At 68.6% G+C, this 57,671-nt stretch carries 44 protein-coding genes (1 of these 44 running past the window's edge); 24 read left to right on the top strand and 20 right to left on the bottom strand.

The window, feature by feature from the left end; translation table 11 throughout:
• Positions 1 to 1,854, top strand: the 3' portion of a protein-coding gene (locus VLF18_RS15125) for a hypothetical protein (RefSeq protein ID WP_325280467.1). The gene continues 210 nt to the left of window position 1, outside the view; only the last 1,854 of its 2,064 coding nucleotides appear in the window; the start codon falls outside the window, past its left edge; it ends in the stop codon at positions 1,852 to 1,854.
• A 20-nt stretch (positions 1,855 to 1,874) separates the two neighbouring features.
• Positions 1,875 to 2,267, top strand: a complete 393-nt coding sequence (locus VLF18_RS15120) for a DUF4156 domain-containing protein (RefSeq protein WP_325280466.1) — start codon at positions 1,875 to 1,877, stop codon at positions 2,265 to 2,267.
• Between the two features lie 156 nt (positions 2,268 to 2,423).
• On the opposite strand, the gene VLF18_RS15115 is transcribed toward VLF18_RS15120, so the two are convergent.
• On the bottom strand, positions 2,424 to 5,162 hold the full coding sequence (locus VLF18_RS15115; RefSeq protein ID WP_325280465.1) for a pitrilysin family protein: 2,739 nt from the start codon (positions 5,160 to 5,162) through the stop codon (positions 2,424 to 2,426).
• Between the two features lie 186 nt (positions 5,163 to 5,348).
• On the opposite strand from VLF18_RS15115, the gene VLF18_RS15110 reads away from it, so the two are divergent.
• Positions 5,349 to 6,047 (top strand): SDR family oxidoreductase, encoded by a 699-nt coding sequence (locus VLF18_RS15110; protein WP_325280464.1) that lies wholly within the window; start codon positions 5,349 to 5,351, stop codon positions 6,045 to 6,047.
• Between the two features lie 78 nt (positions 6,048 to 6,125).
• Here the strand turns inward: VLF18_RS15110 and VLF18_RS15105 are convergent, their stop codons facing one another.
• Positions 6,126 to 6,608, bottom strand: coding sequence for a cytochrome C (locus tag VLF18_RS15105; RefSeq protein WP_325280463.1), 483 nt, complete (start codon positions 6,606 to 6,608; stop codon positions 6,126 to 6,128).
• A 110-nt stretch (positions 6,609 to 6,718) separates the two neighbouring features.
• On the opposite strand from VLF18_RS15105, the gene trmL reads away from it, so the two are divergent.
• Together trmL and VLF18_RS15095 are read left to right on the top strand one after the other, a co-directional pair.
• Entirely contained in the window at positions 6,719 to 7,183 is a 465-nt protein-coding gene (trmL, locus tag VLF18_RS15100) for a tRNA (uridine(34)/cytosine(34)/5-carboxymethylaminomethyluridine(34)-2'-O)-methyltransferase TrmL (protein WP_325280462.1), read from the top strand.
• Between the two features lie 134 nt (positions 7,184 to 7,317).
• Complete coding sequence (locus VLF18_RS15095) at positions 7,318 to 7,866, top strand: hypothetical protein (protein WP_325280461.1); 549 nt, start codon at positions 7,318 to 7,320, stop codon at positions 7,864 to 7,866.
• A gap of 499 nt (positions 7,867 to 8,365) precedes the next feature.
• Here the strand turns inward: VLF18_RS15095 and VLF18_RS15090 are convergent, their stop codons facing one another.
• The 5 genes from VLF18_RS15090 to VLF18_RS15070 all read right to left on the bottom strand — a co-directional run bounded on the left by VLF18_RS15090 (position 8,366) and on the right by VLF18_RS15070 (position 13,997).
• Positions 8,366 to 8,998, bottom strand: coding sequence for a TetR/AcrR family transcriptional regulator (locus VLF18_RS15090; RefSeq protein ID WP_325280460.1), 633 nt, complete (start codon positions 8,996 to 8,998; stop codon positions 8,366 to 8,368).
• 215 nt (positions 8,999 to 9,213) lie between these two features.
• Positions 9,214 to 9,816, bottom strand: a complete 603-nt coding sequence (locus tag VLF18_RS15085) for a nucleotidyltransferase family protein (RefSeq protein ID WP_325280459.1) — start codon at positions 9,814 to 9,816, stop codon at positions 9,214 to 9,216.
• Complete coding sequence (locus tag VLF18_RS15080) at positions 9,813 to 10,766, bottom strand: XdhC family protein (protein WP_325280458.1); 954 nt, start codon at positions 10,764 to 10,766, stop codon at positions 9,813 to 9,815. Before VLF18_RS15080 ends, VLF18_RS15085 begins: the two co-directional genes overlap by 4 nt.
• A gap of 94 nt (positions 10,767 to 10,860) precedes the next feature.
• On the bottom strand, positions 10,861 to 11,595 hold the full coding sequence (locus tag VLF18_RS15075; protein ID WP_325280457.1) for a methyltransferase domain-containing protein: 735 nt from the start codon (positions 11,593 to 11,595) through the stop codon (positions 10,861 to 10,863).
• An 80-nt stretch (positions 11,596 to 11,675) separates the two neighbouring features.
• Entirely contained in the window at positions 11,676 to 13,997 is a 2,322-nt protein-coding gene (locus VLF18_RS15070) for a TonB-dependent receptor plug domain-containing protein (protein ID WP_325280456.1), read from the bottom strand.
• A gap of 154 nt (positions 13,998 to 14,151) precedes the next feature.
• On the opposite strand from VLF18_RS15070, the gene VLF18_RS15065 reads away from it, so the two are divergent.
• On the top strand, positions 14,152 to 15,297 hold the full coding sequence (locus VLF18_RS15065; protein ID WP_325280455.1) for a phytase: 1,146 nt from the start codon (positions 14,152 to 14,154) through the stop codon (positions 15,295 to 15,297).
• Positions 15,298 to 15,511: 214 nt separating this feature from the next.
• Positions 15,512 to 19,288, top strand: a complete 3,777-nt coding sequence (locus tag VLF18_RS15060; protein ID WP_325280454.1) for a hypothetical protein — start codon at positions 15,512 to 15,514, stop codon at positions 19,286 to 19,288.
• Positions 19,289 to 19,357: 69 nt separating this feature from the next.
• Here the strand turns inward: VLF18_RS15060 and VLF18_RS15055 are convergent, their stop codons facing one another.
• The 3 genes from VLF18_RS15055 to VLF18_RS15050 form a co-directional block, all read right to left on the bottom strand.
• Positions 19,358 to 20,860, bottom strand: a complete 1,503-nt coding sequence (locus tag VLF18_RS15055; protein WP_325280453.1) for a YifB family Mg chelatase-like AAA ATPase — start codon at positions 20,858 to 20,860, stop codon at positions 19,358 to 19,360.
• Positions 20,861 to 21,007: 147 nt separating this feature from the next.
• Positions 21,008 to 21,229 carry an ATP-binding protein gene (locus VLF18_RS23170; RefSeq protein ID WP_414717231.1) on the bottom strand — a complete coding sequence of 74 codons (222 nt, stop codon included), beginning with the start codon at positions 21,227 to 21,229 and terminating at the stop codon, positions 21,008 to 21,010.
• A 42-nt stretch (positions 21,230 to 21,271) separates the two neighbouring features.
• On the bottom strand, positions 21,272 to 21,643 hold the full coding sequence (locus VLF18_RS15050) for a hypothetical protein (protein WP_325280452.1): 372 nt from the start codon (positions 21,641 to 21,643) through the stop codon (positions 21,272 to 21,274).
• Between the two features lie 198 nt (positions 21,644 to 21,841).
• Between VLF18_RS15050 and VLF18_RS15045 the strand changes: the two genes are divergently transcribed.
• The 8 genes from VLF18_RS15045 to VLF18_RS15010 all read left to right on the top strand — a co-directional run bounded on the left by VLF18_RS15045 (position 21,842) and on the right by VLF18_RS15010 (position 32,367).
• On the top strand, positions 21,842 to 24,784 hold the full coding sequence (locus VLF18_RS15045) for a sensor histidine kinase (RefSeq protein WP_325280451.1): 2,943 nt from the start codon (positions 21,842 to 21,844) through the stop codon (positions 24,782 to 24,784).
• A complete protein-coding gene (locus VLF18_RS15040; protein ID WP_325280450.1) occupies positions 24,774 to 25,403 on the top strand; it encodes a response regulator transcription factor in 630 nt (209 codons plus the stop codon). The genes VLF18_RS15045 and VLF18_RS15040 overlap by 11 nt, the downstream gene beginning before the upstream one ends.
• A gap of 133 nt (positions 25,404 to 25,536) precedes the next feature.
• Entirely contained in the window at positions 25,537 to 26,193 is a 657-nt protein-coding gene (locus tag VLF18_RS15035) for a hydrolase (RefSeq protein WP_325280449.1), read from the top strand.
• Positions 26,193 to 27,143, top strand: coding sequence for an alpha/beta hydrolase (locus VLF18_RS15030; RefSeq protein ID WP_325280448.1), 951 nt, complete (start codon positions 26,193 to 26,195; stop codon positions 27,141 to 27,143). The genes VLF18_RS15035 and VLF18_RS15030 overlap by 1 nt, the downstream gene beginning before the upstream one ends.
• Positions 27,144 to 27,259: 116 nt before the next feature.
• Positions 27,260 to 29,122 (top strand): amidohydrolase, encoded by a 1,863-nt coding sequence (locus VLF18_RS15025; RefSeq protein WP_325280447.1) that lies wholly within the window; start codon positions 27,260 to 27,262, stop codon positions 29,120 to 29,122.
• 2 nt (positions 29,123 to 29,124) lie between these two features.
• Complete coding sequence (locus tag VLF18_RS15020) at positions 29,125 to 29,529, top strand: DoxX family protein (RefSeq protein WP_325280446.1); 405 nt, start codon at positions 29,125 to 29,127, stop codon at positions 29,527 to 29,529.
• On the top strand, positions 29,526 to 31,136 hold the full coding sequence (locus tag VLF18_RS15015; protein WP_325280445.1) for an MFS transporter: 1,611 nt from the start codon (positions 29,526 to 29,528) through the stop codon (positions 31,134 to 31,136). Before VLF18_RS15020 ends, VLF18_RS15015 begins: the two co-directional genes overlap by 4 nt.
• Positions 31,114 to 32,367, top strand: coding sequence for an alginate export family protein (locus VLF18_RS15010; protein ID WP_325280444.1), 1,254 nt, complete (start codon positions 31,114 to 31,116; stop codon positions 32,365 to 32,367). Before VLF18_RS15015 ends, VLF18_RS15010 begins: the two co-directional genes overlap by 23 nt.
• Before the next feature lie 44 nt (positions 32,368 to 32,411).
• Here the strand turns inward: VLF18_RS15010 and VLF18_RS15005 are convergent, their stop codons facing one another.
• Positions 32,412 to 33,110, bottom strand: coding sequence for a pirin family protein (locus VLF18_RS15005; protein WP_325280443.1), 699 nt, complete (start codon positions 33,108 to 33,110; stop codon positions 32,412 to 32,414).
• Positions 33,111 to 33,278: 168 nt separating this feature from the next.
• On the opposite strand from VLF18_RS15005, the gene VLF18_RS15000 reads away from it, so the two are divergent.
• Entirely contained in the window at positions 33,279 to 34,196 is a 918-nt protein-coding gene (locus VLF18_RS15000; RefSeq protein ID WP_325280521.1) for a LysR family transcriptional regulator, read from the top strand.
• Between the two features lie 100 nt (positions 34,197 to 34,296).
• The gene (locus VLF18_RS14995; protein ID WP_325280442.1) at positions 34,297 to 34,734 is read left to right on the top strand and encodes a GNAT family N-acetyltransferase; all 438 of its coding nucleotides are present in this window, start codon (positions 34,297 to 34,299) and stop codon (positions 34,732 to 34,734) included.
• A 60-nt stretch (positions 34,735 to 34,794) separates the two neighbouring features.
• Here the strand turns inward: VLF18_RS14995 and VLF18_RS14990 are convergent, their stop codons facing one another.
• The 4 genes from VLF18_RS14990 to ubiK all read right to left on the bottom strand — a co-directional run bounded on the left by VLF18_RS14990 (position 34,795) and on the right by ubiK (position 40,251).
• Positions 34,795 to 36,912: a S8 family serine peptidase gene (locus tag VLF18_RS14990; RefSeq protein WP_325280441.1), complete on the bottom strand. Its 2,118-nt coding sequence runs from the start codon at positions 36,910 to 36,912 to the stop codon at positions 34,795 to 34,797.
• A gap of 346 nt (positions 36,913 to 37,258) precedes the next feature.
• Positions 37,259 to 38,479 (bottom strand): alpha/beta hydrolase, encoded by a 1,221-nt coding sequence (locus VLF18_RS14985; protein ID WP_325280440.1) that lies wholly within the window; start codon positions 38,477 to 38,479, stop codon positions 37,259 to 37,261.
• A gap of 81 nt (positions 38,480 to 38,560) precedes the next feature.
• Positions 38,561 to 39,526 carry a hypothetical protein gene (locus VLF18_RS14980; RefSeq protein ID WP_325280439.1) on the bottom strand — a complete coding sequence of 322 codons (966 nt, stop codon included), beginning with the start codon at positions 39,524 to 39,526 and terminating at the stop codon, positions 38,561 to 38,563.
• A gap of 467 nt (positions 39,527 to 39,993) precedes the next feature.
• Positions 39,994 to 40,251: a ubiquinone biosynthesis accessory factor UbiK gene (gene ubiK, locus VLF18_RS14975; protein WP_325280438.1), complete on the bottom strand. Its 258-nt coding sequence runs from the start codon at positions 40,249 to 40,251 to the stop codon at positions 39,994 to 39,996.
• A 243-nt stretch (positions 40,252 to 40,494) separates the two neighbouring features.
• On the opposite strand from ubiK, the gene VLF18_RS14970 reads away from it, so the two are divergent.
• Complete coding sequence (locus tag VLF18_RS14970) at positions 40,495 to 40,833, top strand: P-II family nitrogen regulator (protein ID WP_325280437.1); 339 nt, start codon at positions 40,495 to 40,497, stop codon at positions 40,831 to 40,833.
• A gap of 162 nt (positions 40,834 to 40,995) precedes the next feature.
• Here the strand turns inward: VLF18_RS14970 and VLF18_RS14965 are convergent, their stop codons facing one another.
• Together VLF18_RS14965 and VLF18_RS14960 are read right to left on the bottom strand one after the other, a co-directional pair.
• Positions 40,996 to 43,362, bottom strand: coding sequence for an ATP-binding protein (locus VLF18_RS14965; protein ID WP_325280436.1), 2,367 nt, complete (start codon positions 43,360 to 43,362; stop codon positions 40,996 to 40,998).
• A complete protein-coding gene (locus tag VLF18_RS14960) occupies positions 43,359 to 44,564 on the bottom strand; it encodes an EAL domain-containing response regulator (RefSeq protein WP_325280435.1) in 1,206 nt (401 codons plus the stop codon). The genes VLF18_RS14965 and VLF18_RS14960 overlap by 4 nt, the downstream gene beginning before the upstream one ends.
• Positions 44,565 to 45,052: 488 nt before the next feature.
• Here VLF18_RS14960 and gltB point away from each other — a divergent pair, with 488 nt between their 5' ends.
• From gltB to VLF18_RS14940, 4 genes are all read left to right on the top strand, one after another.
• A complete protein-coding gene (gene gltB / locus VLF18_RS14955) occupies positions 45,053 to 49,510 on the top strand; it encodes a glutamate synthase large subunit (protein ID WP_325280434.1) in 4,458 nt (1,485 codons plus the stop codon).
• On the top strand, positions 49,507 to 50,931 hold the full coding sequence (locus VLF18_RS14950) for an FAD-dependent oxidoreductase (protein ID WP_325280433.1): 1,425 nt from the start codon (positions 49,507 to 49,509) through the stop codon (positions 50,929 to 50,931). Before gltB ends, VLF18_RS14950 begins: the two co-directional genes overlap by 4 nt.
• Positions 50,932 to 51,055: 124 nt before the next feature.
• On the top strand, positions 51,056 to 51,355 hold the full coding sequence (locus VLF18_RS14945; RefSeq protein ID WP_325280432.1) for a hypothetical protein: 300 nt from the start codon (positions 51,056 to 51,058) through the stop codon (positions 51,353 to 51,355).
• Positions 51,356 to 51,364: 9 nt separating this feature from the next.
• The gene (locus tag VLF18_RS14940; protein WP_325280431.1) at positions 51,365 to 52,519 is read left to right on the top strand and encodes a DUF2167 domain-containing protein; all 1,155 of its coding nucleotides are present in this window, start codon (positions 51,365 to 51,367) and stop codon (positions 52,517 to 52,519) included.
• Between the two features lie 93 nt (positions 52,520 to 52,612).
• On the opposite strand, the gene VLF18_RS14935 is transcribed toward VLF18_RS14940, so the two are convergent.
• Positions 52,613 to 53,326 carry a 2OG-Fe(II) oxygenase gene (locus tag VLF18_RS14935; RefSeq protein WP_325280430.1) on the bottom strand — a complete coding sequence of 238 codons (714 nt, stop codon included), beginning with the start codon at positions 53,324 to 53,326 and terminating at the stop codon, positions 52,613 to 52,615.
• A gap of 70 nt (positions 53,327 to 53,396) precedes the next feature.
• Between VLF18_RS14935 and VLF18_RS14930 the strand changes: the two genes are divergently transcribed.
• Complete coding sequence (locus VLF18_RS14930) at positions 53,397 to 54,680, top strand: acetyl-CoA C-acetyltransferase (RefSeq protein ID WP_325280429.1); 1,284 nt, start codon at positions 53,397 to 53,399, stop codon at positions 54,678 to 54,680.
• 101 nt (positions 54,681 to 54,781) lie between these two features.
• Positions 54,782 to 55,936: an RDD family protein gene (locus VLF18_RS14925; protein ID WP_325280428.1), complete on the top strand. Its 1,155-nt coding sequence runs from the start codon at positions 54,782 to 54,784 to the stop codon at positions 55,934 to 55,936.
• A gap of 73 nt (positions 55,937 to 56,009) precedes the next feature.
• On the opposite strand, the gene VLF18_RS14920 is transcribed toward VLF18_RS14925, so the two are convergent.
• Positions 56,010 to 56,588: a YkvA family protein gene (locus tag VLF18_RS14920; RefSeq protein WP_325280427.1), complete on the bottom strand. Its 579-nt coding sequence runs from the start codon at positions 56,586 to 56,588 to the stop codon at positions 56,010 to 56,012.
• A 168-nt stretch (positions 56,589 to 56,756) separates the two neighbouring features.
• Positions 56,757 to 57,671 (bottom strand): phospholipase D-like domain-containing protein (locus tag VLF18_RS14915; RefSeq protein WP_325280426.1); only part of this gene is annotated, 915 nt, incomplete at its 5' end.

Raw genomic sequence — 57,671 nt, 5'->3', positions numbered from 1 at the left:
TTGCGCGACACCGCACTCGAGCAGGGCTATGCGATCGCCGGGTCCGGTTTCAGCACGCGCGGCTGGGCGCTGCTGCGTGCCGTCGACGAGAACAAGGAACTCCTCGAGATCTTCCGCCGCGACGTCGGCAATCCCGGTGAACTGATTCCATTCGGCGGTTCGATGGGCGGCCTGATCGCGCTGAAGATCGCCGAGGACCGCGAACTCAATCCGCTCGTCAAAGGCGTGCTCGCGCTGTGTCCGCCGGTCGCGGCATCGCGTGCCTGGGACAGCGGTCTCGATCTGCGCCTGGCCTACGACACGGTCTGCGCCGACGTCGACAACGGCCGGCTGAAGACCGGCGACGAGCCGTATCCCTGGGCCTACAATCTCGGCGACATTCCGGACGATCTCGAAGACCTGCAGTTCGATCCGGACGTGCGCAGCGCCTTGCTGAGCGTCGTCGTCTGCACCGGCATCTCGCTGCCGCAGAGCATCCGCACGAACGGCATGCGCGAGCGGCTCGCCCGGCTGCAGCGCATCACGAGCATCGAGGACGAGCGCTTCCTGCTGACCAACATCGCCTATTCCACGTTCGTGCTCAGCGATGTGCTGCGCGCGCCCGACAAGATGGACGGGCGCAATCCCTTCGGCAACCTCGGTGCAATGTACGCCGACGCGGATCTCGACAGCCGCATCCGCCGCGTGTCCGTGCAGCCCGCCGCGCGCGTCGAGTTCAACTGGCATTCCGACTATCGCGGCGACGTCGGCACGGCCAAGGTGCTGTCGCTGCACACCAGCGGCGACGAGCTCGTGATTCCGCAGCACCAGTACGTGCTGCGGCAGAAGACGCCGGATGCGCAGCTCCTGAGCGCCGTCGTCCGCGAAACCGAGCCGAGCCACTGCGGCTTCTCCGAGGCCGAGGGACTGGTCGCCTGGGAAGCGCTGCGGCGCTGGAAGGACGGCGCGCCGAAGCCGACCGTGGCGCAGATGCAGCAGGGCTGTCTCGGCATCGCGGCCGCGACCGACTGCCGCTTCGACGAGGGCTACGTGCCGGGCAACATCGACGCGGTCGTGCCGTCGCGCGGCGCACCGCTCACGGTCGATGCGCGCTTCAACGGTTCCTGGTTCGACCCGTCGCGCAGCGGCGAGGGCATCGCGCTCGAAGTGCTGCCGGGCGGACGCGCGATTGTCTATTTCTTTACGTTTTCACCGGCCGGCGGCCCGACGCCGCAGGCATGGCTGATCGGCGACGGCAAGGTCGTCCCCGGCGGCATCGCGTTCGATACGACCTACCACCGGCCGAGCCGTCCCGACGGCGGCGCGGTATCGGCCGATCCTACCGACTGGGGCCGCCTGTTCATCGGTTTCTCCGACTGCAATACCGGCGAGCTGCGCTGGGAAGGCCCGCAGAACTGGGGCCGCAAGACCGTGCCGATCACACGGCTGACCGCACTCAAGGGACTCGGCTGCGGCAACATGGGCACGGCGCCCGCGCAGGCCAGCGGATCGTGGTTCGATCCGAGCCGCGGCGGTTCGGGCTTCCACGTCGAACAGTTCGAAGGCGATCGCTTTCTCGTGATGTATTACGGCGCGCCGGGCAGCAGCGACTTCGTCGGCTGGGCCAGCGGCGTCGCGACCGGCAACCTCGCGACCGGCGCAACGGTCGAACTCGCGACCGTGACCGGCCCGGTGTTCGGTGATGCGTTCGATCCGGCTGCGGTGGTCAATCATCCGGGCGCACTGAGCCTGCAGATCCGTCTGGGCTGCAGCAGCGGCACGGCGACGCTGACCCAGGCCGGCGGCACCCCGGTATCGCTGAATCTGCAACGCCTGACCGCGCCCGACGGTATCGCGCCGTGCGCTTCCAACTGACCCCAGCCCCGAGAATCGCCATGAAGACCGCACTGCTCGCCGCCGCTCTCGTCCTGCTGAGCGGCTGCACCTGGGTCAAGCTCGACGACGCCGGCACGCGCGTCCGCGTCGCCTACGACGGCCGCGTCGACGGCTGCGACAAGGCCGGCGAAGTCACCGTATCGGTGAAGGATCGCGTCGGCTTCTATGACCGCAACGACCTCAAGGTCAGGGACGAACTCGAAACGCTCGCGCGCAATCAGGCCGTGAGCCTGCCCGCCGATACCATCGTCGCGCGCAGCGAGCCGCGCAACGGTGAACAGCTGTTCGACGCCTATCGCTGCGGCGGCGGCCGCCGCGCGGCGACGACGCGCGAATACGCGCCGGCGCGCGCGAAGGAAAAGGAGGACGCGGAGACGTTTCCGGTGCGTTGATAGGAATGTGGAATCGCAGGAACCCGCGAAGAAGTTTTCAGCGCTTCCCTCCAGCGCACGGGTAAGGACGGCAACCGGGAGCGGCGAACCGTTCGAGCGAACACCGCGTTTGCCCGAACGGGTGTCGATTCCCGATTCCCCATTCCCGTCGTGCGTTCAGCGCACGACTTTTCCATCCGCGTCCACGACCTTCACCTCGCCCAGATTCAGCGCGCGCACGCCGGCTTCGATCTTCGCGAGATCGCCGACGATGAGCCAGGTCAGCGCATCGGGACGTACGACTTCCGTCGCGGCGGCCTGGATGTCGGCGGGTTTCTGGTTCTCGATGCGCTGCTTGAACGTCTGCACGTAGTCGTCGGGCCGGTCGTTGCGCACGATGTCGATGACGGCCGCGAGTACCGCACCCGTGGTTTCGAAGCGACCCGGCAGTTCGCGCACGTCGTTGTTGCGCGCGCGGTCGATCTCCTCGCCCGTGATCGGCCGCTTGCCGCTGATGTCACGGACTTCCTTGAGCAGCTCGGCGACCGATTCGGCGGTCTTGTCGGTCTGCACCGGCGCGTAGAGCAGGAACATGCCCGGACCTTCGGCGCCGGGCAGCAGGCTGCGCACGCCGTAGGCCCAGTGCTTGTCCTCGCGCAGATTCATGTTGAGCCGCGACATGAAGGAGCCGCCGAGGATCGTGTTCATCGTGCCGATCTCGAGGTAGTTCTTCGCGCGCGACGACGGCGCGGTCTCGCCGGCAAGAATCAGCGACTGCTGCGCGCCGGGACGGTTCATCAGGAACACGCGCGGCGCAGACGGTTGTGCGACGTCGACGACGACGGGTTTCTTCAGTCCGGCCGCCGGCGCCTTCCAGTCGCCGAACACCGCGTCGAGTTCGCGCGTGATTTCCGCGAGCGTGGTGTCGCCGGCGACCATGATGCGTGCGTTGTCGGGCCGGATGAAATCGCGGTGGTAGTCGGCGAGATCCTGCGGCGTCAGCGATGTGATCGACGCAACCGTGCCCGACCCCGTGAACGGAATCGCATAGGGATGCCCGTCGCCGTAGATCAGCGGCGGCAGCAGGCGCAGCGCGATCGACACCGGCTGCGTGCGCTCCTGCGCGATGCCCGACAGCCACAGGCCGCGAACGCGCTCCATGTCGGCCTGCGCATAGGCCGGGTTGCGTACGATGTCCGCGAACAGCGCGAGCGACGGCTTGAGCTGCGATTTCAGCGCATTCATCGTCACGCCGTTCACGTCGAGGTCGGCGCCCGCGCTGATGCCGACGCCGAGCTCCTCCTGACGCTTGGCGATCTGGAGCGCGTCGAGCGAGCGCGTGCCTTCGTCGAGCATCGCCATCGCGAACGAGGCCGTGCCGAGCTTGCGGCCCTGGTCGGACGCATAGCCGCCGCCGAACTGCAGGCTGAGCTGCACGATCGGAATCGAGCTTCGCCGCGCGAGCACGACTTCGATGCCGTTACGCAGCCTGCCGCGCTCGATGGCGGGAAAGGTCAGGTCCGGAAACGAGTCGACGGCCGGCAGACCCTTGCTGCGGTCGACGATGTCGGACGTCGTCGAATAGTCGGGGAACGGCTCGATGACGAGCGTGTAGTCGCCGCGCGAGACCCACTGTTTCGCGGCGGCCTGCACGTCGGCGACGGTCGCTGCATCCATGCGCGCGAGCGCCTTGCGATAGGCACCGGGATCGCCCGCGAATACCTGGCCTTCGGCGAGCGTGCGCGCCTTGCCCGAACCGCCGACCTTCTCGATGGCGCGCACGAGGCCGGCAAGCGTCGAGGTCTTCACGCGCTGCAGTTCATCCTCGGTCGGTCCCTTGTCGAGAAACCGCTGCCATTCCTCGGCGACTACCTGCTCCACGCGCACCGGATCGACGCCCTTCTTCACGTCGACTTCGACGCTGAACAGGCTCGCGAGCTCCATCGCCTCGATGCTGACGCTGACCGAGTCGGCAAGCTGCTCGCGATAGATCAGCCGTTCATAGAGCCGCGACGTCTTGCCGCCGCCGAGAATCGCCGCGGCCAGCTGCAGCCGCGTGAGGTCCGCCGTGTGCCGCTGCGGCACGTTCCAGTTCTTGTAGATGCGCACCTGAGCGACGCGGTCCTGCGCGACGTCGCGCGTGGATTCGGCGCGCGGCGCGACCCAGGCCTCGCGCCGCGCAAGCGGCGGACCGGAACCGATCGCACCGAAGTACTTCTCCATTTTCTGCTTCGCGGTCGCGACGTCGATGTCGCCGGCGAGCACGACGGTCGTATTGGCTGCACCGTAGTAGTCGCGGAACCATTGCTTCACGTCGTCGAGACTCGCCGCGTTCAGGTCTTCCATCGACCCGATCGTTTCCCAGCGATACGGATGGCCCTCGGGAAAGCTCGCGCGCAGGATGCGTTCGTAGGCGAGACCGTAGGGCTCGTTGTCGCCCTGGCGCTTCTCGTTCTGCACGACACCGCGCTGTTCGTCGAGCTGCTTCTGGTCGATCGCACCAAGCAGATGGCCCATGCGATCGGATTCGAGCCACAGCGTCATGTCGAGCGCGGTCGTCGGCACGGTCTCGAAATAGTTCGTGCGATCGGCGTTCGTCGTGCCGTTGCGGTCGGTCGCGCCGACCTGTTCGAGCGGGCGGAAGAACTCGTCGCGGAAGTTCTCCGAGCCCTGGAACATCAGGTGTTCGAACAGATGCGCGAAGCCGGTCTTGCCAGGGCGCTCGTCCTTGGAGCCGACGTGATACCAGACGCCGACCGCGACGACCGGCGCCTTGCGGTCCTCGTGCACGATCACGGTCAGGCCGTTCGCGAGCTGGAATTTTTCGAACGGAATGTCGATCGCGTCGGCCGCTCCGGCGAAGGTGCGGCCAGTCGCGAGCACGAGCCCGGCGGCGAGGATGAGCGTCTTGCGCATGTACTGCTCCAAGGAAAAGGCGCGATCGGAATCGCCGGAGGCTAACGGACGGCCGTCGCGGCAGGCAATTGCGCCCTGACCGCGACCCGCGCGTGAAGTTTCCGTGCAGAGGCGGCCGCTGAGGTTGCGCCGCGGCGCGGCGCTGACGCAGCATGCGGCGGACCGTATCACGCAAGGAGCCTGGGCATGTCCTATGCGATCGTCAGCGGCGCGAACCGCGGTATCGGACTGGAACTCGTCGCGCAGCTGCTCGGGCGCGGCTGGCGCGTCATCGCCGGCTGCCGCAAGACGCAGGTGCTGCGGCTGACGGAACTGGCGGGTGCGCACCCGGGACACCTGCACGTGATGCCGCTCGATGTCGCGAGCGAGCGTTCGATCAACGCCTTCGTCGCGGAAGCCGGCATCGTCACCGACCATGTCGATCTGCTCGTCAACAACGCGGGCGTGCTCGTGTCTGGCGAACGCTACGGAAGCGTCGCCGCGAAATCGCTGATCGAGAGCTTCACCGTCAACGCCGCCGGCGCACTGCTGCTGACCCAGGCCTGCACGGCGCTGTTGACCCAGGCGGAGTCCGCGCGCGTCGCGAACGTCTCGACGATGATGGCCTCGCTCGCGCAGACCGACACCTTCCGGACACCGAGCTACGCGATGAGCAAGGCCGCGCTGAACATGGCCACGCGCCTGCTTGCAGCGGAACTGACGCCGCAGGGCATCGTCGTCGCGAGCCTGCATCCGGGCTGGGTACAGACCGACATGGGCGGCGCCGGCGCCCCGCTCGCCGTCGACACGGCGGCGACGCTGCTGCTCGATCGCATCCTCGCGCTCGGCACGGACGATGCGGGACGGTTCATCGCGAGCGAGGATGGCGCGGAGTTGCCGTGGTGATGCGAGGAACGCTGAGGAGTGAGAAAAAAGTAAAACGCGGTACCGCGCTCTTTTCTCACTCCTCTCAAATCTTTCCTGCTACTGCGCCGCGACGCCCGCCGGCGGCGACGGAAACCGCACCGCCGGTCCTTGCGGCTCGACGCCGGGCGGCAGCGCCGCGGGGGCCGGTGCGCCGGCCTTGCCGAGCGTCTGCACGACCTGCCAGATCGCATCGAGATCGGTGTCGCTCATCTGGTTGAGCACCCAGAACGGCATCGGCGGGCGCGATTTCATGACGCGCGCGTAGGCGCGCCACTCGTCGCGGCTCATCGTCGCGAGGCGCAGGCGCAGATTCGTCGGATACGTCGTGCCCCACGGGCCGTTCCAGCCGAGCTGGTCGCCGATCAGCCAGACCGATTCGTCGGCCTTGCCGCCGTTCATCGCGAAGCCGGGCGTGTGGCAGTCGTGGCAGCCGGACTGGAACAGGAGTTCGCGGCCGCGCCGCTGGACCGCCGCATCGTCGGCGGCAGGCAGCGTCGGAGCGGCCAGCGCAAGGGCAAGCAACAGCAGGATGTTTCGCATCGGAGGTTTCCGCTTCCGGCCGCGTTGTCGGCCGCTTGCCTCCGAGGACGCGACGGCGTTGCGAAAACTGTCAGCGTGCAGCGGACGCGCCCCGCGGCCATAATCGCGCGATGCTACATGTCGTCCTGCATCAGCCCGAGATTCCGCCGAACACCGGCAACGTGATCAGGCTCTGCGCCAACAGCGGCGCGAGTCTGCATCTGATCCGCCCCCTGGGCTTCGACATCGACGATGCGCGGCTGCGTCGCGCAGGGCTCGACTATCACGAATTCGCCGATCTGAACGTGCATGAGGATTTCGATGCCTTCCTCGCTGCGGTTGCACCGGCACGCGTCTTCGCGCTGTCCACGCGCGGCACGCAGCGTCCTCACGACATCGCATTCGCGCACGGCGACGCGATCGTGTTCGGCTCGGAAACGCGCGGTCTGCCGCAGGCGTTTCTCGATGCATTGCCGTCGCAGCAGTGCCTGCGTCTGCCGATGCGGCCCGGCAATCGCAGCCTGAATCTGTCGAACGCCGTCGCCGTCGTCGTCTACGAGGCATGGCGGCAGTTCGGCTTTGAAGGTTCGCTCTAGATTTCAATACACGATTCAGCCTCATGAATCCGCCGTAAATTCGGCCGGAAGTCATGGGTTGGTTTCATCGCACCGCACCATAGTTTGCTCGCCACGGCGATGAAGCCGTCTGGAAAGCAACTAGGAAGACCCCGATGAAACGTACCGCCCTCATGCTTGCTTCGCTGCTGGCCCTGCCGTTCGCTTCGCAGGCCGCGGATCTCAGCTACTCCTGGGTAGAAGCGGACTACGTGCACGTCAACCCCGACGATTTCGACAACAGCGACGGCGTCGCCGTCCGCGGTTCCGGCGAACTCGGCGAGAATTTCAACGTGATCGCCGGCTGGAGCCAGATCAACGTCGACACGCCGCTTCTCGACGATCTGAAGTCCTGGTATCTCGGCATCGGCTATCACACGCCGGTCGGCGAGAAGACCGATCTGTTCACCGACGTCGCCTACATCAAGAACACGACACTCGACAACGACGGCGTCGGCGCCCGCGTCGGCGTGCGCTCCGCACTGTCGCCGAAATTCGAAGGCGCCGCGTGGGTCGGCTACGAGAAACTCGACCACACCGACGGCAACGGCTCGCTCGGCGTGTCCGGCCAGTACAAGTTCACCGACAACTTCGGCCTCGTCGCCGAAGCCCGCGTTGCCGAGAACGACAAGTCCTTCCTCGTCGGCCCGCGCCTGAGCTTCTAAGCGTCACTCCGCGACCCAGGGTCGCCCCTTCCGAGCCCGGCTGACGCCGGGCTTTTTTTTGTGCACGTGTTTTTCGCGCACGAAAAAAAGCCCGCCGGTCCGCGAGCGCTTTGCTTCTGCTTTACGGGAGCCCCCTTGAGTCAAGGGGCGGCCGAACGATTGCATGCAATCGTTCGGTGGGGTCGTGGAGATAGCACCCGGGCACCGAAGCTTCGCCGCGAAGGTTCGCTTCGGCCTACCAAGGTGCCTGGCCCGGTACCGGTGATCGGGGGGGGGGAGGAGGGAGTCAGCCGGTACCGGGCAGGCGGGGAACCCGGGTCGAAACGGGACTTGGGGATGCGCCTTGCGTCTTCAAGTCCGAATTTCAAATTTGCCTGATGTACTGCGTGTAGCGAATTTCCCTGGCCCGTCCACCAGGCAACGGAGGGCAGGGAGGAGCGTGGACGGTCGGGCCAGGGAGTCCTGTGGCGGCCGTCCTTTGCCGCGTTGTCTGTGTCGGCTAGTCGCGCGCTTCGATACCGTGCAGCAGCAGATCGAGCCATTGCCGCTGCAGTTCCGGTCGCGTTGCGAGCGATCCAGCCACTGTCAACTTTTCGTTGAGGCGTTCGGTCTGAAATCCGAACAGGTTGAGCGAAAGCACCACTTTGGCCACCAGAGCCGGGCTGATGCCCTCGCGCAACTTGTCCGACACCTCCGACAGCAAGCCGACGACGCGATCGAAATTGCGCTGAATCAGCGGAAATACCGGACTGCGTTCGAGCGCCGTCGGCGATCCCGTCAACTCGCGCAAGATCAGGCGCGTCCCGTGCGGCCGCTGATAGAGAAAGGCGTTGTGCCATTCCACCAGCCGACGCACGCGTCCTGCCAGATCCCGCTCCTTCAGTTCCAGCGCATCGAGCGACCTGCCGAAGGCATCGCAGGCTTGCGTGAGCACGCGCTCGTACAAATCCTGCTTGGTCGCGAAATGATGGAACACATTCGCTTTGCAGACACCGGCTGCCAGCGCCACCTCGTTGATCGACACCCCGTCGAATCCGCGTTCCGCAAACAGGACTTCGGCTTCGACCAGGATCCGCGTCAGCGCCGATCTCTCGGAATTCTCATACGCGGATGCCAGGAGGGTCGGGACCACAGGTAACTACTGACCGATCGGTTAGCCGGCATTATCCGTGGGCCTCCCAGGCCGATGAATAGGACAAAGGTCGTATGACTTTGGGCACGGCAGCGCAGGATTTTGCGCCGAATCGACTGCTGCGCGGCGCGAAATGCCAAATTTCCACACCGGGACGAAGACGTCCACTGTTTCCGCCGTGAGGAAAAATCGTGCACGCTGCGGAAACACTGCGCTCAGCGCCGCGGCGCGCCGGCGGGCAGGTCGGCCGGGCGGTCGATATCGGCCGCGAGCGCTTCGTTCGCGACCACCTGCACCTCGTCCGCGCGCGTGCGCAACACCGCGCGTGCGCCCTGGTCGCCGGCAAGCCGCACCGTCCGCAGCCAGGCGCGCGGCACTATGGCCGGAACGCCGAACGTGCCCGCGTAGCCGCTTGCGACCGCATGCTGCGGCCGGTCGCACCAGCGTGCAAGCAGGGTTGCGAGATGTGAGGCATCCAGCGCCGGTTGGTCGCAGACGAGCACGAGTACCGCATCGACGTCGGCGAGCGCGTCGAAGCCGCATTGCAGCGAGATGCCCATGCCGGCATCGGCGGCAGCGGCTTCGACGCAGCGCACCGAAAGATCCGAAACGGCGCCGGCCGATGCGTCCGCCGCGTGGCTGACGACGACGACGAGATCGGCCGGCCGAGTCGTCAGCGCGAGTCGCACCGTGCGATGCAGCAAGGTTTCGCCGTCGATCTCGACGAGCTGCTTCGGTCGCCCGAGCCGGCGCGACGCGCCGGCCGCGAGCACGACGACGCCGTGCCGCAGTGACGTTCGGTCGGCGTCCTGTATCACGTGACGTCGCGCTGCAGGGCCGCAGCGATCGACAGCGCGATCGCTTCCGGACCCTCACCGCCGAGGCGCAGTCCGACCGGCGCGTGCAGGCGCGGCAGCAGGCGCTCGCGCGCCGGTGCATCGAGTTCGGCGAGCAACGCGTCGCGCCGCGCGATCGGGCCGAGCAGGCCGACCCACGGAATCGCGCTGTCGGCGCAATAATTCAGGAAGTCCCGGTCGCGCGAATAGTGGTGGCTCATGACGACCGCCGCGTCGAACCGCGTGCGCGGCAGCGCGAGCGCTTCGACATTCGCGTGGAGGGCGTCGGCTGCGGCGAGCGCATCGAACCAGCGCGCGCGTGTCTCGACGGCCTCGACGCTCCAGCCGAGCAGGTGCGCGAGGCGCAGCAGCGGCCGCGACTCGGGACCGGCACCCAGCAGCAGCAGACGCTTCGGTGCGATCAGACGCAGCGACCATCGCCTGTCCGTCGCGGGTGCCGTCGCCCGCCACTCCCATCGCTGCGTGCCGTCATCGGCGACGCCGCTGCCGTCAGTGCCGAGGTCGAGCGCAAGCGCCTGTGCCCGTTCGAGGCTGCGCAGCGCCGCGAGCAGCGGCGCGGATTCGTCGAGCGGCAGCAGCATCAGTTCAACGACACCGCGACACCCCGACGACGAACCGAACACGAGGTCGTCGTCGCTGCGTGTGTCGAGTCGCAGGTGATGCGCCCTGCCGTCGGCGGCCACTCGCGCCGCCGCGTGCTCGAGTTCCGCTTCGAGGCAGCCGCCCGACAGCCAGCCGATGCGGACCCCCTGTTGCGGCAGCAGAATCAGCGCGCCGGGCTTGCGATACGTCGAACCTTCGGTCGCGACAACGACCGCAAGAACGGCCGGTGCAGCACGCGGCGTGCGCAGTGCGCGCAAAATCGCGCGGAGTCCGCCGTCGTCACCCGCCGCGGGAATATCGCCGTTCATCGTCGCCCGTCGTTTGCCATGCGGCGGCGATTCTACGCGGTCGCGCCGCGCGCGCCGCCCGGCGCGGCGACGAGGCGGCTCGTCGCGGCGCGCGTCAGCGCCCGCGCGCCGCGACGACGACCGGCCGCGCGTGGCCGAACAGTGTCGCGGCTGGGTGCACGATGCGTGCATCGTCGAAGCCTGCGGCACGCAGACGGTCCACGATGTCGCGACCGTAGTCGCGCTGCACGAGTATCGTTGCGCCGCGATAGCGATCGGCATGAAAAGCGGGCGGCAGCACGGCGACGCGCTCGCCGCCGCGCCGCGCGAAACGCTCGACCGTCTGCGCGGCATCGCAGAGCGGCACGGTGAACACGAAGCGCCCGCCGGGGCGCAGCACGCGGCGGACCTCGCGAAAGCCCGCCGCGTCGTCCTCGACATGCTCGAACACTTCGCTCGACGTACACAGATCGAACCTCGCGTCGTCGAACGTCAGCCGTTCGACGTTCTGGCACAGCACGCCGTCACGCGTTTCGCCGGCCGCCACGCCGTCGAGCAGCTCGCTGGTCGTCAGCGTCGCACAGCGCCGGCGCAGAAACCCGACGAGCGGCCCCCGCGCCGACATTTCATAGGCCTCTGCCTGCGCAAGCGCGGGCAGCTCCGCACGGACCGTCGCCGCCAGCGACTGCGTCACCGCACTCGCGCCGCAGCGCGGACAGCGCACGCCGAGTTCGTTCCGAGCCAGACGCACGAGCCACGGCCAGTCGCAGGCAGCGCAGCGTTCGCGCGCGAGCGCGAGTTCGGACGGACGCAGGGTTTGCAGCAGACGCAGAACGCGCGATGGACGCATGAACGGCCGACATCGTGAACAGGGCCGTCACAGTGTACCGGTCCGCGGCGGCGCGGCATGCCGCCGCGCCGCCGGACGCTTTACCAGGCGTACCGCGCCACGAGCTGATAGACCGCGCCGGCCTTCTCGCTCTCGATTTCATATTCGTCGTAGTCGCGGTCGATCTGGTCGCCGAGCGTGTCGAACTTGTGGAAGGTTTCATCCTTCGATGCGTTCAGCAGGTTCGTGCCGGTCAGTCGCACCGACCATTGCGTGCCGAAGCGTTTCTCGACGAAGGCTTCGAGGTCGGCGCCGTAGCGCGTCTGAACTTCCTCGGCGAGCAGGCGCGCGTAGGCGCGGCCCTGACGGCGGTAGCTCACGCCGAAGTTCGCGTCGATCGACGGCAGATCCTGGATGAAGCCGACGTTGAGCACCGAGCGCGCCTGGTCGTTGAAGCGGCGTTCCCCGAGCGCGTCGTCGACGCGGCTGTCGAGCCAGGAATAGTTGAGGAACACGCCGGTGTTCGGCATGCCGATCGCGGTCAGCGGCGTCGACAGGTCGAACTCGATGCCGTAGACCTCGCCGTCGCCGACGTTCGCCGCCGAGAACACGTAGCTGTCCGGATCGAGCACGGGATAGCCCGGCGTCTGCGGCGTCGCACCCGGATGCGTCTCGAGGAATTCCTCGACTTCTTCCTCGAAATCCTCGAGCGCGGTCTCGCTCGGATCGCCTGTGTTGGTGAGCTCGATGAGGTCCTCGACGTCGCGATAGAACAGGTTGACGCCGACGACGCCGCGCTTGCCGAGACGATGCTCGAATCCGAAGTCGATGCCCCAGGCCTTTTCGAGTTCGAGCTGCGGATTGCCGATGAAGTCGTTGTCGCCGTATTCGCCTTCGCGCAGCACCGGCAGCAGATAGTTGAAGTTCGGGCGGCGGACGCTGCGCGCGACCGAGAGATTCAGGCGGTCGCTGTCGCCGAGGTCCCAGCGCAGGTGCGCCGAGGGCAGTGGCAGGTTGTAGTCCTTGTCCCAGCGGTCATCGCCGGCCTCGATGCGGCTGCGCGTCGTCTCGTAGCGCAGGCCGGTTTCCCAGGCGAACGCGCCGCCCCTGCCCGACAGCATCAGATACGGATCGACGCGGCGCTCCTCGATGCGGCTGGCCTCGAGATCGAAGTCGTCGTACGGCGGCAGCGGCTCGCCTTCCTCGTCAGTGTCGACCTCGCTCGTGCGCAGGTCGAAGTCGCGGCGCTTGTCGAGATAATCGATGCCGAACTCAAGCTTCGCCGCACCGACCGGCAGCGCATGCGAGAGCGTTGCGCCGTTCTCGCGATCGCGCAGCGCCGACAGCAGCAGCGTGCCTTCGTAGCCGTCGAACGACGGCGGCGCGTCTTCGTCGTCGTAGCCGATCTCTTCCTCGACGTTGCGCGTGTCGTCCTTCATGCGCGCGAGATTGAACGAAACTTCGGTCTTGCCGCCGTTGGCGTGCTCGACGCCGTATTCGGCCTTGACCGCGTAGTTCTGCTGCTCGATGTCGGCGACCTGATCGTTGATCGACAGCAGGTTGTCGCGCGAGGTGCTGAAGCGGTCGTTGTATTCCTGCGAGTGCTCGGTTTCGGTGCGGTCGGTGCGTACGAGCAGGCCGGTCAGCGACAGCTTGCCGGCGCCGAGTTCGCGCACATAGGAAAGATTGAACGCGTCGTCGGTGCCGTCGCGCGTGTCGTCCTGGTCTTCGCGGTTCTCGAAATCGCCGCCCGGTTCGTCGTAGCGCAGGCTGACCTTCTTCTTCGGGTTATAGCGGCCCTGATGGCTGACGCCGGCGAGCACGCGACCGCCGGCAAGCTCGCCGCTCGCGACGACCGCGGCCGTCGGCTTGATTTCGCCGTCGTCGAAATGCGAGATGCCGGCGCGCACATAGCCGCCGTCGAACTCGTAGGCGTCGCGCAGCACGATGTTGATCGCACCGGCGACCGCGTCGCCCGAACGGTTCGCGCTCGCGTTGCGCACGATCTCGATGCGTTCGACGACCTCGGCCGGAATGCGGTCGACGAAGAACGAGCGGTCGTCGCCGGCCCCCGGCACTTTCTTGCCGTTGATGAGGATCTGCGTATAGCCCGGATCGAGGCCGCGCAGGCGCGCGCCGTCATATTCGAGCACGTCGGAAATGAAGCTGACGCTCGGCACGCGCTTGAGCATGTCGCCGACCGTGCGCGGCTCGAAGCGCTGGAAATATTCGAGGTCGTAGACGAGGACCGGCGCCGTGTCGTCGGTGCGGTCGCGGTAGGTGATTTCGCCCGTGACGACGACCTTGTCGAGTTCCGTGGCGCCGGCCGGATCGGGCGCCGCTGCGAGATCGGTGGCCGCGTCGGCCAGTGCCGCGGTGGACAGCGCGTTGAGCAACGCAAGCGCGAGCAGTCGTTTCGTCATGAGCCGGATCCCCCTGGAAAAAGATCCGGCTTTGTAGTTCCCGTGCGTGGCGACGCGATGACAATCTGTTTTCAAAACCGCTGTAACCAATACGCCAGGGTTCCGTCACACGGTTTTGCTATAAGCGCCGTCTTTTGCATCGGGGGAACCTGCCATGAGTCTTCGCAAACTGCGTGCGCCGCTGCTCGCGGCAATGATGGTCCTGTTCGGCGCCTGCACGAGTGCGCCCGTCACGACGCCGGCGCGCGAGCCCGACGAGCAGGCCGCGGCCGATCCGATGCTCGCGGCGTCGGGCATCGCCCACGTGACCGTCCGCGAAACCTTCGTGACGCCGCTGACGCCCGACGACAACGTCGACTCGCCGGCACTCTGGCGCAGTCCTTCCGGCGAAGCCGTGCTGCTCGCGACCGCAAAGAAGAACGGCTATCTCGTGCGCTATGACGGCGACACCGGTGCGGCGAACGGCCGCGTGGGTAGCCAGGGCGCGGGCGCCGGCCAGTTCGATCGTCCCAACGGCATCTACGTCGCCGACGACCTCGTGTTCGTGGTCGAGCGCGACAACCGCCGCGTGCAGGTACTGCGCGCACCGGCATTCGAGTCGCTCGGCAGTTTCGGCACCGCCGAGCTGCAGCAGCCCTACGGCATCTGGCTGCGCAAGGAGAGGGACGGTCGCTACGACGTGCTGGTCACCGATGCCTACATGGCCGGCCAGACCGCGGCCGGCGACGAGATCCCGCCGCCGCTCGATCAGCTCGGTCGCCGCGTGCGCCGCTACAGCGTCGATGTCTCCTCGGGCACGGTCGCGGCGACGCTGCAGGCCTCGATCGGCGACACCGGCAAGGACGGCGCTATCCGCGTACCCGAATCGCTCTGGGGCGATCCCGCACACGATCGCCTGCTGATCGCCGAGGAAGACCTGCCGACCGGCACGTCGGTGCGCGACTACGATCTGTCCGGCCACTATCGCAACCGCACGCTCGGCCTCGGGCTGTTCAAGGCGCAGGCCGAGGGCATCGCGCTGTGGCAGTGCGACGACGGCAGCGGCTACTGGATCATGACCGACCAGTACAAGGATCGCTCGCTGTTCCACATTTTCGACAGAGCCACCTTGCAGCACCTCGGCGCATTCGCCGGCGGGACGGTCGCCAACACCGACGGCATCTGGCTGCACCAGGCCGGCACGACGCGCTTCCCGCAGGGCGTGTTCTATGCCGTGCACGACGACCAGGGCGTCGGCGCGTTCGACTGGCGCGACATCGCGAAGGCACTGAAGCTGCGTGAGCGTTGCGAGGCACGTTGAGGCGATAGCGGTCCGCATTCGTCGGGCGTGGAAGGCCGCAGGAATCTCACGGTTCCGAACGACGGCCTTTCACGCCTCTGAACGGGAGGATCGCCGCACGTTCTTGCTCCTGCGATTCCCGATTCCGTCCCATACGCACACATTGCGCACTCCGCGGCAAACGCTGCGATTTCCGGTGTAGGCTCCGGTCACCGCGCCGACGAGGAGTACGACGATGGTTTCCCCGGAAACGCAGGCCGCGGCCGCAGCCGCAGCAGGCATCGAGCACGAACCCGCTGCCGGCGTGCAGATCGACGCCGAGGCGCTGCGCCGCGCGGAACTCGATTTCATCCTCGGTCATCGCCCGGGGCAGACGCACGATCCGTCGGTCGAGCCCTGGGGACTCGCGCTGTCGGGCGGCGGCATCCGCAGCGCGACGTTCGCGCTCGGCGTGCTGCAGGCGCTCGCGCGCGACAACCTGCTGCGCTGCTTTCACTACCAGTCGACGATCTCCGGCGGCGGCTATATAGGCGCATTTCTCCAGGCGCTGATCCGGCGACGCGGTTTCGCCGGCGCATTCGATGTGCTGCGCTCGACCCTGCGCGGCCGCGCCGCCGCGGGCGCTGCAGCGGCCGACGATCCGCAGCAGCCGATCCAGCATCTGCGCGAGTACAGCAACTATCTGAGCCCGCGCAAGTCGCCGCTGTCCGGTGACACGCTCGGCATGATCGGCACATTCGTGCGCAACGTGCTGCTCGTGCAGGCGCAGCTCAGCGCGCTGCTGCTCGCCCTGAGCCTGCTGCCGATGCTGCTGTTCCATCTCGTGACGCGCTGGACCGGTACGGCGCCCGGCGTGTCGCTGTCGGTCGCGGCGTTGCTGTGCGTGTTCGCCGCGGTGCTGCTGGGCTGGATCGGCGGACAGACCAACCGGCCCGTGCCGGCCGACGGCGAGGACCAGCGTCCGCGCGCCGGCGTGGCGCTCGCTGCGCTCGGCGTCATCGCGTCGCTCGCGACCGGCTCGTTCCTCGGTGCGGTCGGACTGAGCCGGCTCGCACGCCTGCCCGAACCGTGGGACAGCCTGTCGCTCGCGCTGCTCCCGCAAGCGCCGCTCACGACGCGGCTCGGCGTCACGACGGCGGCGCTCTATCTCACGGTCTGGCTGGTCTGGATCGCATTCGACACGGTCGTGACGGCGATGCGCCGCAACGACGACGAATGGCGTTCGCCGCTGCAGCGGCATCGCCTGCGGTTCCTGTTCGCGGCGCTCTGCGCGGCGGCCTTCAGCGGCTTCGCCGTCGTCGTCGCGCTGCGCCTGCTCGCGCCGTGGGGCACGAGCGATGCGACGCTGTGGCACAGCTTCATTCTCGGGCCCGCGGTGACGCTGGCCGCGGTTACCGCGACCGGCATCATTCACGTCGGACTCGCGGGCGCGGCGCTCAGCGACCTGCAGCGCGAGGTCTGGGCACGCGTCGGCGGCAAGACCGCGGGGCTCGTGCTGATCGGCGTCGTGCTGACGCTCGCGCTCGCGATCTACGGGCCGTGGCTGCTGCTGAACCTGTCGCATTTCGTCGGCGAGAAATGGCGCGCCGTGTCGGGTTGGGCCGGTGTCGCCGCGTGGCTGTTCACGTCCGGATCGGGCGTGATGCTCGCCTACAGCCAGCGCAGCGGCGGGCCCAAGCCGCGATCGGTGCTGATCGACCGGCTCGTGCGGATCGCGCCGGCCGTGTTCGTGCTCGGCCTGCTCGTCGGCATCAGCCTCGGCGCGCAGGCGCTGCTCGTGCTCGGCGGCTGGGACGCGCGCCCGCCGGAAGCGGCGCTCGATCTCGTCGCCTATCTGCGCTACCTCGCCGACGGCGCGAACACGCATGCCGTCACGGTCGCCGCGGTCGCCGTCCTCGCGGTCGCCGCGTGGCTGCTGTTCGGACTCACGGTCAACGTGAACGAGTTCAGCATGAACGCGTTCTATCGCAACCGGCTCGTGCGCTGCTATCTCGGCGCCAGCAACACGCAGCGCCAGGCCGAACCGATCACGAACTTCGATCCGCACGACGACATCGTGCTGGCCGACGTGGTCGAGGTCGAACGCGACGGCGGCTGCCGTCCGCTGTATCCGATCGTCGGCACGGCACTGAATCTCGTCGCGGCCAAGCAGCTCGACTGGCAGGATCGCAAGGCCGCCTCGTTCTGCCTGACGCCGGGCTACTGCGGCTACGTACCGCCGCCGTCGCGCGCCGGCGCGAACGCGATCGGCGATCCGGACGTGCGCGCCGGCGCGACGGCCGTACCGGGAGCGACGCCCGATCCGCTCGCGGCAGCCCTGACGCTCGGCAGCGCCGTGTCGATCTCGGGTGCCGCGGTAAGTCCGAACATGGGCTATCACAGCTCGCCCGCGGTCACGTTCCTGCTGACGCTGTTCGATGCGCGGCTGGGCTGGTGGCTCGCCAACACCAGCCATCCGACGAAGCCGCGCGCCGACAGCGCGCCGTTCTCGGCCGGCTGGCTGCTCGCGGAGCTGCTCGGACTCACGCGCGACGGCGGGCGTTACGTCTACCTGTCCGACGGCGGGCATTTCGAGAATCTCGGACTCTACGAACTCGTGCGGCGGCGCTGCCGCTTCGTGCTGTGCGTCGATGCCGGCGCCGATCCGCTCGGCACGTTCGCCGATCTCGGCAACGCCGTGCACAAGTGCCGCGTCGACTTCGGCGCCGACATCCGCGTCGACGTCGGCGCGCTGCGCCGCGGCAGCGACGGCACGAGTCCGCGCAACTGTGCCGTGGGCAGCATCGCCTATGCCGACGGCAGCATCGGCACGCTGCTGTATCTGAAGCCGACGCTGACCGGCGGCGAACCGACCGACGTCGCGCACTACGCGAGCGCGCACCCGACGTTTCCGCACGAGTCCACGGCCGACCAGTTCTTCGACGAAGCGCAGTTCGAGAGCTATCGCCGGCTCGGCGATTTCGTCGCGACGACGGCGATCGCGCCGGCGCTCGAACGCGCCGGCGCAGACCCCGCGAGCGCGCCGCGCGATGCGCTCGGCGTGCACGACTCGGGACTCAAGGAACGCATCCTCGTGGAGCTGCGGCATCAATGGGTCGCGCCGATCACGGGACTGCCGCAGCGCTTCGCCGCGCACGGCAAGGCCATGGCCGATCTGTTCGAGACCTTGCGCAGCACGCCCGCGCTCGCGGTGCTCGACGCGCAGATCTATCCGGCCTGGACCGATCTCGCCGCCGCCGACACGACGACGGGCGCCGACCCGCGGCCGCACGCACGACGCACTCGCCTGCCGGTCGGCGACGAGTTCCGTGCCTGCTTCTATTTCTGCCAGGAACTCATGCAGCTGATGGAGTCGGTCTACCACGACCTCGATCTCGAACGCACCTGGGAGCACCCGGACAACCGCGGCTGGATGAATGTGTTCCGCCACTGGAGCTGGGCGCCGATGTTCCGCATCGCCTGGGCTGCGAGCGCGCCGACCTACGGCGCGCGCTTCGTGGCGTTCTGCGAGATGCGCCTGGATCTGCCGCGCATCAACGACGCGGTGCGCGTCGACGAACTCACGCCGCCGGCGGGCGCGGGCTGGCGCAGCCACGTCGATGCGCTGGCCGAGACCGGCGTGCTCAACCACGTCGAGCAGGGCATCCTGCTGTCCGACCCGCTCGCCGCGGTCGGCGCGGCGCCGCCGCCGCGGCTGTTCGTGCTGCGACTCAAATGGAAGCAGGTGCTGTCGCGTTCGGCCGAGTCGATCAGCGACAGCACGCTCGGCATCGCCGTCGTCGACGGCGGCACGCTGCGCGTGCTGCGCATCCAGGACCATCTGCGCAACCTCGGCCTCGGCGCCGAGTTCATGCGCCTGCTGCTGGCGCGCGTGCGCGTAACGGCCGCCGACGTGCGCAGCGGCCACTACGGCCCGGTCGGCATCGTCAGCGCGCGCGATGCCGCCGCGCTGCAGGCGGAGATCGAGGCGTTGCGTCAGCAGGCGCTGCGGCACCGGCGCGCGACGAACTGACGTCGGTGTCGTAGTCGTATCTCCTGGCATATCGACGCGATGCGATGGGCCGGCGCACCCTCGGTGCCGCTACCCAGGCTCGAACCGCCGGTACTGAATCGCTTCGGAAACGTGCGCCGACTCGATGCGTGCGCTGTCTGCCAGGTCGGCGATCGTGCGCGCGACGCGCAGGATCCGGTGATACGCGCGCGCCGACAGGCCGAGCCGCTCGACCGCGCGGTCGAGCAGATCGTGATCGCACGACGCCAGCGCGCAATCGCGCTCGACCTCGCGATTGACGAGCATGCCGTTCGGCTTGCCCGCGCGTTCGTGCTGGCGCGCGCGTGCGGCGACGACGCGCGCGCGCACGACCGCGCTGGTTTCGCCGCGCACGGCGCCGCGCAGTTCCGCATGCGCGAGCCGCGGCACGTCGAGCTTGAGATCGATGCGATCGAGCAGCGGCCCCGACAGACGCGCGCAATACCGCGCGATCACATCGGGTGTGCAGCGGCAGCGCCCGCTGCTGTCGCCCGCATAGCCGCAGGGGCAGGGGTTCATCGCCGCGACCAGCTGGAAACGCGCTGGATACTCGACCCGGCGCATCGCGCGCGCGATCGCGATGCAGCCCGATTCCAGCGGCTCGCGCAGCACCTCGAGCACGTGCCGGTCGAACTCCGGCAGTTCGTCGAGAAACAGCACGCCGTGGTGCGCGAGCGAGATCTCGCCGGGCCGCGGATTCGAGCCGCCGCCGACCAGTGCGGCCGCCGACGCCGTGTGATGCGGATAGCGGAATGCGCGCTGCTTCCAGCGGCGCACGTCGTTGCCGTGGCCCGCGACCGAGCGGATCGCCGCGAGTTCGAGCGCCTCGTGTTCTTCGAGCGGCGGCAGGATTCCGGGCAGGCGGCTCGCGAGCATGGTCTTGCCGGTGCCCGGCGCGCCGCAGAGCAGCAGGTTGTGCGCGCCGGCCGCCGCGATCTCGAGCGCGCGACGTGCAGCCGGCTGGCCGCGCACGTCGGCGAGATCCGGCGCCTCGCGCTCGCACGGTGCCGCTTCCGGCAGCGCCTCGGCGGCCGGAAGATCGCCGCGCCCGGCGAGGTGCGCGCAGACCTCGAGCAGGTTGTCGGCCACGCGCACGTCGGCATTCGCCGCGAGTGCCGCTTCCGCGCCGTTCGCGCGCGGCACGATGCAGCGACGCCCGATACGCGCGGCCTGCAGCACCGCGGGCAACACACCCTGCACCGGCCGCAACTCGCCCGACAGCGCCAGTTCGCCGACGAATTCGTGCTCGACGAGCGCCGCGCGCGGCACATGCCCGTTCGCCGCGAGGATGCCGAGCGCGATCGGCAGGTCGAACCGCCCGCCGTCCTTCGGCAGATCCGCCGGCGCGAGATTCACCGTGACGCGCCGGCCCGGATAGTCGAGCCGCGCATTGAGGATCGCGACGCGTACGCGATCGCGCGCCTCTTTCACGGCTGCCTCGGGCAGACCGACGATGGCCGTGCCCGGCAGTCCGCCGGACAGATGCACCTCGACGGTGACCGCCGGTGCGGTCACGCCTTCCTGGGCGCGCGAGTGGACGATGGCGAGGCTCATGGCGATCCGGTCGATGGGCTGACCGTCACCGTAGTGTTCGCGCGCCGCAGGCGCATCGGGCAGGCGCGCACGTCGGCGTCGGAAATTTCGCAGGTCACAGGCGTGGCTTGGCTTCGCGCCGAAAGCACTGTTTCGGAGCGACCGTCGTCAGCAGTCCGCGGCCACCGGGCGCCTGCGGAGCGCGTTTTCACCGTCCACCTGGTCGGATTTGCAAATAAGGTTGCCGCACTGACGTGCGACAGTTTGCTGTCTGCCCGGCGCGCCGCAGAGCAGCAGGTCGTGCGCGCCGGCCACCGCAATCCCGAGTGCGCGGCGTGCGGCGGGCTGAACGCCCTGCGCCGGTTTCCACGCAATGCTGCTGTTCTGCACGCAGCACCCGTCCGATGCCGCCCGTGACCGCAACCCGCGCGCCTATCGCCGTCGCGGTATCCGCAGTACGCGCCGGCCGAAGAGCCACGCGTCGATCGAATACGCGCCAGGCCCGAGCAGTGCGAGCGCGAGTGCCGCGAGTGCGAGCGGCAGCGCCGGCTCGAAACGCGCGAACGTGCCGGGTGTGATCGCCTGCACCACCGCGAGCGCGAGCGCGCCGAGCGACAACAGGCCGGTCAGGAACCCGCCGGCGAGCCCGGCCATCAGGATGACGAGCACGCACTGCAGCGCGACGGATCCGGACAGCGACGCAGCCGGCGCGAGCGCGCCGAGGCCCGCCGCCACGCAGACGCGCAGCGCGATGAGCCCGAGGCCGGGCCGTCCCTGCGGAAAGAGTGAATACAGTCGATGCACGCCGGCAGCCTAGGCGGCGCACGTATCGCCGCCTAGCGTCGTTCGAGTGGCTGCGCTATCCCACAAAAGAGGGATGCCGCCGGCGCGAATCGTTCTACAGTTCGTGTCCGATCGTTGCGGGGAGCGGGTGTGGGCAGCCGCATGTGCCGTGTCAGTTCCGTCCTTAGCGCCCTGCTCGCGGTGCTGTGGTCATTCGCTGTGACGGGCGAGCCGGCAGCGCCGGATCTTGCGCAGTACCACCACACGGCATGGTCGCCGCAGCACGGCGCACCGGCGGATATCTGGGCGCTGACGCAGGGGCACGATGGCTATCTCTGGCTCGGCACCGGCCACGGCCTGTACCGGTTCGACGGCGTGCGCTTCAGCGCGGTGTCTCCGGCGGCGGGCGAGCAGGCGCAGACCAACAACATCACGGCGCTCTACACGGCGCGCGACGGCGCGATCTGGATCGGCTACTACCTCGGCGGCGTCAGCGTCCTGCGCACGGGCCGTTTCACGCATTACGGTGCCGCCGACGGCGCGCCGGCCGGCATGGTCATGGGCTTCGCCGAAGACGGCGCCGGCCGGCTGTGGGCGGCGAGCTACGATGCGCTGAGCCGCCTCGACGGCAATCGCTGGCTGCGCGTCGGCGACGACTGGGGCTATCCCGCGACGCGCGCGGATTTCGTCGTCGCCGACGCCGCGGGTGCGCTCTGGGTCGCCAGCCCGCAGCGCGTTCATGTGCTGCGCCCCGGCGCAGCGCGCTTCGAGGACACCGGCGAAGCGGTCGCCGCGATCGCGTCGCTGATGCCGGATCGTACCGACACGATGTGGGTATCCGACTCGCGCTACGGCACCCGGCGCCTCGGCGGTGCGACGCGCATGCCGCTGCCGCAGCCGTTTCTGCACCTGGCCTGGATGCGCTTCGACGACGATGGCCGCCTATGGGGCACGGACCGCGCGACCGGCGGCCTGATACGCGCACGAACGACCTCGACGGCGCCGCTCGCGCCGGCCGACGTCGAGGCAAAGATCGGCGAGGCCGACGGACTGGCATCCGATCACGCGATTCCGCTGTACCGCGATGCGGAAGGCAATTTCTGGGTCGGCACGAATCTCGGTCTCAGCCGCTTCCGCTACAACAACGTGCGCGCATTTCCCGATGGGCGCTTCGTGCAGCGCTTCGGCTATGCACTGACCTGGTCGCCAGCGCTCGGCGTGCTCGCATCGGTCGATCGCACGCTCCATGCGATCGACGGGAACGGTGCGCGCGCACTCGCGACGCTGCCGCAACGGATCGCCGCGCTCGCGCCGCGTCGCGACGGCACGGTCTGGGCGTTGGCCGGAAATTCGATCTATCGCGTCGACGACGGCCGCTTCGAAGCGCTGCCGCCGGCACCGGCGGCAGGCGACTTCGCGCTGCTTGCGCCGATGGCCGACGGCGGCCTCGTCGCCCTGCACGATGCGCTCGGCCTGCTGCGCTACGACGGCGCGGCGTGGACGCGGCTCGGCGAAGGCCGGATCGAGCCCGGCGCCAGTGCGCTGCTCGCGGCCTCCGACGGCACAGTCTGGCTCGGCTATCCGAACGGCTCGGTCGCCGCGTGGAAGGACGACCGCCGCACCACGCATGACCTGCGCGCATACACCGGCGTCGTCGGAGTGCTCCACGAATCGACGGCCGGTCTCATCGTCGGCGGCGAGCGCGGCGTCGCGGCGATCCGCGACGGGCGCGCGCACGCGGTCCGGATCGACGACGCGGCGCGCCTGCGCGGCATCACGGGCATCGCTGACGAGACGAACGGCGATCTCTGGCTCAGCGGCATTGCCGGTGTCGTGCGGCTGCGTGCGAATCAACTCGACGCCGCCCGCCTCGGCGCCGATGCGCCGGTCGACGCGCGCGTGTTCGACGCGGCCGACGGCCTGCCCGGCGTGGCGCTGCAGTCGGCAGCCGCCAACACGGCCGTGCGCGACGGCGCGGGCCGACTCTGGCTCGCGACGAATCACGGCCTCGCCGTCGTCGATCCGGCGAAGCTGCATACGAATCCGGTTCCGCCGCCGATCGAGATTCTCGGGATCCGCGGCGGTGCCGATGCGTTCACGCCGCGCGACGGCGTCGCGCTGCCGCAGGGCACGTCGGATCTGCGCATCGACTACACGGCGCTGAGCCTCGGCAATCCCGACCGCGTGCGCTTCCGTTATCGCCTCGTCGGGCTCGACGAACGCTGGCAGGAGGCCGGCAACCGGCGCGAGGCGTTCTATACGAACATTCCGCCCGGGTCCTATGCGTTCGAAGTGCAGGCGGCGAACGATGCCGGCGTCTGGAACACGACGGGCGCGCGACTCGCGTTCTCGATCACGCCGCGCTTCACCGAAACGCGCTGGTTCGTCGCGCTGACCGCGCTGGGTGTCGTCGCGATGCTGCTCGTGTTCTATCTGCGCCGCGTGCGCCTTGCCGCGGACAAGGTGCGCGTGCGTCTCGAAGAACGCCACCTCGAGCGCGAGCGCATCGCACGCGAACTGCACGACACGCTGCTGCAGAGCGTGCACGGCCTCGTGCTGCGCTTCCAGGCCGTCGCGAACCGGCTGTCCGACGGCGATCCGGCGCGCGCCGCGCTCGAATCGGCGCTCGATCGCGCCGACGGCGTCATCGCCGAAGGACGCGACCGCGTGCGCGCGCTGCGCGCGTCGCAGGCGCATGCAATGCTGGCGCTGCCCGAGGCGTTCGCCGCGCTCGGCGCCGAACTCGCCGAATGTACCCATGTGGAATTCCGCGTCGTCGTCGAAGGACGCATGCCGGAGCTCGACCGCGCGTTGCGCGACGAGATCTACTGCATCGGCCGCGAGATGCTCACCAACGCGTTCCGGCATTCGGAGGCGACACGCATCGAGGTGGAGATTTCGCGGACGCGCCGGCACCTGCGGCTGCGCTTTCGCGACAACGGCCGCGGCATCGCCGAGGACGTGCTACAACAAGGCAGGGCCGGTCATTGGGGACTCGCCGGCATGCAGGAACGCGCGCAGGCGATCGCGGCGCAGTTCCGTCTCTGGAGCGGCGCGGGCCGCGGCACCGAAGCCGAGCTCGTGGTACCGCTGATCCGCGGCAGCCTGCGCGAGCGGCTGCGCCGCGCCCTGCAGGAGTGGCGCTCCGCCCATGAACACTGACGCGTCCATCCGCATTCTCTGCGTCGACGACCACCCGCTGCTGCGCGAAGGCATCGCGGGCGTGATCGAGGGCCAGGACGATCTCCGGCTCGTCGGCGAGGCGAGCAACGGCCGCGAGGCGGTGGATGCGTTCCGCCGGCTGCGTCCCGACGTCACGCTGATGGATCTGCAGATGCCCGAAATGGACGGGCTCGATGCGATCAAGGCGATCCGCGCGGAGTTCCCGGCGGCACGCATCATCGTGCTGACGACCTACGGCGGCGACGTGCCGGCCCTGCATGCGTTGCGCGCCGGCGCGCAGGGTTACCTGCTCAAGAGTTCGCTGCGCAAGGAACTGCTCGATGCGATTCGCGCGGTCGCCGCGGGCCGCAAGCGCATTCCGGCGGGAATCGCCGCGCAGATCGCCGAGAACGCGGCGCACGACGCGCTGTCCTCGCGCGAAGTCGAGATCCTGCGCGGCGTCGCTGCGGGCAGCGCGAACAAGGTCATCGCGGCGACGCTCGCGATCTCCGAGGAAACCGTCAAGTCGCACATGAAGCGGATCCTGGAAAAGCTCGACGCGAACGACCGCACGCACGCCGTGACGATCGCACTCAAACGCGGCATTTTCAGTTTGTAGAAATAGTTGCACGCCATCCCCCGAAAGAGGGACCGCGTCCTCCTGCTTTCTGGTCTACGGCACCGGCCTCGTCGAGCGCAAGCTCGGCGGACGGGCGACGTTCGTCGCCACGTCCTCCATCGGAACCCTGACCATGCCCACGGCCACCCCAAAACCCGGAAACACGCTGCTCACGCCGCAGGATCACACCCTGGTCCTGATCGACCATCAGTCGCAGATGGCCTTTGCGGTGCACTCCATCGACATGACCGTGCTGCGCACGAACGCCGCGCTGGTGTCCAAGGCGGCCCTCGGTTTCGGCGTGTCGACCATCGTCACGACGGTCGCCGAGAAATCGTTCTCCGGTCCGCTGTTTCCCGAGATCACCGACACCTTCGACGCGGGTCCGGTCTATGACCGCACGAGCATGAACTGCTGGGAAGACGCGCAGATCACCGATGCGGTCAACCGCCACGGCAAGGGTCGCGTGGTGCTGGCCGGACTCTGGACCAGCGTCTGCATCGTCGGACCGGTGCTGTCGGCGCTCGACCAGGGCTTCGAGGTCTACGTGATCGCCGATGCCTGCGGCGACGTGTCGGCCGAAGCGCACGACCGCGCGATGGATCGCATGGTGCAGGCCGGCGCGCGGCCGATGACGAGCCTGCAGTATCTGCTCGAACTGCAGCGCGACTGGGCGCGCGCGGAAACCTATGCGTTGACGACCGGCATCGCGCGCAGCCACGGCGGCTCGTACGGCATCGGCATCCAGTACGCGAAGACGATGTTCGGCGCGCAGGAGGGCGGTCACTGATGAACGCCAACGACATCGCCAGTCCGGAACGCCGCACGCTGCTCGGTGCCGCCGCCGTCGCCACCGTCGCTGCGGGCATTTCGTCGGCACAGGCCGCCGAGCCCAAGGCTCCGGCCGCGCCCCCGACCGCTCATCGGATCCGCACGAAAGACGGCACCGGCATCCACTACAAGGACTGGGGCAGCGGACAGGCCGTCGTGTTCTCGCATGGCTGGCCGCTGAGTTCCGACGCCTGGGACGCGCAGATGGTGTTCCTCAGCGAGAACGGCTACCGCGCGATCGCGCACGACCGCCGCGGTCACGGGCGTTCCGACCAGCCGTTCCGCGGCAATGACATGGACACCTATGCGGACGATCTCGCGGCGCTGATCGAGCAGCTGGGTCTCGAACGCGTCGTGCTCGTCGGCCATTCCACGGGCGGCGGCGAGATCGTGCGCTACATGGGTCGTCACGGCACGAAACGCGTCGCCAAGGCCGTGCTCGTCGGTGCCGTGCCGCCGCTGATGCTGAAGACCGCCGATCACGCGAACGGCGTGCCGAAGGACGTGTTCGACGGCATCCGCGCCGGCGTGCTCGCGGACCGCTCGAATTTCTACCGCGAACTCACGACGCCGTTCTTCGGCGCGAACCGCCCGGGTTCCAAGGTCACGCAGGGCATGCGCGATGCATTCTGGTTCCAGGGCATGCAGGGCGGGCTCAAAGGCCAGTACGACTGCATCAAGCAGTTCTCGGAATCCGATTTCACCGCGGACCTCAAGAAGATCGACGTGCCGCTGCTCGTCATCCACGGCGACGACGATCAGATCGTGCCGATCGAGGCGACGTCGAAACTGACCGCCGGACTCGTGAAAGGCGCCAAGCTCTCGGTCTACGCCGGCGGCGATCACGGCCTGCCGGTCACGCATCAGTCCCGGTTCAACCAGGACCTGCTCGCGTTCCTGCGCGGCTGAGCCGAGAGTTCGGGCGCATCATGGCGTCCACGCCCGATCCGACGCGCCGGCGGTTGATCGGCGCCGCAGTCGCGGCGCCGTTCATCGCGCTGCAGCATCCCGGCAGAGGAGTTTCCATGCATCCCGATCTGATCCTGCACGGCGCGAAGATCACGACGCTGAATCCGCGACAGCCGACCGCGAGCGCGGTCGCGATCACGCAGGGCAAGTTCACCGCCGTCGGCAGCGACGAAGCGGTCCTGAAGACTGCCGGCGACGCGACGCGACGCATCGATCTGCATGGCCGGCGCCTGCTGCCAGGCCTCTGCGACAACCATCTGCACCTGATCCGCGGCGGCCTCAATTTCAATCTGGAGCTGCGCTGGGACGGCGTGCGCAGCCTCGCCGACGCGATGGCCATGCTCAAGCGGCAGGTCGCGATCACGCCGCCGCCGCAGTGGGTCCGTGTCGTCGGCGGCTTCAGCGAGCACCAGTTCGTCGAGAAGCGCCTGCCGACGCTGAAGGAACTCAACGCCGTCGCGCCGGACACGCCGGTGTTCATTCTCCACTTGTACGATCGCGCGCTGCTCAACGCCGCGGCGCTGCGTGCCGTCGGCTACACGCGCGACACGCCCGAACCGCCCGGCGGCCAGATCGCGCGCGACGCCGACGGCAACCCGACCGGCCTGCTGCTGGCCAAGCCCAACGCAAGCATTCTCTACGCGACGCTCGCCAAGGGACCGAAGCTGCCGTTGGAGTACCAGCTCAACTCCACGCGCCATTTCATGCGCGAACTCAACCGTCTCGGCGTCACCAGCGCGATCGACGCCGGCGGCGGCTTCCAGAACTATCCGGAAGACTACGAAGTCATCCGTCAGCTCGCCGAGGCCGGGCAGTTGACCGTGCGGCTCGCCTACAACCTGTTCACGCAGAAGCCACAGCAGGAGAAGGAAGACTTCCTGCGCTGGACGCGTTCGTCGAAGTACCAGCAGGGCGACGACTATTTTCGCCACAACGGCGCCGGCGAGATGCTCGTGTTCTCGGCCGCCGACTTCGAGGATTTCCGCGAGCCGCGTCCCGACCTGCCCGAGACCATGGAACAGGACCTCGAGGCCGTGGTCCGCATTCTCGTGCAGAACCGCTGGCCCTGGCGCCTGCATGCCACCTACGACGAGACCATCGCCCGCACGCTGACCGTGTTCGAAAAAGTGAACAAGGAGATTCCGTTCGACGGCCTGCACTGGTTCTTCGATCACGCCGAGACGATCTCGCCCAAATCGATGGACCGCGTCGCCGCGCTCGGCGGCGGCATCGCAGTGCAGCATCGCATGGCCTACCAGGGCGACGACTTCATCGCGCGCTACGGCCGCGCCGCCGCCGAGGCGACGCCGCCGCTCAAGCGCATGCTCGAGTCCGGACTCAAGGTGTCGGCCGGCACGGACGCAACGCGCGTGGCCTCGTACAACCCGTGGGTTTCGCTGTCATGGCTGGTGACCGGCCGCACGGTCGGCGGCACGTCGCTGTATCCGAGCCGCAACCTGCTCGACCGCGAGCAGGCGCTGCGCCTGTGGACCGAACACGTGACCTGGTTTTCCAACGAGGAAGGTCGCAAGGGCCGCATCGAGGCCGGTCAGCTGGCCGACCTCGTCGTTCCGGACCGCGACTTCTTCGCGTGCCGCGACGAGGAGATCGCACAGACGTCCTCGCTGCTGACCGTGGTCGGAGGCCGCGTCGTCTATGCCGCCGGCGAGTTCGCGACGCACGACGCGCCGCCGCCGCCGGCCATGCCGGACTGGTCGCCGGTACGCGCGTACGGCGGTTACGGCGCGTGGCGCAAGACGGCTCCCGAAGCGTCGGCCGCGATGGCGGCGCAGTGCGGCTGCGCGACGGCATGCCGCGTGCACGGCCACGCGCATGCGCACGCCTGGAACAGCGCCGTGCCGGCCGGCGATCTCGCAAGTTTCTGGGGCGCGCTCGGCTGCGCGTGCTGGGCGGTCTGACGATGCGCGGTCTCGACGCCGCCGCGGCGCAGTGGCTCGCGCTGGCGCTGATCTGCAGCGCCTACGTGCAGGGCGGGCTCGCCAAAGCGCTGGATTTTCCGGCGGCTGTCGGCGAGATCGCACGCTTCGGCCTGCGGCCGGCCGCGCCGCTCGCCGTGCTGACGATCGCGATCGAACTCGGCGCCGCGGCGCTCGTGCTGTCGGGTTACCGTCGCTGGTTCGGAGCGCTCGTGCTCGCGGCGTTCACGCTCGCGGCAACCTTGGTCGCAAATCGCTTCTGGGAGCGGCGCCGCGGCGAACGCATGGCCACGGCGAACGCGTTCTTCGAGCACCTCGGTCTGGTCGGCGCCTTCCTGCTGATCGTGTCGCTGGATCTCGCCGCCACAGCCGGAACCGGCGCGCCATGAGCGCAACGCCGTCGCGCGCCGGTGCCTTCGCGCCGCTACATCACGCGACCTTCGCCGTGCTCTGGACGGCGACGATCGTCGGCAACACCGGTTCGTTCATGCGCGACGTCGCGAGCGCGTGGCTAGCGACCGACCTGTCGCCGAGCCCGGCCATGGTCGCGCTGATCCAGACCGCCGCGACGCTGCCGATCTTTCTGCTCGCGATTCCGGCGGGCGTGCTGACCGACATCCTCGACCGGCGGCGCTTTCTCGTGTTCGCGCAGGTCTGGCTGATGCTCGTCAGCGGCACGATGCTGCTGCTGACGGCGACCGGGACGATGACGGTCGGCTGGCTCGCCGTGTTGACCTTTCTCGGTGGCGTCGGCGCAGCGCTCGCGATGCCGGCGTGGCAGGCCATCGTGCCGGAACTCGTACCGCAGGAGTCGGTGCGCGCCGCGGTTGCGCTGAATTCTCTCGGCGTGAACATCTCGCGCGCGATCGGACCGGCGCTCGGCGGCCTGCTGCTCGCGAGCTTCGGCGCCACAGCGGCCTACGGCGCCGATGTCGCGAGCTATCTGTTCGTGATCGTTGCGCTGCTCTGGTGGCGGCGCCCGGTCGCAGCGGCGGACCGGCTCAACGAGCAGTTCCTCGGTGCGTTCCGCGCCGGCGTGCGTTATGCGCGGACCAGCCGCGAGTTACATCGCGTGCTGCTGCGCGCCGCGGTCTTCTTCGCATTCGCGAGCGCGGTCTGGGCGCTGCTGCCGCTGATCGCGCGGCAGTTGCTGCAGGGCGGCGCCGGTTTCTACGGCCTGCTGCTCGCGGCGGTCGGCGTCGGCGCGATCGCCGGGGCCTTCCTGCTGCCGTGGCTGCGCGGCCATGCAACGGCCGACCGGCTGCTGCTGTTCGCCGGACTCGTATCGGCCGGCGTGCTGGCCGCGCTCGCGCTCGCGCCGCCGCGTGCGACGGCGGTCGTCCTGCTGTTCGTGCTCGGCTCGGCCTGGATCGTCGCGCTGACGACGCTCAACGGCACGGCGCAGAGCGTGCTGCCGAACTGGGTGCGCGGCCGCGGACTCGCCGTGTACCTGACCGTGTTCAACGGTGCGCTCGCGGCCGGCAGTTTCGGCTGGGGCCTCGTGGCGCAGCGCGCCGGCGTGGCGGTCGCGCTCGCGATCGCGGCGGCGGGCCTCGCGCTCAGCGGGCTGGCGCTGTATCGCCTGCGCCTGCCGGCCGGGGATGTCGACCTCGCGCCGGCGCGGCATTGGCCCGAACCGCTGACCGCGCTGCCGGTCGAGCGCGATCGCGGACCGGTCCTGGTGCAGCTTGAGTACCGCGTGCCGGCCGAACGGCGCGACGCATTTCTCGCCAAGCTCGAAGCGCTGTCGGAGGAACGGCGCCGGGACGGTGCCTATCTCTGGGGCGCGGCCGAAGACGCCGTGGAACCCGAGCGCATCGTCGAGTGGTTTCTCGTCGAATCCTGGGCCGAGCACCTGCGCCAGCACCACCGCGTGTCCAACGCCGATGCGGACCTGCAGCGCGAGATCGTCGCGTTGCACGAAGGCCCCGAACCGCCGCTCGTGCGCCACCTGCTGAGCGTGCGCGGCCGGCATGGGCAACACGGCGACGGTTAGTCCCGCGCGGCGGGCCGCCGGTCTCGCGACGCTGCTTCTGGTCGCCACGCAAAGTGCAGCGGCGGACATCGAGCTCGGCGCGAACGCGCGGTTTCGTTTCGAAGCCGCCGACGGCGCTGGCTACGGTACGCGCGGTCCGCGCGACGAGGCGCTGCTGCAGCGGCTGCGCGTCGACGCGCAATGGCACGGCACGCAGTGGCAGGCGCGCGTCGAACTCGAAGACGTGCGCGCCCACGGCAAGCGCGTCGCGGCGCCGACCGACGAGAATCCGCTCGACCTGCGCACGTTCCTCGTCGAGCGCGAAGGCGACGGCTGGAACCTGCGCCTCGGCCGCCAGGAACTCGATGTGGCGCCGCAGCGTTTCCTCGGCGTGCGCGACGGACCGAATCTGCGGCAGGCCTTCGACGGCATCGCGCTGCGGCGCGACCAAGACGGCTGGATCTGGCAGGCGCTCGCGAGCCTGCCCGTCGATTACGCGAGCCGCCGGCCGTTCGACGATCGTGCCGCACGGGATCAGCGCTTCGATCTGGTCTCGGTGCGACGTGCCGCGCGACACGGTACATGGAGCGCGTTCTACGCGCGTCTGGCGACTGACGAAGAGCGTCACACCGATGCGGTCGGCCGCGCGGTGCGGCACAGCCTCGATCTGCGCTGGGACGGCGACGCGCTGCCGTGGGACTGGGATTTCGAAGCGGTCCTGCAGCGCGGACACGTCGGCGCAGCCGAAATCTCCGCCTGGGCGGTCGGCCTGCGCGGCGGCTACACGCAGCGGACCGCCAGGTCGCCGCGCTGGGGATTGCAGCTCGATACGGCCAGCGGCGACCGCTGCGCCGGCGACGGCGGCGTCAGCACGTTTCATCCGCTGTTCGCGAACGGCTCGTATTCGTTCACGCTCGCAGGCCACACGGGCTATTCGAATCTCGTGCAGGTGAAACCGTCGCTGACGCTGTCGCTTCGTCCGGATCTGCGCGGGAGCGTCGCACTCGCCGGACTGTGGCGGCGCACGACGCACGATGCGGTCTATCTGCAGCCCGATGTGCCGTTGCGCGGCACCGCGGGTCGCGGTGGCCGCTACACGGCAACCTATGCGCAAATGCGTCTGGACGGCCGGCTGCGGCCCAACGTGGAGTGGGCCGCGGAGATCGTGCGCTACGACGCCGGCCGCGCGGTGCACGCGGCCGGCGGACGCGACAGCCGCTATGCCGCGCTCGAACTCGCGCTCGGCTGGTGAACGCCGCGGCGGGGGCCACGGCGTTCACCGACTCATTGCCGCACTCACGGCAGATCGAACACCAGCACTTCGGCGTCCTGCGCCCGATCGAGCACGATGCGGGACTCCTGCTCGAAGCTCGCCGCGTCGCCGGCCTTCAGGACCTGGCCGTTCACCGACAGCGCGCCGCGAACGACGTGCACGTAGCCGCGGCGGTCCGGCGCGATCGCGTGCTCGACGCGTTCCTCGCCGTCGACGAGCGCGGCATACAGGAAAGCATCCTGATTCATGCGCAGCGAGCCGTCGCGGCCGTCTGGGGACACCAGCAGGCGCAGCCGGCCGCGCTTGGACGCCGCGTCGAAATGCTTTTCCTCGTAGCCGGACGCATGACCGTTCCGGTCCGGAAAAATCCAGATCTGCAGGAAATGCACGGACTCCGTCGGCGAGTGGTTGAACTCACTGTGCATGACGCCGGTGCCGGCGCTCATCCGCTGCACGTCGCCGTAGCGCAGCACCGAGCCGTTGCCCATGCTGTCCTTGTGTTCGAGCGCGCCTTGCAGCACGTAGGAGATGATCTCCATGTCGCGATGGCCATGCGTGCCGAAGCCCTGTCCGCCGGCGACCGTGTCTTCATTGATCACGCGCAGCGGGCCGAAGCCCATATGGCGCGGATCGGTGTAGCCGGCGAACGAAAACGTGTGGCGCGAACTCAGCCAGCCGTGCTCGGCATGACCGCGTTGCTCGCTTCTGCGGATCTGCATCATGGCGTTCTCCCGAAAGTAGATCGAAAATGTCGAATATCGCAAAAGGCCGCGCGGCTTATCTGATACGCTGCGTTTCGCGGGGCTTTCCTGCTCGGCGTGCAGTATGCGAGCCGTCGGTCGCCGCGAAAAGCGAGTATTTTTCCGTCCTTGCATCGAATTTTTCGAATGTTGAAACTGTCCCTCGACGCGCTGCAGATCCTCGACGCCATCGACCGGCGCGGTTCGTTCGCTGCGGCCGGCAAAGCGCTTCATAAGGTACCGTCGACGATTTCCTACACCGTCGGCCGGCTCGAGGAAGACCTCGGCGTGCGCGTGTTCGAGCGCCAGGGTCCGAAGGCGACGCTGACTGCCGCCGGACGCGAACTGCTCGCCGAGGGGCGCCACCTGCTGCGCGCGGCGATCGACCTCGAGCTGCGCGTGAAGAAAGTTTCCGCGGGCTGGGAGACCTCGCTCGCGATCGGTCTCGATTCGCTGTTCGACCCGGCCGCGCTTGCGGCCGACCTGCGCGACTTTTACGCGGTCACGCGCCACACGCGCCTGCGCGTCGTACAGGACGCGCTGACCGGCACCTGGGAGGCGCTGCTCGACCGCCGCGTCGACGTGCTGATCGGTGCGGCCGGCGACGGCCCTTCGGGCGGCGGGCATCTGTGCGAACCGTTCGGCACGTTGTCGTTCGTGTTCGCCGTAGCGCCGTCGCATCCGCTCGCGAAACTGCGGCGACGGCTCACGAATGCGGACCTGCAGCAGCATCGCGCGATCGTCGTCGCGGATTCGGCACGCAAGCTGATCCCGCGCACGGTCGGCGTGCTCGCCGGACAGGACGCGCTCACCGTGCCCGACATGCGCGCAAAGATCGCGATGCAGAAGGCCGGCGTCGGCTTCGGCTTCCTGCCGGAACCCTTCGTGCGCGCCGCGGTGAAACGCCGCGAACTCGTGATCCGCGACGTCGACGAGCCCAAGCCCGCGGAAACGTTCCATCTCGCGTGGCGCACCGGCGAGACCGGCGCCGCGCAGCAGTGGTGGCTGGACCGCGCGAGGTCGCGCGGCATGTTCGAGCGGCTGCTCGCGCTGACGCTGAAGACGTGACGCACTTCCGGCTCCGCCGATTCGCAGCGAATTGGCCTGCACTCGGCCGCCGCGGCTTTGCTTCAATGCAGACCCGCCCCGCACATCTGCCGGAGTCGCCATGTCCGTTTCGATACGCCGCATCATTCCGCAGGATCGCGCCGGCTGGGATCCGTTGTGGTCCGCTTACTGCCGGTTCTATCGGGCCGAGGTCGATGCGGAGATCACCGATCGCACCTTTGCGCGTCTGTGCGAAGGCGCCGATCTCGTCGGCCTCGTCGCGCTCGACGAGGACGGCCGGCCGATCGGCTTCGCGAACGCGCTGTTTCATGCGTCGACGTGGTCGCTGCGCGGCTACTGCTATCTCGAAGACGTGTTCGTCGCGCCCGAGCAGCGCGGCGGACGCGTGGCCCGCGCGCTGATCGAAGCGGTCTACGCCCAGGCCGACGCGCGCGGCGCCGAACGCGTCTACTGGCACACGCAGGAATTCAACGCGCCGGCGCGTTCGCTCTACGACACGCTCGCCCGGCGCACGTCGTTCATCGTGTATCGGCGGTAAGCCGGCGCGTGGGACGCCGCAACGGCGTCCCGACGCGCAGTCGTTCACGCCTCGTCCGCCCTAGACGCGTTTGCGCCTCGGCGCAGCCTTCGGACGTGCCGCTGCTTTCTTCGCGACAGTGCGTCGTGCCGGCGCCCGTTTCGCGACGGCAACCGGCGCAGCGGGCGCGACGCGGTCCGGATGCGCGAAGCCGAGCCGCACGCCGAACGAGACGAGCCTGCCGGAATCCTGCGCCGCGGCGTCTCTGATCTCGAGCGTCCAGGTGCCCTTGCCGCTCTTGCCGACGACATTCGCAAGGGCCGGCGCCGCGGTCGTGTCGTAGCTGCGTCGGATGTCGTGCGCCGGGCCGCCGGCACGGTCGTGCAGCACGATCGCGCCGGCACCGGTGGCCTCCGGCGGACGCAGCGTCACGACGAGGTCGCCGACGTAGGTGTGGCGCAGATCGATCTGCACGACGGCGCTCTCGATCGGCGTCGCGTCGGCGACATCGAGCGTGAAGGTCACGGTCTGCAGATCCGGCACGGGCGCGTTGAACACGCGCGTGACGTCCGCGACGTTCTGCGGTTCCGGCTGCGCGAGCGTGACGGCGGCGAGCGCGTTGAGCCGGCCATGGCCGTACTTCGAACTGCGGCCCGCAGCGTCATAGGCGCCGCCCTGCGGATCGATGCGATCGCACGCGCGCGCAAGCACGTCGCGGACTTCGTGCCAGCGCAGTGCAGGATTCACCGACAGCACGAGCGCCGCGACGCCGGCCGCGCCGGGACAGGCACTCGAGGTTCCGCCGAAGCCGTTCGTGTAGTCGCCGCGCACGTCGCCCTGCGACGCGCGGCCGTCGTTGTAGCCGGGCGCGCCGGAACGGTCCGTCGTCCAGATGCCGGGCGTCAGCGGCTCGGGATGATTGAACGGCGCGTGGCCGAAGTCGCTGCTCGGGAACGCGCACCAGATCGCCGCGCCGAAGTCGCTGTACACGCTGCGCAGGCCGCGGTCGTTGCACGCGGCGACCGCGATCACCCTGGCATAGCTCGCATAACCGTCGTTGTCGACCGACTCGTTGCCGTTGCCGGCCGCGAACAGGATGACGCAGCCCTTGCCGTTGCGGCCGTGCGTCGTGGCGTAGTCGATCGCAAGGCGTGTCTGCGCGCCGAGCGGCGCGAACTGGTCGTGCACCGGATCGGCCGGATCGAACCAGTCGCCGTCGGCCGGGCCCCAGCTGCACGAGATCACGTCGGCACCGTGATCGGCGGCCCACTTGAACGCATCGGCTTCGTTCTGCGAACCCAGGCCCGAGCGCAGGCGGATCGGCATCAGCCGCGCCTGCGGCGCGACGCCGCTCGCACCGTCGCTGCCGCTGGCGCAGGCAACGCCGGCGCAGGCCGTGCCATGGCTTTCGCTCGCGGCGACCGGCCGCGGATCGGCGGTCTTGCCGGTCGCGTCGCGCGGCGCGACGATCTTGCCGCCGCCGCCGAATTCGACGTGATCGATATCGATGCCGGTGTCGATGATCGCAATGGTCGTACCGGCGCCCTGCGCGATCGCGTGTGCCGCGGCCACACCGGCATGCGCGTCGACGACGCGGCCCGCGATCGTGGTCTTCGCGAGATGCCACTGCGACGGAGCGATCGCCTTCATCGCGCGCTCGCGAATCAGCTCGGGATGGCAGTACTCGACGTCGTCGCGCTGCAGCAGGCGCTCGGCAATCTCGAACACGGCTTCGCCGGTGCCCTCGGGCGCCGCGACGAAGTACGCGTTCGTCGCATAGCCGACGTTCTGCTTGACCGCGAGTCCGGCGTCGCGCAGCACCGCGAGTGCGTCGTCAGGGTCGGTCGCATCGGTGAACTTGATGAACAGGTTCTCGGTGTAGACCACCGGCTTCTTGGCGACCGCGTCGACGAACACGCCGCCGGCGAAGCGCACGTCGGGTGACGCGCGCAATGCGCTCTTGCGCTGCGCAAGCGAGCGGGCGCCGCGCGTCGTCGGTACGCGGTAGACCTCGACACCCGCGTCGGGAAACGCGAGCACGAGCGAACCGTCGTCGACTTCCGCCGCTGCCGCCGTGCGCGGTCCGGCAGTCGAACGGGTGACCGAGCGCCCGCTGCGTGTGCGGACCGCAATGAGATCCGGACTGCGCTCGAGTCGGTAGGCGGGCTCGTTCTTCCGGCCGAGATGGACGGTAGGCATGGCCGTACTCCATGAAGGCGCAAGGCGTGCGCCGGCACGAAGTAGGTGCGCGGGAGGCGAAAATTCTCCCAGCCGTCGCTGCCGTCAGTCAGAGGCGATGGAGACGGCCCGGGCGCCACGACGACGTGGCGCATTCCGGCCTCCGGCTCCGGGCTCACGGCCGCGCCGGGAAACGCGACGGCGGCGAGTAAGCAACTCAAGCCGTTCCCGCAAAACGTGTGCTCGGCGAATTCGTCCAGCGGCAATCGTGAAAGCAGGCCGTTCCGGCTGACGGCCGCCGCCGATTCGATCCCTGCGCGGCTGACCGACTTTCGGCAGCCTGAACAACACTGGCGATCCGCACGCGCTACCTACCGGTACGCAGGAACTCGCAGATGTCGTCCATGGCCTTCCTGGCTTCCGGAAACTTTGGCGAGAACACTGGGTAGCAATGCACCATTCCGCGCCCGACATGCAGGCGGACGCGGACACCCGCTTCGCGCGCCTTTTCGGCCAGACGCGTTGAGTCACTCAGCATGGATTCCCGTTCGCCCACGTGGATCAGCAGCGGCGGCAACCCGCGTTGATCGCCGTACAAAGGCGAAATCATCGGATTTCGCGGATCCTGGCCGGCGCAATAGTGGTGTGCGAATACGTGCCACGAGCCGGCGGGTGCCAGCGGATCCGGACGCTGGTAGGTCTCGCCGGTGCACGTCAAGTCCGTCCACGGCGACATGACTGCCGCTGCGGCCGGCAGGGGCATGCCGCGATCCCGCAATGCCAGCAGCGTGGCGAGCGCAAGCCCGCCACCGGCCGAGTCGCCAAGAAGCACGATGTCGTCGCTTGTTTCACGCGCCAGCAGCCAGGAATAAGCCGCCAGCGCGTCTTCCAGTGCTGCGGGAAACGGGTGCTCGGGCGCGAGGCGATAGTCGAACACCAGTGCCGCCAGACCGCTGCCGGCGACGAAGTTCGCGACTGCAGGGCGATGGGAAACTCGCGAACCCATCACGTAGCCGCCGCCGTGGAAATACAGGATCACACGCGCGCCATCGACCGGTGGACGTACCCATTCGGCCGCGATGCCGTCGATCGAGACCGGCGCCACCTCGATGCCGCGCGGCAGACTGCCAAAGCGCGCGGACGATTTGTCGGCACGCGCGCGCAATGCCGCAATCGACGTCGTTCGATCAACGACGGGGCGGCGCAGTTTTCCGCGAAAAACGTGCCTGTACTTCAGCAGCAGCAGAAAGAGGTGACTACGCAGGCTGTTCATTGCGGGACCCAATTGCTCGCGACCGCGCACGATGCGCCAGGGAGGATGAGTCCCGCAACCGGGCTCGCCGGTCGCGCCACCTTGGACTGACCGCTCGTCCGGTGCGCTGAAGTCCCGCAGGCGCATACCAGAATGCGGTGTCGCGCCCGGCGCGTCCATGGCGTCCAGCGCATCGCTCGTGCTCGTGGCGCGTACTTGGATCTCCGGCGCGGCCAGGATGTCTTTTGCACTGCCGGCGCCCTGTACCGGAGAAGGCGCAAACCAGAATATCGAGGCGCTGGCCGTGCCCGGCGCGGCTTCGGAATGCGCGTCCATGACGGCACCGCGCACCGAACGCGAAGCAGGCCGGCGCGGCCAGATCGAGCCCGTCGCTTCCGCTTTCGCGGCTGCGGGCCGCTAGTAGGCCGGTTTCAGATAGGTGATCTGGATCGCACCGCCCGTAACGTAGCCCGCGCGCTGGTTGTTGCAGGTGCCTGCATCGCTGCGTTCGTCGCAATACTTCGTGCCGTCGGGTCCGACGATCGGTGCATAGGCGGTGCCGCCGGGCGTCTTGCAGGCCGCTGGATTGCCCGTGGCGAGCGGCGCTTTCTGCGGTGCGGCGCAGCTCGGCGACGGATTGGGATATCCCGAGTTCGCGAGGCTGCCGTTGCAGTTCGTCGCGGCCCATCCGAACACGCCGGGCTTGTTCGCGTTCTTGCCAAGCGCGTCGTTCTGCGCGGTGCTCGTCGCCGCCGGCCAGCCGGGACCGCTCGTGGCGACCTTGATGATCGAGTTGACGCCGTTGACGGCACTGATGTCGGTGTCGTCGGCGTTCGCGCAGGTCGAGCCGATCGAACCGTTCACGCCGAAATTGATCGACGCTTCGGCGAGATTGCTCGCATTCGGAAACACGCTGTTGCTGCAGCCGTTGTTGTTCGTGAAACCGTCATTGGCCGGCGTGAAGAAGAAGTTGAACGTGACCGCCGCGCTGCAGTTCGCCGTGCCACAGCTGAAGGTCTGCGGCGTGTAGGTGATGGTCTCGCCCGCGTCCATCGCATACGAGCCTTTGTCGGTGACACCCGGAACGAGCGTGAAAGTCACCGTCTTGCCGGCGACGCTCGAGGTGAACGCGAGGCGCGCATCGCTGAGGCTCGTGATCTGCGTGCCGAGATTGCTGCAGCCGGCCGGCGGCGTCGCCGGCGGCTGTCCCAGCACGAGGTTCGCGTACACCGTCGTGGCGGCGCTGTTGGTTACGGCCACGCCGGTCGGCGACGCGTTGTTCTGCAGACTGTTCGGCGAGCCCGACTGGGCCGACGCGACGCCGGTCGAAAGCAGCAGGGCGGAAGCGAGAAAAAACGGTGCGTGAAGATCGATGAGCGGCATGGACACTCCCCTGATGGCAATGGGAAACACACGTGAATCGTCCGGCCGCGACGACGGCAGCGATCGACGGCGCAACGGATGCCGTGCGGTCTCGCGACCGGCAGAAGCTACCTGTGGATTTCGCGGCGTACAAGCGTGGGGATGGGAATCGGGAATGGAGCGTGGAGAATCGAGAATCGTAGGAAGCAAAAATGCAGAAGTAGCGCTTCGACGGTTGGGAGACGCGAGGTGTGCGACGGTAAACGGCGCATGAAAGAGCAGGAGCGCCAGCGCCGCGATGCGCCGACGATTCCCGGTTCCCGATTTCCGATTCCCGCCCAAAGGTGGCCATCCCTGGCCGGGCTCCGCCGTCCGAGCGGCTCGGGCGGCGGACTCCAAACGGACGCGCAGCGGGTTCCCCGCCGCCGCGTGTCGGCAGTCGATCGTGGAAGTGGGCGAGGGTGCGCCGCGGTAGGGCGCGCAGGCCGCTAGTGGCGCGGCGGCTGCAGTTGCGTTTCGAGGTCGGCGACGCGCGCTTCGAGTGCTTCGACCAGTTCGCGCGTGCGCAGCAGGACAGCGCGCTGGACATCGAATTCGTCGCGCGTGACGAGGTCGAGCTTGCGCAGGCCGGCACGCAATGCGTCGCGCACGTTGTCGGCGATATCGGCGCCCGCGGCGCCGACGCCGGACGGAATGAGGTCGGTCACGCGGCGCGCGAGTTCGTCGAGGGTGCGGGCGTCGATCATGGGAATCTCCGAAAAGCGGTCCGGTGCTCGCGGACGGGCGGCGAACCCGGGGCCGGCATCAGGCCGGCACAGCGGCGGCTAGTGTAGCCGAGGAGGCGCCGGCGAACGCTCGGAAACGGCTGGTTCGCAGCTCGGAAATCTCCGAGATGGCCGCGTCCGGCAGCGCGCCGGCGCGTTCGGCGGTTCGGCTATAGTCGCGGCGACGCGCCGCCCGCGCACCGCTCCATCGCAAGGATTCCTGCCATGAAAATGATCACGGCCATCATCAAGCCGTTCAAACTCGACGACGTGCGAGAGGCGCTGGCCGAGGTCGGCGTGCAGGGCATTACGGTGACCGAGGTCAAGGGTTTCGGCCGGCAGAAGGGCCATACCGAGCTCTACCGCGGCGCCGAGTACGTCGTCGACTTCCTGCCGAAGATCAAGCTCGAGGTCGCCGTCAGCGCCGACATGTGCGACCGCGTCGTCGAGGCCATCATGCAGTCCGCCAACACCGGCAAGATCGGCGACGGCAAGATCTTCGTCTATCAGCTCGACCAGGTACTGCGCATCCGCACGGGCGAGGCGGATGCGGAGGCGCTCTAGCGAGTAACCGGGGAAAGAACACCGGTAGGAACTGGCGAACGCGCGCGTGCTGCGCCTTCCGCCTGCTGCTTTCTCTGGTTCCTGCCACCTCCTTTTCTCTACTTTCTGCTCACGGTCAGCGCCGCTTCCCGCCGTCTCGGGTTCTTACGAACAGCGCTTCCTCTAGTTTCCGGTCTCCAGGCCCGCCAGCGCCGCGCGCAGCGGCGCAAGATCGGGCGTTCCTCGCCCATCGGCCGTGCGCAATTCCTGTTCGACCGCGGCGACGCAGTCGGCGAGTTCGACCGCGCCGACGAGCCGCGCCGCGCCCTTGATCCTATGCGCTTCGCGGCCGGCGGCAGCGCGGTCGCCGCGGGCCAGCGCCTGTTCGAGCGCGAGCAGGTCGCTCTGCGCGGTCGCGACGAATTCGTCGAGCAGCTCGCGGGCCTGCTGCGCGTCGCCGCCGGTGATTTCGTCGAGCACGCTGCGATCGATCCGGCCCGGCAACGCCGGAAGCGCATCGTCCGGGCCGCGTGCCGCGTCGTCGGGAAACGGCACGTGCGGCAGCCAGGCGCGCAGCTTCGCGGCGAGTTGCGCGATGCTCACGGGCTTGCCGAGGAAGTCGTCCATGCCCGCGGCGATGCAGCGTTCCGCTTCGCCCTTGGTCACGTTCGCGGTCAGCGCGATGACCGGCGTGCGGGCGCGCGCTTCGCGCCGTTCGGTCGCGCGGATCGCGCCGGTCATCGCGTAGCCGTCCATGCGCGGCATGTGGATGTCGGCCAGCACGAGCGCGAAGCGGCCGGTGCGCCAGTGCTGCAGGCCTTCCTCGCCGTCGTCGGCGCTGAGACAGGCATAGCCCGCCTTGGCGAGCTGGCGCGCGATGACGTCGCGGTTGGTCGGATGATCGTCGACGAGCAGGATCAGGCTGCGTTCGCGCTCCGCATCCTCGACGCTCGGCGCGGCGCGCTGCGGAAAGCGCGCGGCACGGCGCGGCTGCGCGGCTTCGACGACGAGTGAGTCGGCGCTCGCCGTCGGCAGCGCAAGCACGAGGCTGACCGACGTGCCTTCGCCGAGCTGGCTGCGCAGGCCGAGTTCGCCGCCCATGGCCGCGGCGAGGCGCTGGCTGATCGCAAGGCCGAGCCCGGTGCCGCCATAGCTGCGCGCCGTGCCGGCCTCGGCCTGCGCGAACGGCATGAACAATTTGTCCTGCTGCTCCTGGCCGATGCCGATGCCGCTGTCATGCACGCGCAGCGCGAGCGTCTGCGTCGCGTCGTCGTCCATGAGCTTTTCGAGTTCGATGCGTACGCCACCCTTGTGCGTGAACTTCAGCGCGTTGGACAGCAGGTTCGACACGATCTGGCGCAGCCGCAGCGGGTCGACGACATGCGCGGCGGCGACATCGGGATCGACGGCGAGCGTCAGCGACAGGCCGCGTGCCGACGCCACGCCGAGGAAATTGTTGACGGTCTGTTCGAGCAGTCGGCGCAGGTCGGTCGGCGCGTTCGCGATCTCCAGCCGGCCCGCCTCGATCTTCGAGAAGTCGAGGATGTCGCCGATGATCTGCAGCAGCGCCTGCGCCGAGGTGTCGATGACGTCGACGCAGCGGCGCTGTTCCGTATCGAGGTCGGTATGCGAGAGCAGTTCGAGCATGCCCACCACGCCGATCATCGGCGTGCGGATTTCGTGGCTCATCGCCGCGAGGAATGCGGTCTTCGCGCGGTTGGCCTCGGTCGCGAGCGCCTCGGAGTGGCGCAGTTCCACTTCGTTGCGCGCGAGCGTCTCGCGCATCTCGACGAAGGCCTGCGCGACCTGGCCGAGTTCGCCGCGCGGCCATTCGCCGATCGGCGTGGCGTAGTCGCCGGTGCGCGTCGCGTGGGCGAGCTGCACGAGTTTTTCGACACCGCGATAGATGTGCCGCAGGATGCGCCGGCCCGCGGCGAACACGATCGCGAACGCGAACAGGCTCAGCGCGACGCGCCAGAAGCCGATGCGCGCGGTGCGCCGCGCGTCGGCGTCGAGATTGCCGTTCGCGGTGATCATCTGCAGTTCGGACAGGAATTTCAGACGCGTCGTGACGGGATCGATCGCGGGATACAGTTCGGTGTCGGCGAACCGGCCGAGGTCATCGATGTTCTGCGATTTCAGGATCGCGCGAAGTTTTGCCGCGGCGCGGTCGGCGCTCTCGCGCTGGCGGCGGATGTCGTCGACGAGCGCCTTCTGCACTTCGGTGAGATTCGTCGCGAGCAGCTTGTCCCATTGATCCTGGATGCGCTCGGACGCGCGGTCGATGACCTCCACGCCCTGCTCCCAGCCCATGAGGCTGTTGCGCACGCGGAACGCCGTGTCGACGACGTCCATGCCGTAGGCGTCGGAAATGCTCTTGACGTAGCGCAGGCCGGCCAGCGAGTCCTCGCGCACGCGCGTGATCGTCGCAACCGTCGCGCGCTCGTTGATGGTGTCGAGCACGAGCACGGTGATGCCGGTCACGAGCAGCAGGCCGAACAGGCCCTGCAGTTGCTGGCGGATGCTGAGCTTGAGCAGGCCCGGCTTCATACGGAGATCTGCGGCGACCTCCAGTGGCGGACCTGCTCGACCAGCGCCGCTCCGGAGACCGCCGGGCCGATCAGATAGCCCTGCGCGTAGTCGCAGCCGAGTTCGGCCAGCATCTGCCAGTCGTCGACGGTTTCGACGCCTTCGGCGACCGTGTCGAGATCGAGCTTGCGCGCGAGTTCGAGGCTGGTCTCGACGACCGCGCGCTTGCGCGGCTGGCGCACCGCACCGGTGACGAAGCCCTGGTCGATCTTGAGTTCGGTGAACGGAATCTGCGAGAGCTGCGACAGCGAGGAATAGCCCGTGCCGAAATCGTCGATCGCAAGACCGAAGCCCTTGAGGCGCAGGCGCGCGAGCACATTGAGCGCGCTCGCCGCCTCGCCCATGACCGAGCCCTCGGTCACTTCGAGCACGACGTCGCGCGTGCGCACGCCGGCCTGCTGCACGATCTGCTGGTAGCGGTCGGCCGTGTCGACGCGCGCGAGATTGAGCATCGAGACGTTGACCGACAGGCGCAGGTCGAGACCCGCGGCAGCCCAGCGCGTGCGCCAGCGGCAGGACTTGCGCAGCATGCTTTCGGTCAGCGCGTCGATGAGTCCTTCGCGTTCGATCTGCGGCAGGAACTGCGCGGGCAGCAGCACCTGATCGCCGCGGACCCAGCGCGCGAGCGCCTCGACTGCGACGACGTGGCCGCTCGCGATCGACACCTGAGCCTGGAACCAGGGCTCGATCTCCTCGGCCTCGATTGCCGCGACGAGGCTGTCGCGGTCGATCTCGACCGGCGCGAGAAAACCGTGCTCTTCGGGTTCGTTGTGGAAATGCGCCAGCACTTCCAGCAGCTTGGCCGCCGTCAGCGGTTTTTCGACCGCGCCGAGCACGCGCAGTCCCGAGGCTCGCGCCATGGTCTGCACGGTGTTGAGCAGCGCCGGGTCGAGCGCGGAAAGCACCACGACCGCGCGCGCGAGCCGGCGGCTCGCGACATGGCCGATGAGTTCGATGCCGTCCATCTCGGGCAGGTCGAGGTCGACGAGCAGCACGTCGGGCTTTTCCTGCAGCGCGAGCATGCGCTCGAGCGCCTCGCGGCCGTGCGCCGCCTCGAACGCGCGCTCGATGCCGAGCCCGGCCAGCAGACGCAGCGCAATGCTGCGCTGGAAGCTGTGGTCCTCGACGACCATCACCGACAACTGAGCGATCCGCGTAGTCATCCGGCCCCCCGTCCCGTGGCCGCCCGACTGTACCGCGAACGCCCGCATTCCGGGTGACACGCCGGCCGCGATACAGCGACTTCGCAGGACCGCATCCGGCAAAAGCGCGCGCCGCTGCGCGGTTCCGCCGCGCCGCGATGCGGCAATGCTTATTTGTGGAATACGCATCGTCTCGGCGCATGCCCGGACAATTCGATGGATTGCTCGGGTCGCTTCTGCGAAGTGTCGGCAACGACGGCGAGTTTGGTTATTTGACGCATCGCAGCATCTATGTTTGATTCGACGTCGTAGCTCGTTAATGCGCTGTAACAGCCGCCGGCGTCGTCACGACGTGCGGAAGAGGCAGCCGGATCGCGACCGTCGCCTCGGCGCGTCGGCTCCCTGCGCAGCAGCGGGCTCTGCACCGGGTGCGAAGGACTGCGCCACCCAAGCACGCCGCGGGCGATCGCACTGGATCGATGCGCACGCGGCACCGCCAGGATTGCAGCATGACGCGACGCAACACGCCGCGCCTGTACGACCCCGCTTTCGAACACGACAGCTGCGGCTTCGGGCTCATCGCGCAGATCGGCAACCGGCCGAGCCGCTGGCTCGTCGATCAGGCATTCGTCGCGCTTGCGCGCATGGCGCATCGCGGCGGGGTCAACGCGGACGGCGTGACCGGCGACGGCAGCGGCATCCTGCTGTATCGCGCGAACGACTGGCTGCGCGCACTGGCCGCCGACGCCGGCATCGCGCTCGGCGCGCGCTTCGCGGCCGGACTCGTGTTTCTCGATCGCGACCCGGCCGCCGCCGCCGCGGCGACCGCGACATTCGAGCGCATCGTCGCCGAGGAAGGACTCGCGTTCGCGGGCTGGCGCGACGTTCCGGTCGACGCAACGGCCTGCGGACCGCTGGGCAAGGCGCATGCGCCGCGCGTCGTGCAGGGCTTCGTCGAACCGATCGCGCAGGCCGGCGAGGCGGCCTTCGAACGCGCGCTGTTCCGTGCGCGCCGGCGCGCCGGCCATGCGCTCGCCGACGATCCGAGCTTCTACATCGTGAGCCTGTCGGCCGCGACGATCACCTACAAGGCGATGACCGCACCGGGTGCGCTGCGCGCGGCGTTTCCCGACCTCGCGCATCCGGCGCTCGCCGCGAGTGCGGCGGTGTTCCACCAGCGCTTCTCGACCAACACGATGCCGAAGTGGCGGCTGGCGCAGCCGTTCCGTCTGCTCGCGCACAACGGCGAGATCAACACGATCCGCGCGAACCGCACCTGGGCCGCGGCGCGCGCCGTGAAGATGGTGTCCCCGCTCGTCGAGCTGTCGGACATCGGTCCGCTGGTCGGCGCGAACGGCTCGGATTCGCAGAGCCTCGACGAAATGCTCGACGTGCTGCTCGCCGGCGGCGTCGATCTGCTGACTGCGATGCGCATCCTCGTGCCGCCGGCCTGGAACGCGCGCGAGACCATCGACGAGGACCTCGAAGCGTTCTACGAGTATTACGCGCTGCACAGCGAGCCCTGGGACGGCCCGGCCGGCCTCGTCATGTGCGATGCGCGCTACGCCGCCTGCACGCTCGACCGCAACGGCCTGCGCCCGACGCGCTGGCTGACGACCGACGACGACCATCTCGCGATCGGCTCGGAAGCCGGCATCTGGGACATCGCCGACGAACGCATCGTCGCGAAGGGCCGCCTCGGTCCCGGCGAAATGGTCGCGGTCGATCTGGTCGAGGGCCGGCTGCTCGACAACGGCGCGATCGACGCCATCAACCGCGCGCGCGCGCCGTTCAAGCAGTGGCTGCGCGACGAGATGACGTATCTCGAATCGCATCTGATCGATCCGGCGCTGGCCGCCGAACCGTTCACGCCGGACATGCTCGCGCGCTTCCAGAAGCAGTTCGCGCTGACGCGCGAGGAACGCGACGTGGTGCTGAAGACGCTGGCCGAGGACGAATCCGAGGCAACCGGTTCGATGGGCGACGACACGCCGATCGCGGTGCTGTCGCAGCAGTCGCGGCCGCTGTACGAATATTTCCGCCAGGCCTTCGCCCAGGTCACGAACCCGCCGATCGATCCGCTGCGCGAGCGCCTGGTCATGTCGCTCGTCACGCAGATCGGCCGCGAGGGCAACGTGTTCGCGCTGACGCCCGAGAACGCGCGTCAGGTGATCCTGAACTCGCCGATCCTGTCGCAGCGCAAGCTGCGCCAGATTCTCGCGCTGCCGCAGGCGCAGGGCGCGCAGGTGAAGCTCGACCTCTACTATGACCCGGCGATCGGACTCGAACGGGCGATCCGCGATCTGTGCGGGGCCGCCGAAGACGCCGTGCGCAGCGGCGCGCTGATCGTGCTTCTGTCGGACCGCTATCCGGTGCCGGGCCTGCTGCCGATCCATGCGCTGCTCGCGACCGGCGCGGTGCACGCGCACCTGCTGCGCCGGCAGCTGCGCTGCGACTGCAATTTGCTCGTCGAGACCGGCACCGCGCGCGACCCGCATCATTTCGCCTGCCTGATCGGGTTCGGCGCGACGGCGGTCTATCCGTATCTCGCCTACCAGACGCTGTTCGACATGAACCGGCGCGGCGAGCTCAAGGGTCTCGAAGGCGAGCCGCCGTCGGAGATCGGCCGCAGCTACCGCCGCGGCATCCGCAAGGGCCTGCTCAAGATCATCTCGAAGATGGGCATCTCGACGATCGCCGGTTATCGCGGCGCGCAGCTGTTCGAGATAGTCGGGCTCTCGCGGGAAGTCGTCGACCTGTGCTTCCCGGGCGCGCCGTCGCGCATCGGCGGCGCGGACTTCGCCGACATCGAGGCCGAATACCGCGCGCAGCTCGCCGCCGCGCGCGATCCGAGCTACGCGTTGCCGCCGGGCGGATTGTTGAAAGCCGTACCCGACGGCGAATACCACATGTATAACCCGGCCGTGGTCGGCAGCCTGCAGGCCGCCGTGCGCACCGGCGATGCGAAGCGCTACCGCGACTACGCCGCGCACGTGAACGGCCGCGCGCCCTCGGCGCTGCGCGATCTGTTTGCGCTGCAACCCGCCGGTCCGGCACTGCCGCTGGAGGAGGTCGAACCGGTCGAGGCCATCCTCGCGCGCTTCGATTCCGCGGGCATGTCGCTCGGCGCGCTGTCGCCCGAGGCGCACGAAGCGCTCGCGACGGCGATGAACCGCCTCGGCGCGCGCTCGAATTCCGGCGAAGGCGGCGAGGATCCCGCGCGCTACGGCACCGAGCGCAGCTCCAAGATCAAGCAGGTCGCCTCGGGTCGCTTCGGCGTGACACCGGCCTATCTCGTCAGCGCCGAAGTGCTGCAGATCAAGATCGCGCAGGGCGCCAAGCCCGGCGAGGGCGGCCAGCTCCCCGGGCACAAGGTCAACGGCCTGATCGCGCGACTGCGCTACGCCAAGCCCGGCATCGGCCTGATCTCGCCGCCGCCGCATCACGACATCTATTCGATCGAGGACCTGGCCCAGCTGATTCACGACCTGCGCGAGATCAATCCGCGCGCGCTGATCTCGGTGAAGCTGGTCTCGCACGCGGGCGTCGGCACGATCGCCGCGGGTGTCGTGAAAGCCGGCGCGGATCTCATCACCGTGTCGGGCCACGACGGCGGCACCGGCGCGAGTCCGCTGACCTCGATCCGCTACGCGGGTTCGCCCTGGGAACTCGGCCTCGCGGAAACCCAGCAGACGCTGACGATGAACGGCCTGCGCGACCGCGTGATCGTGCAGACCGACGGCGGTCTGAAGACCGGGCTCGACGTGCTCAAGGCCGCCGCGCTCGGTGCCGAGAGCTTCGGCTTCGGCACCGCGCCGATGGTCGCGCTCGGCTGCAAGTTCCTGCGCATCTGTCATCTCAATTCCTGCGCGACCGGCGTGGCGACGCAGAACGAAGTGCTGCGCCGCCAGCACTTCATCGGCATCCCGGAGATGGTGCAGAACTATTTCCGCTTCGTCGCCGAGGAAACGCGCGAGCTGCTCGCGAGCCTCGGCCTGCGCAGCCTGCGCGAGGCGGTCGGCAACGTCGCGCTGCTGCGCCGGATCCAGGGCGTGACGCGCAAGCAGAACGAACTCGAACTCGACGGCCTGCTCGACGCGACCGCGCCGGCCGCGCTCGACGTCTGCGGTCCCTGCGTGCCGCCGCCGGCGCCCGGCGGCCTCGCCGCGCGCATGGTCTCGGACACGGCCGCAGCGGTCGCGGACGGCAAAGGCGGCGATTTCCACTATGCGATTGCCAATACCGACCGCTCGATCGGCGCCCGCCTGTCCGGCGAGATCGCACGTCGCTGGGGCGACGCCGGCCTCGCCGACGCGCCGATCGCACTGCATCTCACGGGCAGCGCCGGCCAGAGCCTCGGCGCCTGGAACGCGAGCGGCCTGCACATCCTGCTGCGCGGCGAAGCCAACGACGGCGTCGGCAAGGGCATGCACGGCGGGCGCATCGTCGTGCGCGCCCCGGAAACCGCGCGCTATGCGAGCCAGCACAGTGCGATCGTCGGCAACACCTGTCTCTACGGCGCGACCGGCGGCGAGCTGTATGTCGCCGGCCGCGCGGGCGAACGCTTCGGCGTGCGCAATTCCGGCGCGCTCGCGGTCGTCGAGGGCGTCGGCGACCACGCCTGCGAATACATGACCGGCGGCGCCGTCGTCGTGCTCGGCCAGTCGGGCCTGAATTTCGGCGCGGGCATGACCGGCGGCTATGCCTACGTGCTCGATCTCGAGCGCGAGTTCGTCGATCGCTACAACCACGAACTCGTCGACATCCACCGCATTTCGCTCGAAGGCATGGAAAACCACCTGCAGCATCTGCGCGCGCTGCTGCGCAATCACATCGAGGCAACGCAGAGCGCGTGGACGTCGCGCCTGCTCGGCGACTTCCGCGACGTGCTGCACAAGTTCTGGCTGGTCAAGCCGAAGGCCGCGAGCCTCGACGCGCTCGCCGAAGCCCTGAGGCGCGCCGCATGAGCGACAAGACGTTTCCGTTCCTCAAGTTCCACCGCGCGCTGCCGCAGGAAGTGCCGGTGCCGATCCGCGTGCTCGGCTACGGCGAGATCCACGGCGGCTTCGCCAACGGCGACGCGGGCGACCAGGCCGCGCGCTGCATCGACTGCGGCAATCCGTATTGCTCGTGGGGCTGCCCGCTCGCCAATCGCATTCCGCAGTGGCTGCAGCTCGTGCGCGACGGGCGCATCGAAGACGCCGCGTCGCTGATGCACGAGACCAATCCGCTGCCCGAGATCTGCGGCCGCGTCTGTCCGCAGGACAGGCTCTGCGAAGGCGACTGCACGCTCGAACAGGGCGGCTTCGGCGCGGTCACGATCGGCAGCATCGAACGCTGGGTCACCGACGAGGCGCTGCGCCGCGGCTGGCGGCCGAGCCGGCACACCGAGGAACGCAGCGGCCGGCGCGTCGCGATCGTCGGCGCGGGACCGGCCGGTCTCGCCGCCGCCGACCGGCTGATCCGCGCCGGCGTCGACGTCGACGTGTTCGACCGGTACGAGGAAATCGGCGGGCTGCTGACCTTCGGCATTCCGGCGTTCAAGCTCGAGAAGTCCGTCGTGCGCACGCGCCGCGCCGTGCTCGAGGAACTCGGCGTCGCGTTCCGGCTCGGCGTCGAGATCGGCCGCGACCTGCCGTTCGCCGCGCTCGTCGACGGCTACGACGCGGTGTTTCTCGCGACCGGCGCCTACACCTCGGTCGACGCTCAGCTGCCCGGCGCGGAACTCGACGGCGTCTATTCGGCGCTGCCGTTCCTGATCGCGAACACGCGGCGGCTGCTCGGCATGACCGCGGGCGACGTCGCGATGCCCGACCTCGCCGGCAAGCGCGTCGTCGTGCTCGGCGGCGGCGACACCGCGATGGACTGCGTGCGCTCGTCGATCCGCCTCGGCGCGCAGCGCGTGAGCTGCGTGTATCGGCGCGACGAGGCGAACATGCCGGGCTCGCGCCGCGAAGTGAAATATGCGCGCGACGAAGGCGTGGAATTCATCTTCCAGCGCCAGCCGCTCGCGATCCTCGGCGACGGCCGCGCCGACCGCGTGCGCGTCGCGCAGACCGAACTCGTTGCCGGTCCCGGCGGACGCGCGCACAGCCGCGTCGTGGCCGGCAGCGAACAGGACCTCGCCGCCGACGTCGTGATCCAGGCGTTCGGCTTTCTCGCGAGCCCGCCGGAGTGGTGCGCCGAGCACGGCATCGCGGTCGACGCGAGCGGACGTCTCGTCGTCGGCGGTCCGGGCCGTGCGCGCCAGCAGACGACGAATCCGAAAGTGTTCGCCGGCGGCGACATGGTGCGCGGGGCCGATCTCGTCGTGCGCGCGGTGCTCGACGGCCGCGAGGCCGCGCGCGCGATCCTCGCGCAGCTCCAAGCTGTGACGGCGTCGACATAGTCGCTTGCGGCACTGCGGGACGCCCCGGAGAATCGGCGGTCTCTCCGGGGGGCCGGTCTTGCAGGGTCACGATTTCATGCGGGCAATGTGGATGTTGGCAGGATGGCTCGCGGCCGCATGTGCCGTGGCCGCAGGGCCCGACGAAGCGAAGGTCGAGCAGCTCATGAACGCGCCGGCCGCGCCGGTCAAGCCGGCAGCGCCGTCGAAGGCGGACAAGAAAGCCGCGGCCGCCCAGGCCGAGAACGACACGGTCACGAGCCTCGTCGGCCAGCGCGTCGCCGTCGAGACGCGCCAGCGCGGCGTCTACATCGGCACGCTGACCGCGGTCACGCGCGACGCGGTCACGCTGCTGATCCAGCTGCCGTCGCGCGATCTCAGCTACTCCGTGCCGCGCGGCGACATCGCCGCCGTCACCGCTCGCTGAGGCCTACCCATGAAGATCATGCTGATCGGCTATGCGCTGTCGCTGATGTTCGTGCTGCTGATGGTCGTGCGCGTGTGGCGCGCCAGCGCGCTCGACGGCATCCTGACCCTGCTGCTGCCGTTCTATTTCATCGTCGCGATGATCAAGTACTGGAACGAGCCGGATCACAACATCCGCTTCCATGTACTGGGCATGCTCGTCTGTTCGGGCATCGCCTACTACGGCGCGACGCGCGTGGCGAAGGACATGCTCGGCACGCCGGAGGAGCGCCAGGCGCTCGTGCAGGCGATGCGCGAGGACGGCGACAAGCTCACGCCCGAACAGGAAAAGGGTCTGCTCAGCGACGATCCCGAGGTCGTGCTGAGGACCATGCAGCAGATCGAAGAACAGAACGGCGGCGTCGAGTATTCCGACGAGTCCGGCCCTGGCGGCGAAGCGGCGGTCGACACGCAGCCGCGCGACGCCGAATTCGACAACCCGCGCCCGGTCGCCGCGCAGGAACGACCGGTCGAAACCCTGAGCTATGCCGAAGCCGCGCGCCGCGCCGTGTTCAATCGCGGCACCTACACGCGCGACGCGATCGGCGTCAGCATCGACGTGCCGTCGAAATTCCGCCTGATCAGCGCGACCGACGCGCGCCGCCTCGACCAGTCGCGAGGCCGCACCGAGGATCCGCGCGGCCTCGCCTGGATCATCCACGAACGCCTGTCGCTCGCCGATCCGGACGCGTGGCACGTGACCGCACGCTGGCACAGCGACGGCTGGGTCGGCGCCGCACCGCTCGACGGTCCCGCGCTGCTCGACGCCGCGCTCGCGAACAAGACACCGGCACCGCGCGTGATGACGAGCCAAGGCGATCTGGTCGGCTACGCGGCGGCGCCGCAGTTCGACGGCCAGGTGATCGACTGGGTCGAGGAACGCGTGCTCGCCAATTCCGACGAACAGGTCGTCGACTGCCACGCCGTGCGCCTGGGCCGCCGCGGCGTGCTCGAATTCAGCATCGTCGGCATGCCGACGAAATCGACGGCGCTCTGCCACGAAACCGTGCGCCTGATCGCCCAGCGCTCGAGCTTCCTGCCCGGCAAGGAATATCCGCCGGCCGCGCCGGCCGAAGGCTTGCGCGCGTCGTACACGATCGCGGCGTTGGCGTCGCACGCGCGTTGAAGGAGGAAAGCGTGTAGAGGCGTGAGAAAAAAGCAAAAGCTAGCCGAGGCAGCTCTTGCCGGTTTCCCGCTCCCCTGCACTCTTTCTCGCTTTTTACGCGTTGTACCCTTTATACAAAGTCCCATGCGCCTCCCGGGCTTCCCCGGCCGGGCGCCGGGTCGTGTAGTAATACAGCGCGATCGACTGGCGGTAGACGCCGTCGGGGGCGGCCCAGGGGTTCGGGTGGCCGTGGAAGGTGTCCGAGCGCGTCGCGAACACGACCGCGCGGTTGAACAGCGGCTCGACCGTGCGCACGCGGCGCGTACCGGTCGTGTCCCAGAGTTCGAGCTCGCCGCCGTAGCCGTGCTGCCAGTGCGGGCTCAGGTAGATCAGCAGATTCAGGCGCCGGTGCGCCTGCAGGCCTTCGTGCCAGTTGAAGTCGGCGTGGATGCCGAGATGATCGCCCTGGCGGCTCAGATGGATGCCGCCGCCGACGAGGCCCGGATCGGGCAGCAGGTGATCGATGCCGCTCAGGCGTTCGAGGAAGCGGATGAACGGCCCGGAATTGAGGTCGTGGATCGCACGGCGCAGTGCCGGCGGAAAACGTACTTCGTCGGACGAACCGAGCTTGACCTCGTAGCCGACCGCGCCGAAGCGGTCCCAGGACAGGCGGTCTTCCGGTTTCGGAAACGCGCCGGCGATCTCGTTCACGGCCGCGGGCTTCAGGAAGTTTTCGAACACGGCGTGCGGATACGGGTCGGCGTCGCGAAACGCCGCCGCATCCGCGGCCAGCGACTCCAGCCTGTCAAGATCGAAAACGTACGGCATAGAATAAGCAACTACCGTGAAACGTCTGATGATAGCAGGCGCTTCCCCCTCAGCCGCAGGAAGGCGAATCGTGAGCAGCAGCAAGCAACGCGTAGGCATCATCGGCGGGGTACGCATCCCCTTCTGTCGCAACAACACGGCCTATGCCGACGTCGGCAACCTCGGCATGTCGATCAAGACGCTGGGCGCGCTCGTCGAGAAGTTCGGCCTGCACGGCGTCGAACTCGGCGAAGTCGCGATGGGCGCGGTCATCCATCATTCGTCGGACTGGAACCTCGCGCGCGAGGCGGCACTGTCGTCGGGCCTCGCGCCGACCACGCCGGGCATCACGATGGCACGCGCCTGCGGCACCTCGCTCGACACGGCGATCCACATCGGCAACAAGATCGCGATGGGCCAGATCGAGGCCGGCGTCGCCGGCGGCTCGGACACGACCAGCGACGTGCCGATCGTCTACGGCCGCAAGCTGCAGCAGCGCCTGCTGTCGGCGGCGCGCGCGAAGACTCCGCTCGACAAGCTCAAGACCTTCCTGAGCGGCTTCAGCTTCAGCGAACTCAAGCCGCATTTCCCCGGCGTGGCCGAACCGCGCACCGGCAAGTCCATGGGCGATCACTGCGAGCTCATGGCCAAGGAATGGAAGATCTCGCGCGAAGACCAGGACAAGCTCGCCTGGGAAAGCCACCAGAAAGCCGCCGCGGCCTATCAGCGCGGTTTCTACAAGGATCTCGTCGTACCGTTCCGCGGCGTCGAGCGCGACAACATCCTGCGTCCCGAGACCACGCTCGAGAAACTCGCCACGCTGAAACCGGCCTTCGACAAGACTTCGGGCCAGGGCACGCTGACCGCCGGCAACTCCACGCCGCTGACCGACGGCGCGTCGGCCGTGCTGCTGGCCAGCGATGCCTGGGCGCAGGCACGGGGACTCGCGGCGCAGGCCTATCTGACCTACTCGAAAGTCGCCGCGGTCGATTTCGTCCATGGCGAGGGGCTGCTCATGGCGCCGACCGTTGCCGTCGCGCAGATGCTCAAGGACGCCAACCTGACGCTGCAGGATTTCGACTTCTACGAAATCCACGAAGCGTTCGCGGCGCAGGTGCTGTGCACCCTGCGCGCCTGGGAAAACGCGGACTATTGCAAGAATCGCCTCGGCCTCGACGCGCCGCTCGGCAGTATCGATCCCGCGAAGATGAACGTGAATGGCTCGTCGCTCGCGCACGGCCATCCGTTCGCGGCGACCGGCGCGCGCATCGTCGCGAACCTCGCCAAGCTGCTCGAGGAAAAAGGCAGCGGCCGCGGCCTGATCTCGATATGCACCGCGGGCGGCATGGGCGTCACCGCAATCGTCGAGCGCTGAAGGCGCGCCTGGCGCGTTCGGTTCGGGTTGCGCGAGCGTTCTGAAACGGTAAAGTCGGGCCAGCGCGCCGGCCCGGCGTGCCTGCATCCACGGGGAATTTCATGCAGAACACCAAACACGCCTTGGTGCTGACCGGCATTGTGCTGCCGGGTCACGCCGCGGAAACGGTCTGGCCGGCTTTGGCCAGTTATTTCCGCATGGAGCCGGACAACGTCAGCACCAAGCTCGTGCCGCGGGCACCGGTCACGCTGAAGGAAAGCGACGACCTCGGCAAGCTGCAGGGCCTGCAGGACGGACTGCGCAGCATCGGCGCCGACAGCGAGATCCACGTGCTCGACGACCGCGGCAGCCTGTTCGCCGTGATCGGCGGCAAGCCGCGCGGGCCGATGCCGCACACCTTCGTCGAAAGCAAGGTCGCGACCGGCGACTGGTCGGGAAATGTCGAAGTGACCAAGGTCGGCGAGAGCAGCTGGGGCGCGTTCAGCCGCCTGGGCGCACCCGCCGCAGCCGCGCCGCCCCCGCCCCCGCCGCCGATGGCAGCCGCACCGCCGCCGGCGCCGCGTCCGAGCGTGCCGCCGCCGAGTTTCTCGATGCCGTCCTCGCCCGCGGAAACCGCGGTGATGCCGCCGGCCATGCCCGCCGCCGATCCGTATGCCTCGCCCTATGCCGCGCCCGACGCGCCGCTGGTCCGCGGCGGCGACATGATCGAAGCCGGCATGCCGCTGCCGGCCGGCGACGCGATCCATGCCGGTTTCTGGCGCCGCTTCGCCGCCTACACGCTCGACAATTTCATCCTGATCATTCCGGCGATCCTGCTGAACCTGATTCCGCTGCTCGGCATCCTGCTGTTCTACGTCGGCCGCTGGCTGTATTTCGCGCTGATGGAAAGCGGCCCGAACCAGGCCACGCTCGGCAAGCAGGCGTTCGGCCTCAAGGTCACCGACGACTACGGCCAGCCGATCTCGTTCGCGCGCGCGACCGGCCGCTTCTTCGGCGGCGCGGTGTCGAACATCATCCTGTACATCGGCTACATGATGGCCGGCTTCACCGAGCGCAAACAGGCGCTGCACGACCTCATGGCCAACACCTGCGTCGTGTTCAACACGGTCGAGCCGGGCCAGGAGCACGAGCTCGAGCGTCCACCGATGCCGTGGTACGGCTGGGCGCTGAACATCGGCGTGTTCGTACTCAGCGGCATCATGATCATCGCGTGGTTCGTGGTCATGGCCTCGCTGATGAACAGCTACGGCCGCTGATCGACACGCGTCGGCCGCAACGAAAAAACCCCCGGCAAGCCGGGGGTTTTTCGTTGCTCGCCAGGCGAGGCGATCAGCCGAACTTGAACAGCGCCGGCTTCCACGAACCGCCGCTGCCGCTGTAGGAATCGCGGCGGCGACGACGCATGCGGTCCTGCAGTTCCTCGCGGCGGCCTTCGAGCCAGCGCGCGCGTTCCACTTCGTGGCTGGCCGGATCGATGCCGAGGCGGGCGGCTTCGGCGTTGCGGAAATCGCAGAAATCGTCGTACGCGTCGAGTTCGTGCTTCAGCTCGCGCACGCAGAGCTCGATCATGATCGCGTCGTCGAGGAAGCCGAGCACCGGCACGGTGTCGGGGATCACATCCTTCGGATCGGCGAAATAGGTCAGCGCCGACAGCACGCGGGTCTTGTCCTCGTCGGGCAGCGCCCAGCCGGCGTCGTGGACCATCGCGATCATCGCGTCGAGCTTGGCGAGACGCTCGGCGATGAAGTGCGGAACCGCGACGCTGTGGGAGTCGGCGAGGAGCTTGCGCGCCGCATCGGTGATCTGCTGCGCGCTGAGGTGCTTGGTTTCCTCCTGCGCCTTCTTCATGCCGTCGATGAAGTGCTGCAGATCGGCATCGCCGAGTTCGATCGTGATGGTCAGAGACATGGCTGGTCTTCGGGTAGGCGGAGATTTCGCAGACTAGCCAGTGCGGGGTCGCGGCGTCAATTCAACGTTGGCGCGCTGCGCAGCGGCGTCACGCGCGCGCGCCGGTGTCCTGCCGCAGTAGCAGACCCGCACGCCGGAACGGACGGAAATGACCCGGCATACGGCCGCTCAGAGAATGCCGACGAGCCCCGCGCCGAACGCCGTCACGATCCTCGTGTAGATGCTTTTCAGCGGCAGGTTCACGCCGGGAAAGTCGCCGACGGCCTCGTAGCACTCGTAGAAGCGCGGGTCGTTCGTGCGCAGCGGCTCGCAGCCGGGCTTTAGCTCGAAGCTCGTCGCGTAGCGGAACGGCCAGAAATCGAACAGCGGCAGCGCGGTGGAGAAGTCGTTTATCGCATTGTTGACGCGCTCGACCAGCAGCGGCCGCGGCCGCCGCGCGATGACCCAGGCGTTCTGCGGTTCGGTATCGCGCAGCACCGACGCGCGCAGCGCCTGTGCAAACGGCTCGTCGTGAATGATGAAGCCCGACTCGGTGTTGTAGTTGTCCGAGCGCGGATCGAAATTGTGCGAGCCGATCAGGCTGATCCGGCCGTCGATGACGATGGACTTGGCGTGCAGGCCGATGCGCGGCCCGTGGTTCTCGCCGACCGGGGCCGGTGTGAAGTCGCCCTGCGGCGGGTTCGCGCGCGCGCCGCCGAGCGCGACGTAGTCCTGGATCATCTGCGGCGCGTCGCCGGGAAACGGCTTGAATTCGTGGATCTCGAAGCCGAGATGCTTGATGTATCTTTTTTTATACTTGTGCGAAAGCGCGTAGACGTAGAACGCGTCGGTCGCGGCCAGCGAGTTCGTCGACACGATGACGCGCAGGTCCGGCACGCGTTCGCGCAGGTCGCGGAACACGCGCCGCGCCGGGCGGCTGATGACGAGGTAGGGCGTCTGCAGCACGATTTCGCGGCGCGCGCCGCCGAGCAGGTCGACGATGAGCCGGGTCAGGGCCTTGTCGGCAGGATTCTCCGGCTCCAGCGGCTTGTTCGGCGAATCGGAAAAATAGTCGACCTTGGCGACGCGAAAGCCATGCACGAC

This window comes from Tahibacter sp. (assembly GCF_035481375.1).
Lineage (GTDB): Bacteria > Pseudomonadota > Gammaproteobacteria > Xanthomonadales > Rhodanobacteraceae > Tahibacter.
The sequence above is the reverse complement of the archived record's forward strand: the minus strand, read 5'-3'. Positions and strand labels throughout refer to the sequence as shown.

Excerpts from the sequence above, each read along its gene's own strand:
- gltB (WP_325280434.1), top strand. The coding sequence starts at position 45,053 with ATGACGCGACGCAACACGCCGCGCCTGTACGACCCCGCTTTCGAACAC.
- VLF18_RS15115 (WP_325280465.1), bottom strand. The coding sequence starts at position 5,162 with ATGCGCAAGACGCTCATCCTCGCCGCCGGGCTCGTGCTCGCGACTGGC.
- VLF18_RS15070 (WP_325280456.1), bottom strand. The coding sequence starts at position 13,997 with ATGACGAAACGACTGCTCGCGCTTGCGTTGCTCAACGCGCTGTCCACC.
- VLF18_RS14960 (WP_325280435.1), bottom strand. The coding sequence starts at position 44,564 with ATGACTACGCGGATCGCTCAGTTGTCGGTGATGGTCGTCGAGGACCAC.
- VLF18_RS14920 (WP_325280427.1), bottom strand. The coding sequence starts at position 56,588 with ATGTCTCTGACCATCACGATCGAACTCGGCGATGCCGATCTGCAGCAC.
- VLF18_RS15105 (WP_325280463.1), bottom strand. The coding sequence starts at position 6,608 with ATGCGAAACATCCTGCTGTTGCTTGCCCTTGCGCTGGCCGCTCCGACG.
- VLF18_RS14980 (WP_325280439.1), bottom strand. The coding sequence starts at position 39,526 with ATGCCGCTCATCGATCTTCACGCACCGTTTTTTCTCGCTTCCGCCCTG.
- VLF18_RS15025 (WP_325280447.1), top strand. The coding sequence starts at position 27,260 with ATGCATCCCGATCTGATCCTGCACGGCGCGAAGATCACGACGCTGAAT.
- VLF18_RS15040 (WP_325280450.1), top strand. The coding sequence starts at position 24,774 with ATGAACACTGACGCGTCCATCCGCATTCTCTGCGTCGACGACCACCCG.
- VLF18_RS15015 (WP_325280445.1), top strand. The coding sequence starts at position 29,526 with ATGAGCGCAACGCCGTCGCGCGCCGGTGCCTTCGCGCCGCTACATCAC.
- VLF18_RS14985 (WP_325280440.1), bottom strand. The coding sequence starts at position 38,479 with ATGGACGCGCATTCCGAAGCCGCGCCGGGCACGGCCAGCGCCTCGATA.
- VLF18_RS15065 (WP_325280455.1), top strand. The coding sequence starts at position 14,152 with ATGAGTCTTCGCAAACTGCGTGCGCCGCTGCTCGCGGCAATGATGGTC.
- VLF18_RS15080 (WP_325280458.1), bottom strand. The coding sequence starts at position 10,766 with ATGAACGGCGATATTCCCGCGGCGGGTGACGACGGCGGACTCCGCGCG.
- VLF18_RS14990 (WP_325280441.1), bottom strand. The coding sequence starts at position 36,912 with ATGCCTACCGTCCATCTCGGCCGGAAGAACGAGCCCGCCTACCGACTC.
- VLF18_RS15120 (WP_325280466.1), top strand. The coding sequence starts at position 1,875 with ATGAAGACCGCACTGCTCGCCGCCGCTCTCGTCCTGCTGAGCGGCTGC.
- VLF18_RS15010 (WP_325280444.1), top strand. The coding sequence starts at position 31,114 with ATGGGCAACACGGCGACGGTTAGTCCCGCGCGGCGGGCCGCCGGTCTC.
- VLF18_RS14995 (WP_325280442.1), top strand. The coding sequence starts at position 34,297 with ATGTCCGTTTCGATACGCCGCATCATTCCGCAGGATCGCGCCGGCTGG.
- ubiK (WP_325280438.1), bottom strand. The coding sequence starts at position 40,251 with ATGATCGACGCCCGCACCCTCGACGAACTCGCGCGCCGCGTGACCGAC.
- VLF18_RS15095 (WP_325280461.1), top strand. The coding sequence starts at position 7,318 with ATGAAACGTACCGCCCTCATGCTTGCTTCGCTGCTGGCCCTGCCGTTC.
- VLF18_RS15030 (WP_325280448.1), top strand. The coding sequence starts at position 26,193 with ATGAACGCCAACGACATCGCCAGTCCGGAACGCCGCACGCTGCTCGGT.
- trmL (WP_325280462.1), top strand. The coding sequence starts at position 6,719 with ATGCTACATGTCGTCCTGCATCAGCCCGAGATTCCGCCGAACACCGGC.
- VLF18_RS15035 (WP_325280449.1), top strand. The coding sequence starts at position 25,537 with ATGCCCACGGCCACCCCAAAACCCGGAAACACGCTGCTCACGCCGCAG.
- VLF18_RS15075 (WP_325280457.1), bottom strand. The coding sequence starts at position 11,595 with ATGCGTCCATCGCGCGTTCTGCGTCTGCTGCAAACCCTGCGTCCGTCC.
- VLF18_RS14970 (WP_325280437.1), top strand. The coding sequence starts at position 40,495 with ATGAAAATGATCACGGCCATCATCAAGCCGTTCAAACTCGACGACGTG.
- VLF18_RS14925 (WP_325280428.1), top strand. The coding sequence starts at position 54,782 with ATGCAGAACACCAAACACGCCTTGGTGCTGACCGGCATTGTGCTGCCG.
- VLF18_RS15020 (WP_325280446.1), top strand. The coding sequence starts at position 29,125 with ATGCGCGGTCTCGACGCCGCCGCGGCGCAGTGGCTCGCGCTGGCGCTG.
- VLF18_RS14950 (WP_325280433.1), top strand. The coding sequence starts at position 49,507 with ATGAGCGACAAGACGTTTCCGTTCCTCAAGTTCCACCGCGCGCTGCCG.
- VLF18_RS15110 (WP_325280464.1), top strand. The coding sequence starts at position 5,349 with ATGTCCTATGCGATCGTCAGCGGCGCGAACCGCGGTATCGGACTGGAA.
- VLF18_RS14935 (WP_325280430.1), bottom strand. The coding sequence starts at position 53,326 with ATGCCGTACGTTTTCGATCTTGACAGGCTGGAGTCGCTGGCCGCGGAT.
- VLF18_RS15005 (WP_325280443.1), bottom strand. The coding sequence starts at position 33,110 with ATGATGCAGATCCGCAGAAGCGAGCAACGCGGTCATGCCGAGCACGGC.
- VLF18_RS14965 (WP_325280436.1), bottom strand. The coding sequence starts at position 43,362 with ATGAAGCCGGGCCTGCTCAAGCTCAGCATCCGCCAGCAACTGCAGGGC.
- VLF18_RS14940 (WP_325280431.1), top strand. The coding sequence starts at position 51,365 with ATGAAGATCATGCTGATCGGCTATGCGCTGTCGCTGATGTTCGTGCTG.
- VLF18_RS15060 (WP_325280454.1), top strand. The coding sequence starts at position 15,512 with ATGGTTTCCCCGGAAACGCAGGCCGCGGCCGCAGCCGCAGCAGGCATC.
- VLF18_RS15055 (WP_325280453.1), bottom strand. The coding sequence starts at position 20,860 with ATGAGCCTCGCCATCGTCCACTCGCGCGCCCAGGAAGGCGTGACCGCA.